This is a genomic window from Neptunomonas sp. CHC150 (assembly GCF_030397555.1).
GTDB classification, from domain to species: domain Bacteria; phylum Pseudomonadota; class Gammaproteobacteria; order Pseudomonadales; family Balneatricaceae; genus Neptunomonas; species Neptunomonas phycophila.
Map to the genome: position 1 here is coordinate 402,956 of NZ_JAPNXU010000006.1, position 57,671 is coordinate 460,626.

The following is a 57,671-nucleotide window of genomic DNA, read 5'->3' on the forward strand; positions in this document are numbered from 1 at the left end:
TTGTTTCCCCAGGTCGTGAGCTCTTAGGCGATGATGATATTGCTGTGGGGTTGATTTATAAGCCAGCTCGAGTGTCATTGTCTGGACCGGCTATTGTCTTGGATGAAGCTAATTCTCCATTAGATGATTCCGGCACGGTATTATTTGATACGACTAAAAACCGTCCTGTGCTTACTCAGCAGTTTGGGGTTCTGCCTGATGAAGGTAGTCTTGTGGTTGCGGTGAACCATTTTAAATCTAAAGGCTCAGACTGCGAGGCTTTAAACGATCCTGATCTTGGGGATGGTCAAGGTAACTGTAATCTCACTCGGACTAGGGCTGCTAAAGCGCTTGGTGAATGGTTAAATAACACCTATGGTGAAGAGCAGGGGTCTTTGATTATTGGTGATTTGAACAGCTACGCAAAAGAAGATCCAATAACGGCGCTCGCAGAATTTGGTTATAACAACCTGGCTGATACGCTAAACATTCAAGATTTTTATACGTATGTTTATGACGGTGAAACCGGTCAATTAGATCATGCTCTAGCTAATGCTGCACTTCAATCATCCGCTGTAAACATGACGGCTTGGCATATAAATACCGATGAACCACGCGCGTTAGACTATAACGAAGAGTATAAAACCAGTGACCAAGTAAGTGATTATTACTCTGCTGATCCTTATCGCTCATCAGATCACGATCCTGTGATTGTCGAGTTGGCGTTGTCCACGCTAAATACAGCCCCTGAAGCGGATTTTACTTTTAAAGCAAACCGCAATGGTCGCGTTAATTTTAAAGCGTGGGCACAAGATGAAGACGGAAAAGTGGTTAGCTATCGTTGGGACTTAGGTAATGGGCAAACGGCGAAGGGACGACGTGCACATGTAAACTATCGTGTTGCGGGTGATTATGATGTGACATTGACGGTAGTTGATGATCAAGGCGCAACGACGCAGGTCACTAAAACGGTTCGTGTTGAGTCACCACGTCAAACGCACTTCTGGTCTTGGTTATCGAACCTATTTTCTAAATGGTTTTAATGAGTGACCGATTAAGGGACCATCGTTACTGTATAAATGCTCGGTACTTAGTACCGAGCATTTTTGGGTTGTTTGATGGTTAATCGCTCGGTTTCTTGCCCAGTAATGAAATTAAGCCTTTTGCTAGGTTATTACGCCACTGATAATAATCATGGCCGCCTGAATATTCCTCGTATGTTGCTGTGTAGCCCTTCGTTTGTAGCAGGTTATGCAAATGCCGATTGCTCTCTAAGATATCAATAGTGCCGCGCCCCGTTTCAAATACACCAGCATTGATATAAAAACGAATAGGTTTGGTCGGTAAATGTTCAATCTGACGCGTTAGCCACTCTGGCGGTTCGTCTACCGGTGCCCACCAAAATGAGCCAGATTGGCTTAGGACAAGACCAAAGTTATCAGGATATGCAAAAGCAGTGCAGGCAGAAGCTAAACCTCCATAACTGGACCCTGATAACAGTGTGGTCTCAGGAGCAAAGCTATACTTGGTTTGCTGTGTTATCCATGGTAACAACTCTTTGGCTAATGCTTTTGCAAAGATAGGGTTGCAAGGAAGCTCGCTTGACCGGGTTTCACGGCTTGGGTTGTCAATAAATACCGCAAGAGTGGGAGGGATTTGTTTGGCATTGATTAGGTTGTCTAGAATTCGCGGTGTTGGAATTTTGTGTTGATAGGCTTGACCATCAAAAAAAATCGCTAAGGGAAAAGTGGTCTGAACGTTGTTTCTTGTTAGCTGGTCAAACCCTGCAGGTTGGTAGATTGTTATCTTGCGTGTGTTATCAAGAAGCTCACTGTAGAAGGTTGTGTGCGTTAATTGTCCTTTAGTTGCACTTTGTTCCGTTAACCAGGGCGACTGTTTTGCTTGCGGTAGTGACAATGCGGACAGTTGAGAAAATTGATCAGATGGTTTGTTTGAGTCATAAATTTCCATAATGTGGGGGTTGAGCGGGTCTTTTTGGGCCGTGCTTAATATTGAAACACGGTGTTCTGGATGTTGCTTGGGTAGCTCAGGTACATCAGGGGCCATTTGATAGGATAGACGGGTATCGTTTGGCAGCACATAACTACGAAACCAGATGTCTGAATTGCCCAAACGGTAGAGTGGATCGTGGTCAGATGAGGGCGCTCCTAAGATGCGCACGTTACGTTGTGCTCCTTTCCAAAAAAAGGTTACTAAAGATTGGTTGTCATCTATAGGCTCGATTAAAGGTGTGCCTTGTCGAGACAGTGTTTGCCAAAATGACTGGGTGGATTGTGTGTTTTGGTATGTTTGCAGCGCCGTTTTTACTAATGGGCTGGAAGGTTCTGCTAGGCTTACTAGTTGGGTTTGCGTGGTTTGGTAAGCGCTTTCTGGCTTTGCTATAGTCAGTGTAAATTTGTCATCATCAGATGCAGTTACTGTAAATGTATACTTCCCTTGCTCATGGCTCACAAAGCTAAAACGTTCAAGGCCGTTCATTGATAGAAGCTTTAATTTTTTTCCATCTTTCCAAAGACTTAGCGATGACTTCTCATGTGTAGTCTTAAATTTTCCTGTTATGTATTCATCTTTGTGCAGCACGATTGAAATCGTTGCCGGAGCTGTGTCGTTGATTGATTTTTCAATATGTAATGGGCCTTGTGAGTCGCTAGACCAAGCGGTTGATGTAAACAGGCAGGTGAGAAGAGCGCCTGTTAAGCTAGCGTGTTTTATTGACATAGGTTTGGCTCGGATTATTAATGATTAGGGCACGGTTGTGCCCTGATTAAGCGTTAAAATTGATAATCAAGCGTGACGCCGAGTGTGCGTGGAGCTCCTATGTTGGCTTGGCCGTTGGTAGTTACACGGTATATAACCTCTTCATTGGTTAAGTTGTTTACATAGCCACTGAGCGTCAGATCAGGGTTGATCTTGTAAGCTGTGTGGAGGTTTACGGTTGTGTAGCCATCAACTTCTGTTTCTTCTGTATTTGATGCATCTGAATAATACCCATCTACAAAGTGCGCGTTGGCACCCCACGACCACTTAGCGTGTATATCATGATCAAAACCCAAATTGGCAGTTAGGTTGGGTGCATACCCAAATTCGTTACCTTGGAGGCTTTCATATCCAGACTTGGTGTCAGTGATCTTGCTATTTAGCCAGCCCAAGGAGCCAAATACACGCAAACTTGGAGTAGGTTGCGCATTAGCTTCCAATTCAAGGCCATAACTTTCTGCTTTGGATAAATTAGTAAAACGTGGAGCAACGTAAGCGAGGTAACCGTCGAATTGATTATAAAATACGCTGGCACTGAGGTTGAGTCGGTTATCCAGTAAAGCTGAGCGTATGCCAGCTTCGTAGGTTGTTACCCGTTCTTCATCAAACGTATAAAACTCACTATCATCCCAGTCTAATGCTCCGCCACCGGCGTTGTATCCGCGACGCGCCGTTAGGCTCAAGGTCGAGTTAGCTGATAGGTGGTAAGCGAGACCAATTTTAGGTAAGAAGATATTTTTTGCATGGTCTAAATCTACCTCGCCTTGCCATGCGGTACCAGGCCAAGCCACTATGTCCCTGGTTTGATGCTCACGTTCTAGACGCCCGCCGGCAATGAGGTCTAATTTATCACTGAGACTCAGCGTGGTTTCACCAAAAAGTGCAACGGTCGTTATCTTATCGGTTCCGTCGAAACCGCCATCGTAGATTAGAATGTCTTCATTTTTTGTATAGTAGTAAAGCCCAACTACACCCGAGAGTAAGCCCTCAGCAGGCTCGTAGGTAAGGCGTGATTCAAAAGTGGTGCTGTTTTCTTCTAAATCCATGTAAAACAAGCTTGGGTATTGAGTAAACTCTGATTGGTAGCGTTGGTGACCGAGTAAAAGATGAGCTGTCAAATCATCATTCAGTAGATATTGAATATCTAAACTTAGCCCTGTTTCTTCGGAGTTTTGAAGGCGTGTGTTGTTATTGTCGCCATCAAAGTTATAGTCACTGAAATCAGGACCGTTGATGTAGTTTAAATATTCACCATCAGCATTTCGTTGGGTTAGTGTCAGTTTTGCGGATAGCTCGGGGATGGCTAAAGGTTCCCATAACAGTTTGGCGCGGATGCTCTGAGAGGTTGATTCATTTGGGTCTTTAGGCCATTCACTTTCTGATAAGTGGTAGTTGATGAAGCTGTCACCTGATAAGCGTTCAGCAGCAATACGAACAGCTAGCTCATCTTCAATTAATGGGCCTGAAATAACGGCTGCAATTTGGTATTTTCCATCTTGGTTTTCATAGCCTGTGCGTACTTTGCCTTGCCACTCATAATCAGGATCATTAGTCGTGACAACTATGGCACCGCCTAGGGTGTTGCGGCCTTGCGTAGTGGATTGTGGCCCACGTAAGACTTCGACTTGTTTCGTATCCCACAAGCCTGTGTTGATATAACGAACGCCAGTCCATGATTCGGATAAGCCATCAACTGATGTGCTTACGCGCGGTCTGCCTCCTGATATAAAGCTAAATACGCCCTGTGCAGCCCCCGCACCATCAACACCTCGGATATTAGGTACACCAAACGGATGTTGAATTACGTTAGGCACACGTTCAATCACTTCATTTACTTCTTTGTAATGGTTTTCTTGAAGCTGGTCGCCCGTTATTACGGAGACAGATGATACGGTTTCACTTAAGGAACGATTAACTTTTTCGCCGGTTACAGTAATGTTATCCATCTGCCAAGTGGTTGCCGAAGATGGAATTAATACTTGCTCTTTCATCAGCGTGTAACTGCCGTCTGCGTTTCGAATAGCCGCTAGTCCAGAATCATGCAATAGTGCATCAAGAGCCGCTTGAGGTGTATATACGCCTTGGATTGGCTTCCCTTGCTTGCCGCGAAGTAATGAGCCATCAGCGGCTAGATAGATGTGTGTTGCAGCCGCTAAATGATTTAATTGTGACGCTAAATCACCTTGCTTTATGTTTAACTCATAAGCGTTGGGTTGCGCAGCGTGTACATTGGTTGATATGGGCAAGCTACTGATGGATATCGCGGTAATAGATATGCCTACCGCTAAGCATTGAGCCGGTAGTTTCTTCTTACGAAAGAGTTGTTTTTTAACATCGAAAGTCATAGTCAATAGCGCTCATTTGGGATTCAAATAATATGTTTAGGGGTGTGTAAACAGCAAAACAGCTCATACCTAACTGCTTGTGTTATTTATAAATCGAACCAAATGAGAAAAAGGGAACCCTGCTATACATGTTTTTAGGCGACAGGCTCTATGAGGGTCCACAAAGGGGTTAGGTGTCTTATTTGAACGGGTAAAACGTTTTGTAGCATGCTCAATGCCAGTGGAGTGTTATCAAGCGGGAAGCTGCCCATCACTAACAGTTGTTTTATAGAGGGGTGACAGTTTACGTAGCTTGAGTGGTGTTGGTTAATCACCGATGCCCAATGCTCTAGTGTCATGTTGGTTGCTTGTAGAATGTTGTTAGTCCACGCTAAATCTATCGGCGATACTTCCTGGATCGAGCTAAATGCGGTTCTCGAACAGAGCACTTTTTGTCCAGTGTCTAGCACTAAACTAGCCTTATCATTGTGCCGGCAGATATCGGCGCTGCCGTTAATAACAGCCACACTGGTAGTGTTGTCTTGAGATTGAATATCTGGTGATTGGCGAATCACTAGGTGTGTATGCTGTAATTTAATAGCGTGGTTCTTCATCATAATTGTTGCAGGGACACTTGAGGCTGCCTGTTGAATGGCTAAGTCTCCAGCAAGCAGCGTGATATGGCTTTCACTAGGGGAGTGTGACCATTTTATTCCGCTTTTAATGGCTAGTGTTATTCGTGTTCCGTCTGCCATTTGATAGTTAATTGCTTTGCGTTGGCTGTTACTGAAATCGCTGCGATAGGGCAAAGTCCATTCGTTGATAAGCCCCATTTCATGTGCTTGCCATGCGCCAGCAATAAAGGGGAGTGACGCTAACCCCTTCACAATACTCCGGCGAGTGGTTTTTGTTTTATTAGCTGCGATATCGAAATGGTTGGCGTTTATCAGTTGTTGAGAGATGCCGAGTTCGTTTGGCGTATCGAAACTGCGCAACGACGATAGGCTGTCAGTGATCGACTCAACTTGTTGCCAAGCTGCTCGGTGGTCTGGGTCTTGATTGAGCCATTGTGCCCACTGTTCCTGATCGTGTGTTGTTGTTTTGTCTGAGTTAAGTATGCTGTACCAGACGGCGGCTTCATTGAGGATCTTATAAGATTCGGGTGGCTTCATGGTTCGGTGGTAGCCGTATCGAGCTGAGCTTTAAATATAAGGCACTTTAGCATGGCCTCTGCCATATACTTTTTTACCATGCGTTCAGAAACATGTATTACGGCTGCAATTTCTGCATAGGTAAGACCGTCGAGCTGGGATAACAAGAATGCTGTACGAGCATTGCTTGAAAGCTCTCGCAGCATACAATCGACGTCTATCATCAGCTCTAACAGTACAGCTTGTTGCTCCGGGGAAGGGACGGTAGCGTGAGGGCGAGCAGCTAACGTCTCTAACCATACTTGTTTGATTTGTTCATGACGCCAGTAATCAATACACATCCCGTTAGCCATTTTGCTTAAATAAGACTGAGCTGCTGTGTAACTGTCAAAGTTGATGGGACGTTTGAGCAACCGCAGAAAAGCATCCTGCGCTAAATCGGCGGCGTCGTCGCAATTACCCAACTTAAACCGAAACAAGTTTAGCAACCACGGCTGATGCTGCTGATACATGGCCGCTAAGTTTTTCAAATGGAGGGTAGACATTTAGCCGCCTGTTTCACTGCTGTTATGATAAGATTAAGCCTAATGATAATAATTATCATTAATAATTCAAGATGAATTAAAGCCTTTAATAAAATAAGTGAGTCATTCGGGCTTAGATAAATCATGTTAGGATTTACGCTTAGGATTAAGCGCTGTATAACTAGCGATGAAAGGGTTTACGATTAAAAGGATTTTGGATGGCTCCCATGAGGGATATACCCGTTAAGTTACGTCCGTTATTTTTGGTTTTTGCGTTGGCATCAACCTTATTTGTTGTTTACGGCAGCTTAGTTCCTTTTGTTCTTCGTCCACACTCATTTGCAGAAGCCTTAGCGCTTTTTTCTGATATTCGATACCTACAGTTAGGCGCCTCCTCGCGTGCGGATTTATTAGCTAACGCCATCATATATATCCCGGTTAGTCTATTTTGGATGGCTGTATTAGCACCGGACGGACGTTTTAGGTTTAAACGGGCTCAAGTTATTATTGCATTAGCAGCCATGGTGGCATTGAGTGTGCTTGTTGAATTTATTCAGGTTTATGTTGCCCCGCGAACCGTATCTAAAAACGACATTATTTCTGAGTCTGTAGGTATCATTACTGGGGCGCTCGTTTGGGCTTTTTGGGGCAGTTGGCTGAGTCAGGGTATCCAACGTTTATTGCTCAAAGGGCGCATATCATGTGATAGCTTGTTACTGTTTTTTGCCTTAGCGGTATTGGGCTACTCTTTGTTACCGTTTGACTTCTTCATCTCTGCTGGCGAAATTAAACAGGCTATTCAACAAAGGGGGATGCCGCTGTTGGGGACATTCAGCAGTGGCGATTCTTTTGGTATGTCGGCTCGTGAGGTGTTGATCGGGTGCCTTGAGTTTTCAATCGCAACTGCGTTGGGTTTTGTTACTTACCATACAAATATTGCTAAGCGTTTTGCTCGCGGCCAAATTGTTTTATTGGCCTTTTTGCTCTTTGCTTTTATTGAAGTGTTACAGTTTTTTGAGTATTCAGGGAACAGTACGTTAACGTCCGCGTTAGTTAAAACGGGTGGTGTTTATGTCGGTTTGCATCTAGCTGGCTTGCTGACGCATCAAACATTTTTAGATTGTCTTCGTATTTATCGTGATCGCTTTCCCTTTGTATGGCCTGCTTATATGGCATTGGCTCTTTTTATAAAGGGCTGGTCATTAATGCCTGCGTTTGATTTGCCTGCTATCGCTCACATTATGTCCGAAATGTCCTTTATTCCTTTCTATTATCACTATTTCACAACTGAGATGGCTGCGTTTAAAAGTGCATTGCTGCAAGTTGCCCTGATTAGTCCATTGACTTTGTTTTGGTGGAGTATTGATAAAACGGCAATAGCGAACCATCTGTTAATCCCTACCCGGCAATGGAAACGTCTTCCAAAACGTATGTGGTTGGGGGCATTGTTAGCGTTAGGGGTTGAAGTCGGTGGTTTACTTTGGGCGAGTTTGCGACCTGACTTAACAAACATTTTAATTATCGCAATGGCAATTCCCTTTATATATGGCTTTTTGGAGCTCATGTATCGCAGTGTTTACCGTGTAGATTCTAAAGTGTTCCAGTTTACAGGGCGTACTTTAACGAGAGAGACGTCATCTACCCATGAAGATCCCTATCACTTTGCCAACAACTCGGTGATTTCTGGGTGGCGTGCTTACATTCCTAATTTTAGTCAGGCGAGTTTAGGGCGAATTAGCTTTGCTATGGTGGCGTGGGGAGCTGCAGGTATTTACTGTATCAATTATCCCATATCACCTGTTTTATTATGCCTCTTTGGGTTGGCATATATCGCGGTTTTACAGCGCTCTCCGATGATGGCTTTGGTGGTTATTCCGGCGGGGATCCCCTTGTTGGATTGGTACCCTATGTCGGGCCGGTTCTTTTTGACTGAGCTAGACTTTATTATTTTGCTAACCCTCGGTAGTCAATACTTAGCAGGTCACTATGATGTAAATATTGTGCGTAAAAATAGACCATTATGGTTGCTGGTTATTATTACGAGTCTCGTTTATGTGGTTAGTGTGGTTCATGCTCTCTGGGGGCACACTCTATGGGATAATAACGCGACTACTTCTTTTTACAGTCCGGTTAATGCAGTTCGTTTGAGTAAAGCATGGATATGGTTTGTGCTGTTGTTACCTGTGATTGCGTTCTTTTTTAAACATAATCAAAAGAGTTTTTTGCGCTTCACACAAGGCGTGCTACTTGGTCTTGCTGGTTTGTTGTTAGCGGTAATAGCTGAGCGTTATTTATTTACGGGATTATTTGATTTTGAAACAGTGATGCATCGTGTGCGTGGGAGCTTTGTTACCATGCATACGGGTGGCGGCCATATCGATATTTTTTTAATCACTACCATTCCGTTCCTTTTATATCCATTTATAACCCGTGCCGGTCATAGAATGCGCTTGCTGGCCTTATGTGTGTTATTGGTGGCCTTGTATGGTGTGTTTGTGACCTATTCCCGTGGGCCTTATTTGGTTGCTAGCCTAGTTGGCTGTGTAATGTTAGCTAGCTACATGTTGGCGGTGAGGAAGCATGTTTCTGTTCGCTGGGTGGCAGGCATATCTGTATTGGTATTTAGCTTGGCCGCTAGTTGGGTGGCCATCCCGTTTGTTTTTGATTCGTTTTTGACTCAAAGACTGTCGATAGCCACTCAAGATAAGGACACACGTGTTAATCAATGGGCTAGAGTTGCGAATCTAGTTAATGGTTCGGCTATGTCGTATGCCTTTGGAAACGGACCTGGGACGTTACCGCGTTCTATTATGCTAGATAATATTAATACAGACATGCCCAATGCGATGCATGACCTGATAACGAATGAAGATAATACATTCTTGGCTTTGAGTGCAGGTCGTTCATTGTTTACCAATCAATATGTATCGGTAGAGCAGGGTAAGCGTTACGAGTATCATTTTCGGTACCGCAGCCCAGAAGCTCGTGCTTTGTTACGTTTCTCACTGTGCGAGAAGTGGATAGATGACTCATTTAGGTGCCAAGAAACAGCTACCGAACTGCCCCCTAGTAATGAGTGGAAGAGCGCGACTTACTCCGTGTTAATTGATGCCTTTCCAGCCGTCCCTTTACGCGACAGCGCTGTAAGTATGCGTCCTAAAACGTTAGGTATATCAGTGGCAGGGCAAACTCGAATGCTGCTCGATGATCTTGAACTTTTAGACATGTCGGGTCGTTCGTTGCTGAAAAATGGTAACTTTTCGGCGGGCAACGATTTTTGGTTCATTACCAGTGATAACCATTTAGATTGGCATGCTAAAAACCTTATCGTCAATATCTATCATGATCAGGGAATTGCTGGGGTATTATCCTTTGCCGCTTTTATTGCGTTTAGCTTATGGGTCTTATTAAAACAGTTACTGAACCATAATCGACATGCAGTGATTATGCTGGGGGCGTTGTCCGGATATCTAGGTGTGGGTATGGTCGCGAGTGCTTTTGAAGTACCACAGTTAGCTTTGTTGCTTTATTTGTTGCTCGCTGTGATTCATACGCTGCCCCTAATGCCATCGGCCTCTAAAGAAGCATCAGGAAGTATTAGTTAGCGATAAATATATTCTAATATCAGATAGATACATTGAGAATCTACAAGCTTGCTCTACAATAGCCAATATTAGACTTTATATGGATGACGCCATGTCGCTGGTGAATGTTTTTTTTCAACAAAATGCTATGAATCTTGTTGCGCTATTGTGGTTTTTTCTATGTTTTCGCGGCTACATGATTTATGCGAAAAAAGCGATGTATACCACGCCGTGCTTGTCCAGTGTGCTTCACATGTATCGTCACGAATGGATGGTGAAGCTACATGAACGCGAAAACCGTATCGCCGATAATGCGGGTATTGCCAACTTAGAGCGCAGTGTTTCGTTTTTTGCGTCGACTACCATGCTGATCTTAGCTGGCTTAATGACGGTTTTAGGCTCGACTGATAAGGCTATTGATGTGATTGCCGATATTCCCTTTGCTGTTCAGGCAACCCGGGAAGAGTGGGAGATCAAAATAGTCATGATGATTGTTTTATTTGTTTATGCCTTTTTTAAGTTTACCTGGAGCCTACGTCAGTACGGCTTCGTCACGGTGATGATCGGTGGTGTTCCGCGTCCTGCGGATGGCGTCTCTGCCCAAGTCTGCCAAGCCAATGCTGCCCGCATAGCAAAAATGACATCTTTAGCCGCTAATAATTTTAACAATGGTTTGCGGACTTATTACTTCAGCCAAGCGATGCTAGGCTGGTTTATTAACCCTATTTTGTTTATGGGGCTGTCCACTTTAATTGTCTATATCTTGTATCGACGTGAGTTCAAATCGTCCACTCTTAAAACATTGATGATGTCAGTGGAGCCTGACACTAAGTAATTTTTTACGGTTTTCTGCAGGTTAATTTCCGATAGCCCTTGAAGTTTGTTCGTATGTCCCCATCTTCGGTGTAAGTCATTAACATTCCGGAAAGAGATAGGGTACGGAAATTATGAGCACTGAAACGCAGAAAGAAACACGTGGCTTTCAAACAGAAGTCAAACAACTATTAAATCTTATGATCCACTCTTTATATTCCAATAAAGAGATCTTTTTGCGCGAGTTAATCTCGAACGCATCGGACGCTTCAGAAAAGCTTCGTTATGAAGCGCTATCCAATGGCGACCTTTACGAAAATGATGGCGATCTAAAAATACATGTCAGCTTTGATGAAGCGGCTAAAACCGTCACTATCGAAGACAACGGTATTGGTATGTCACGTGATAACGTGATTGAGCATTTAGGTACGATTGCCAACTCAGGTACAGCGAATTTCTTAAACCAATTAAGTGGTGATCAGGCTAAAGATAGCCAATTGATTGGTCAGTTTGGTGTTGGCTTTTACTCAGCTTTTATTGTGGCTAAAAAAGTAGATGTTTTCACACGTCGTGCAGGTCAGCCAAGCACGGAAGGTGTGCATTGGAGTTCTGAGGGTGAAGGCGAGTTCACAATCGAAAGTATCGATAAGCCAAGCCGTGGTACAAAAATTGTTTTACACCTAAAAGAAGGTGAAGAAGAGTTTGCCAATGGTGCTCGTTTACGCAACTTAGTGCGCAAATACTCAGACCATATTGCTCTACCTGTTGTAATGCAAAAAGAAGCGCCTTTAGGTGAAGAGCAAGACGGCGAAGAAAAAGCCGTAGCAGAGCCAGAAGACGAAACAGTTAACAGTGCAACAGCGCTGTGGACTCGCAATAAAGCAGATGTAACAGACGAAGAGTATGCTGAATTTTATAAGCACATCTCTCATGATTACAACACGCCTCTAACGTGGGCACACAACCGCGTTGAGGGTAATCTTGAATATACAAGCTTGTTGTATGTGCCTGAACATGCGCCTTACGACCTGTGGAACCGTGAAGCGCCACGCGGTTTGAAATTATATGTTCAGCGTGTATTTATTATGGATCAGGCTGATCAATTCTTACCGTTATATTTGCGTTTTATAAAGGGTGTTGTTGATACTAATAACCTTTCCCTAAACGTATCGCGTGAAATATTACAAAAAGATCCTAATGTCGATAAATTGCGTACGGCATTAACTAAGCGCGTTTTAGATATGCTGGCTAAAATGGGTAAAAATGAGCCAGAAAAATACGCTGAGTTTTGGTCGCAGTTTGGCGGTGTGCTTAAAGAAGGCCCAGCTGAAGATTATACAAACCGTGAGAAAATTCTTAAGCTTCTGCGCTTCGCTTCAACACAAAGTGAAGGCAAAGAGCCTACTGTTTCACTAGAAGACTATGTGGGCCGTATGCAAGAAGGTCAGAAGAAGATCTACTATGTAACGGCTGAGAACTACAACACGGCTAAAAATAGCCCGCATCTTGAGATTTTCCGTAAGAAAGGTATTGAGGTTCTTCTACTAACTGAGCGTATCGACGAATGGATGATGAGCCATATCTTCGATTTTGAAGGTACATCCTTCCAAGACGTTGCTAAAGGCGAGTTAGAGTTAGACGATGCCGCTAGTGAAGAAGACAAAAAAGCTCAAGAAGAGGCGGCTAAGAAGAGTGAAGGCTTAATTGAGCGCTTAAAAGAGCGCTTAACCGAAAAAGTATCTGACGTTCGTGTCACTACGCGCCTGACCGAATCTCCTGCCTGCCTAGTGCTTAACGCCTACGATATGGGTGCGCAAATGCGCCAAATCATGCAGGCGGCAGGGCAAGAGTTGCCTGATACTAAACCTGTATTCGAAATTAATGTTGAGCATCCATTAATTCAGAAATTGGACCAAGAAGTAGACGAAGATCGTTTTGGTGAGTTGGCTCTGGTTATTTTTGATCAGGCTGATTTAGCGGCGGGCGGTCAGTTAGATGATCCAGCTTCTTACGTGGCTCGGTTAAATAAATTGCTGCTTGAGTTAAGCCAGTAATGTAAAAAGTGGTGTACAAAAAAGCGGGCTTTAGGCCCGCTTTTTTATGCTGATTCTTTAAGTTTTTTTAAAGTAATCCGCAATCGAATACAACATGCTTGGTTTAGCTTTCGGTCTAGCCATTGCCATCTCTGCATATCAGAGGTGGTATGGAATTCAGGCAGAGCCCACGACTCGTAAGCTTCAACCTTCTTTAAAATATAGTTTGGGGACATGCCGCACCTCCTGTGCAAACTTAATCCTAACTACGTTGATCGTAATGAATCGATATTATATTAGTACACAATTTTAATTCGGGGTTCATTAAAAATTGTTTTTTTAATCAATTATGAACAATTGTAAATATTTGATTTTAAATGGTGACAGTTTTCGCGTTTTAATAGGACGGCGTCTTCTTATTTGTATCTAAAAAAATACACTTTAATTATCGCCTTCTTTTAGAAAGCGATAATTAATAGAGTTCACTCATACTGTCAGGTGTTGGAATATAACTAAGGCTTAACGACTGAACTAATGGCTTCTGCGACATAATCAATATTGTGCGGGTTTAAACCGGCAATACTGATACGGCTAGAATCTACCATATAGATCGAATAATCGTCCCTTAACTGATGTACTTGCTCTGGTGTAACGCCCAAAAATGAGAACATGCCTTTTTGCTTTGGAATAAAGCTGAAGTCAGTTTGACAGCCAGTTGCTGCTATTTGTTGGCTTAGCCGAGCACGCATATCGTTGATTCGAACACAGACGTCGTTGAGTTCTTGCTTCCACATCTGTGTCAGCGAAGAGTCGTCTAAAATGGTTTCTACAATCGATGCGCCATGGGCTGGTGGCATGGAGTAGTTACTGCGAATAACGTTCATGAGGTTGCTTGCGGTAACTTTTGAGGCGTCAGCTGATGCTGAAATCACCATAACTGCACCCGTGCGCTCGCGATACAAACCAAAGTTTTTAGAACACGACGATGCGATAATCATTTCGGGCAACTGGTTAGCCAATAAGCGCAGACCGTAGGCGTCTTCATCTAAGCCGTCGCCTAACCCTTGATAAGCGATGTCAATGAAAGGAATCAGGTTTTTACGTAGCAGAAGATCGGCTATTGTTTGCCATTGTTGTTGGTTTAGGTCAGCGCCGCATGGGTTGTGACAGCAACCATGTAATAGAACAATGTCTCCTTCTTTAGCTTCTTCTAACGTTGCTAGCATACTATCAAAGCGTATTTCTTTAGCTGCATTGTCATAGTAAGGGTAGGTTGCTGTGGTGAGGCCTGCAGCGCTAAAGGTCGGAACGTGGTTGGCCCAAGTAGGGTCACTTACCCACATGGTAGCTGAAGGAGCGCTGCGGTTAATTAATTCCGCGGCTACACGTAAAGCACCACAGCCACCGGGTGTTTGAGCTGAAACTAAGCGGTTATCTTTAATGGTAGGGTGGTCGTAACCTAACAGTAAGCCAGCAATATGGTGGTTAAATAGTTCGGATCCGGCCGGCCCTATGTAAACCTTACTGGTTTGTGATGAGAGCATTTTTTGTTCGGCTTCTCTTACCGCTGCCATAATAGGTGTGTGCCCCTGCTCATTCTTGTAGACGCCCACACCCAAATCTACTTTAAGTGGGTTTGGATCGTTTCTACACTGAACCATGAGTTTTAAAATGGGGTCAGCCGGCAGTGCACGCAAGGCTTCGAACATGATGATCTCCTTAAGCTCCCTTATACAAGGTAACGCATGAAATAGGGGAGTCGATTTTTTTATTAGCGTAAATGATGCCGCGCATTTTCGCTAGACGTAATGGGGATTACAAGGGGAATGGCTCTAATTTATTAATATATGGCCGATATAATTGGTTATAATGGTTGTCGTGTAAATGATTGAATGTATGGGGGCTTTAGAAGAAGGATGAAGTGGAGCGTTGGGGATAACCTAAGCATTCTGACCGCGCCCTTTGTGTTTGGGGTCATAGGATTGCACTTAATGGCGGCGGGCAATTGGGCTAGCGCAGGTGAGATACGTAAAATTGTGCGTGCTGATGGGGTTGTCGAGTACACTAACGTCCCAAGTAACCAACGAAAAACACCCATTAAAACCAATGCTTCAAAGGCTGAATCTATTTACAAGTATCGGCAAGACAATGGTGTTCTTACTATTACCAACGTAAAGCCGAAAAAAGGTATTCAGTACGAAACTATCCGATATGAATGTTATGCCTGTAACCCTTCGTCTACAGTGGACTGGTATAACACGCCCATTAATACGAAAGCCTATTCATCATCCGTTGCGGCGGCGGCTAAAACCTATAATGTTGATCCTGCTTTGATACGGGCCATTATCCATGCCGAGTCCTCGTTCAAAGTGACAGCTAAATCGCATCAAGGCGCACAAGGGCTTATGCAGCTTATGCCTGCGACGGCCCGTTATTTAGGGGTTGGGAACCCTTTTGATGCATCAGAAAATATTATGGGTGGTGCGAAATACCTAGCCGAATTGCTAGCGCTATATGCGGGTGATATTAAACGAGCCTCCGCTGCCTATAACGCTGGACCGGGAGCTGTTAAAAAATACAATGGCGTACCGCCTTATGCCGAGACTAAAGCGTACGTAAAACGGGTGGGAATACTGCATAAGCGCTATCAGCAGGCACTGCGTTAGTACTGCTTCCTATTCAAAACGAAAGCCGAGTTGCTCTTCAGAGCTGATCGTTTTTTTATAGCCCTGGGCACGCATCTCTTTATTGAGAGATATAACTAGGCTCCGTGCCAGCATGTAGTCATTCATGACGGTGTGAGTGCAGACTTCTTTATGTGTAGACTGCACTATGCCTCTTGTTTGAGAGACTACCCAGTCACCCACCAGATCTTGATAAAGGCGAATAACGAGATATTCCTGATTTTTACGCCAATAAATTAACACAAAGGATTACCGTTCAACGTTGTGCCAATGCACACTATAATGGCGCGCCATTGAGCCTTAAAGCTACGCATTTGTAAAGACCGGAGAGATAGTAATTGAATAACCCATTAAAAATAGTGGCAGATGAAAACATGCCAGCATTGGATACGATGTTCAATGGCTTTTCTGTGTCAAGGGTAGCCGGTCGTACCATGTCTGCCAAAGATGTTGAAACAGCTGATGTGTTGTTGGTTCGATCAGTAACTCAAGTCAATGAGGCACTGCTATCGCGTGCTAAACACTTGAAGATGGTAGGGACTGCAACCATTGGAATGGACCACCTTGATCAAGCGTATTTGTTGGATAGAGGTATCCCTTTCTTCAATGCACCAGGGTGTAACGCTGAAGCGGTTGTTGATTACGTGCTGGCCGCCATTCATAACTTATTACCAGAGGATTTCCCGTTGCGAGGGCTAACGGTAGGCATCATTGGTGCTGGTAATGTTGGTGGTCGTTTACAGAAAAGATTGAGCCTCGCCGGTATAAATACACTTGTCTGTGATCCGCCAAGAGCGCTAGCAGAAGGGGAGGAAGGCTTTACACGTATAGATACGTTATTGTCTAACAGTGATGTTGTTTGCATGCACACCCCATTAACGACGGTCGGAAACTTTGCAACTTATCACTTGTTAGGTGAAGCGGAACTTAGACTGTTAAAGCCGGGAGCTGTGCTCATCAACGCCGGCCGTGGTCCTGTTGTTGATAACCAGGCGCTATCTCGCGTCATGGATCAACGTAACGACTTAATTGTTGCGCTGGATGTGTGGGAGCACGAACCTAGCGTAGATAAAGACTTAGCGGATAAAGTGGCCTTGGGTTCTCCTCATATTGCCGGCTATAGCTTAGATGGAAAGTTGCGAGGTACTTATATGTTACGTGAGCGACTTTCTGAACTCCTGGGTATAGCGGCTCCACCACCATTACGTGAGCTTTTGCCCCTTGCCCCCATTTCTTCGGTTACCGTTACGGAGTCTGCTAGTGTGTTGGATGTCATATCCGTTGTTTACTCAGTAGTCAGTGATGACAGGCGTTTTCGACGTAGTTTGTCAGCGGTTAATCAAGCCGCTAGTTTTGATCTACTGCGAAAAAATTATCCAGTGCGTCGTGAGTTTTCCACGTTAACAGTGAATGGGGTGGTTGACCCTTACAAGCGTCAGTTGCTGTCTGCATTCGGTTTTAATCTTTCGCCCGTTAGCACGTATGTACCGTCAGAGTAAGGCCAAATAAAAACTATGATACGTCAGTTATCCAGTAGTCAAACAGCACTATCATTTACCGAATTAAACCCCGATCCGGGTGTGAAAATGACTCTGAGCTTCCAGAGCCCCCGCAAAAGCTTTACGGTTAATTACATCGGTGTAAAGTCGGACGCGAGCGTGATATGTACTATGCCCAAAGCTGCAGCCTCCCTTAACCTTGAAGGTCAGCGTCTTACGGTGAAAATGATGGCGGGTAACCGGATGTGTGCGTTTAGTTGTCGACTTATAAAGTCATTTGCACATCCTTACCCACATTGGCATTTAGAATATCCTAGTGTGGTTAATCATCATACGGTTCGTTACCATCCGCGCATACCGGTCAATATGGCCGTGTCGGTTGATCATCAAGATGAGCAACAAGGTATCCATTTAGGTTTGCCTCGCATTGTTCATACACGTGACATTTCGCTTGAAGGAATGGGGTTAGAATCGCCAGTGCCTCTGGGCCAAGTCGGTGATGAGCTATTTGTGACGATGCGCTTTGACCTAAACGGGTTGGACCAAGTGCTGTTACTCGCAGTACAGTTGCAAAATGTAGAAGAAGTAGAGCTAGGCGTTTTCTTGCATGGGGTAAAGTTTGACCACATGGAAGAAGACTCTGCTTTGATTATGACAGCGTTTGTTTATCAATGTTATTTGTCTGAATTAGGTTATCTTCATGAGCACCCCTAAAACTCCAAAATTTACGTTAGGCTTGATCATTAACCCTGTTGCTGGTTTAGGCGGGAGTGTCGCATTAAAAGGCAGTGATGGTGCCGCGACCGCTAAAATTGCGGTTCATTTGGGGGCAGAACCTAAAGCACAAGACCGGGTCGCTACCGCATTAGCTGTCCTTAAGGGGCTGCCAATTGATGTGATTACATATCCATGCGAAATGGGGGAGTGGGCGGCTGAGCAAGCAGGCTTTGCCCCACAGGTTTTAGGTAGCATCAATAGTGGAGAGTCTACGCCAGACGATACGGAACAAGCAGTCAAAGACCTGACAGAAGCAGGGGTGGACCTTATTTTGTTTGCTGGTGGTGATGGGACCGCACGCAATGTTTGCCGAGCTGCCTCAGAAGGCACGGCCGTGTTGGGAATCCCTGCTGGCGTAAAAATCCATTCGGGTGTTTATGCTGTCACACCTAAAGCGGCGGGAGAGATTGTCGCTATGCTAGTGCGCGGCGAGCTAGTGACACTCGCCCCTCAAGAAGTGCGAGATATTGATGAGGATGAGTTTCGGGCGGGGCGTGTACGCGCGCGCTATTATGGTGAGCTGTCTGTTCCGCAAGAGCATCGCTATTTGCAACATGTTAAAAATGGAGGCAAGGAGTCTGAAGCATTGGCGCTGGACGATATCGCTGCCTATTTAGTGGAATCAATGGAGCCAGATACTCGTTACATTATGGGCTCTGGCACTACAGTCAAGGCTGTGATGGATGAGCTTGGGTTGGAAAACACTTTATTAGGTGTAGATGTTGTGGAAAATGGTGAGTTAATAGCCAGCGATTGCACGGCGCTTCAACTAAACGAGCTTACCAAGGAACATGCTTGTAAAATTGTTATTACCGTTATTGGTGGCCAAGGACATATATTGGGGCGAGGGAACCAGCAACTTTCACCCGAATTAATTAAGAGTGTGGGCCGCGCCAATCTGGTTGTTATAGCGACAAAAACAAAAATAGAGGAATTAGAAGGGCGTCCACTCATTGTTGATACAGGCGATGCATCTCTGGATAAAGAACTGTCGGGGTTAATACCTGTTATTACTGGTTATCGAGATTCAGTACTGTATCGCGTCGCGGACATTTAAATGTCCGTGGCAGTCATGTGCTGTTAATTTTTGAGTGGTACTAAGCGGTGACCACACAATTTCGACCATTGCCTTTGGCTGCATAAAGTGCCTTGTCTGCTCGCTCGATTAATTGCTGAGCGGTTTCATTTGATTCCTTCATGCAAACACCAAATGACGCAGTGATTGAACTGATTACTTTGCCTGTTTTTTTCTGTTTAATACGAATTGATTGAATTTTTTCACGAAGAGTTTCCGCGATAGAGATAGCTTGGTCTTGATCTTTGCCAATCATTAGAATAGCAAATTCTTCCCCACCAAAGCGCACTGGTAACATAGGTTCTGGGCATTCTTCTTTTAGAAGCTTGCCAAAGTATTGTAAAACTTTGTCGCCCATTAGGTGGCCGTAATCATCGTTGAAGCGTTTAAAATGGTCTACATCAATCATGACCAAGGTTGCACTTTTATCACCCCTGGCGCCAATGATTTGTGACAGCTCTGTATCAAATACTCGGCGATTGAAAAGCCCGGTGAGCGGATCGATACTGGCATCATGACGAGACTTTTGAAGCTCTTTTTTAAGTTTGAGGATTTCGGCTTGGGAGGCTTCAAGCTCTTTTTGAAAACGAATAGTTCCCTTATTTAGGGACTCGGTGTGCTCTGACAAGTTGTTAATAATGTTGTCGAGAGAGTTGGCGTTTTCTGGGTTGTTAAGCGCGATGAGCGACTCTTCTAAAATGGTACGGAATTCGGATGTTTCTTGAGCGGCGGCATTGGCTTTTGAGCCTAGCTTAGTAGCGATACTAATAAACTCAGCTTGAGCTTTTTCAGAATGCTCTATCTCTTCGTTAATGACATGCTGACGAAAGAGCTGTTCACTCATCATAGTAGGGCAAGTACCATAGGTTTCTATGGTTTGGTCAATTTGGAAATTGAGCGTAGGTATACGGTTAGAAACATAGGTATACCACAGAGCATAGTTGAGTGGATTGGGCGGTATGTTGTACTTCACCATCAATGGGATTGCTTGACGGAGGTATTCTGCAGACTGCGTTGGATTCTCAACGAATTTCATATTTACCCTATACTACTTAAAAACATTTGTCGTTTCAGGAATGAAGTAAAATAGGAGTCTATCGTATCATCTATCCTGTTGATTTAAACGACTGTTTTAATACCACTACAAGTCAAAACAGCCTGCTTAGATCATCGGCAAAAAAGTATAAATCTTTATTAGTTTTTAGAAATAAACAGTATAGAGCATGAAAACAATCTGTAGTATTAATGTAGGCTTAATGCGTCAGTTTATTTGACAACTCTTTCTCGTGTCCAACCAGAGGGTGTGCGTTCGAAGTGCTGTTGTTTACGAGAGATAAAATGCTCTCCGTTCCATTCAAACAGCTCAATAATCAGGTGTGATCTATCACCGGTAATGCGGTTAAAGCTGTTAGGCTGTTCAGGGATAAGGCGGTCAGACAGTGTTGTGCCTGCATGTGAAATAATCACCCCTTCAACGACTTCCGCATAAGACATATGTACGTGGCCGCTCATGATGATATCCAATCCATGCTGGCTCAGTTGAGATAGCGCTTTATCTCGCCCTCCAATAAGGTGTCTAAATTCGTAAACAGCGGGTAACCAGAATGGATGATGGGCGACTAAGAAGCGCACTTGTGTAGAGTCTGCGTTTTGTAAGTGAGAGATCGTGTTATTTACTTGGTATTGATTAATACGTCCGCGTGACCAATCTAGATACCAGCCCATACGTCGGGCGGTATTGGCCCCTATAACCATGTATTTATCGTTCGTATACAGAGGTTCTAGCTCAGTACATATGTACTTTTTCCATTTGCGCCAAGGGTATGTAAAACGTTCTATTAAAAGGTGAGCCGAAAGGTCATGATTACCCGGCACAATAAAAAAAGGGATGTTTAGAGACTGTAAAAAGTGTGCGGCATTTGAGAACTCTTCGTGTTTTGCTCTTTGGGTAAGGTCGCCACTGATGATGACTCGTTCCGGCTGTATCTCTCCCAAAATGTCTTTAAGGCCGTTAATGACTTTAGGGACTTCACGGCCAAAGTGTAAATCTGAAATATGGACAAGATTAAACATTATAGATCCCGTTTCTGCGGTACATTCGGTTTCAAGATGTTGAGCGCATTAGGCCGCACATGAAAGTGATACGGTGGTGCTAATTTATGCAGCTCTCCATCAATCATGACCTTCATCGTACGGTGTGTATCAATGTAAATGTCGGCTTTTGGGGTTTCTATATCGAGGATGTCGGTGTCTTGCTTCCAGCTTCCATTGATAAACTTCAAGACCAGTTTTGGCAGTGTCCACAACGATCGGCTTCGGGTTATGTATATACCAAGCAACCCTTTATTGAGGTGGTAGCGCTCAGGTATTAAGCCAATACTTTCTCCAAGCGGGTTGTTGCTGATAGAAAGAGCACGAGTCCTAATGTTAATTTCGCTATCAGGTGTCACCACTCGTATTTTAAGTGGCGGGTACACAAACATGTTCTTTATAGTTTCAAAGGCTACACGCGGCCATCTAATCCACCCGGGTTGTTGGCGAAGGGCTTCGCGCGTTTCGGTAAGTCGCGTTGATAAACCTATGTTTGCTATACAGAAAAAGGGTTCATCATTGAGTTGGGCTACATCGATATAGCCTGGCGTGGAATCTATTAACTGGTATACAGCTTGTGTTAAATCGAGCGAAAAACCTAAATCACGAGCTAGTAGGTTCATGGTGCCGCCGGGAATTATTCCTAAGGGTATATTGGTTTCTTTAAGCATTTTGGCAACGGATATAATAGTACCGTCACCACCGGCCGCCCACACTTCATCGTATTGCTGTTCAATAACTTGTTGCTGAATGTCGGCCAGTTTGCTGGCGGAAAATTGGATTGCATGAATATCTACTAGGTTATTACTTTGAGTGAGTTGATAGATGAACTCCTCAAAGTTCTTATCGGCATGCTGCAGTAAAGTCCCTGCATGAGGGTTATAAATTACGGCAACGAGTCGCTGCTTCATAGATGTCCTTATTACGCTATTGCGTATCCATTATTGTTGCTGTCGTAGTCGTAGATGTAGTTTGGTCGGTTCGTTGAATTTTGCTCATAGGAGTTGCCGGCGTTGATGCTGTGTTGTTATCTCGTTCTAAGTTCGATAAAAAATGAGCTATGTCGTCATAGCTGTCGCCCATAAAGCGTAATGGCGCCGCTATACTCGCTATTATCTTGACATGGTCGACGCCCGAATAGATCCGCAAGGTAACCGCAACAGAGTGTTTCTCGATCTTCGCAGCGAAGTCTTTACTGTGTTTAGGAATAACCCTGTCATCATCAGCCCCGTGGAGCAGCAGTGTTGGCGGCATGCGTTGATTGACGTTAAGTAGAGGGTTTACATTCTCGGCAGGAGCACCGCCGAAAACAGGTTCTACCTCTGGGTCATCCAACGGTAGATCGTAAGGGCCTGATAGGCCAATGAGACCTATTGGTTTATGCATCACGCCATTGTTGTGTAGGAAAGATTCTTGAGTGGCTAGTAACGCTGCGGTATGAGCACCAGAGGAGTGCCCCATAAGAACATAGCCATGTTTGTTTATATCAACAGATAAATGGGCAGCGTGTGTTTCGGCATAAGCTATAGCTAGAGCAACGTCATTAACGAATGTTGGAAATGTGACCGACGGGTACAGTCGGTAATTAGGAATGATGACGGGGTAACCCAGCCCCGTTAAAGCATGGGCAATAAACTTATATTCTGAGCTTTCACCCATTTTCCAAGCACCACCGTAAATGAAAATGACAACGGGTTTGTCGGTCGCAGTGCTCGGCTGGTAGATATCCATTGTTAATCGCGGGTCTTTGGCAAAATGCACCGTCTCCCGCGTGTAATGATTGGAGGGGAGAACAAAATTAAGAACATCAACCGATTTCACCTTACTACACCCAGTAATAGTTACTAAAATCAATAAACTAACGCAGAGGCATCTGAGCATTTGTCATCCTTCATATCCAAACAACGACAATGTCAGTTGATGGCTTATTTTTCTACGTCAGGCAATGTCTTCGCCATCCAAGCACCAATTACACCTAACATGGAAAGTACCAATATGATCTGGCTGATACTTAAAAAGGTCGCTAATGTGCCGGTAAGCCCCATTAATAAAAGTATGACTCCGATGAGCGTGTTACTGACGGACACATAATCTGTACGTTTGTTTCCTTCAGCTAGATCAACGACATAAGTTTTGCGGCCAACCCGAACACCTTGATGCGCTATGCTCAAGAAAAAATAAACCAAGGGTAAGACCCAAATGAGTGATAGCCATTCACTTTGTAGTGAATCAATCATAAAAACGCTTATGCCTAAAATAGCCGTGAGAGCAGCTGCAATTATCATGACATTTCGGCTTGATACATCAGCAAATTTCCCCCAGATAGGACCTGAGATAAGTCCGGCGGCGCCGTCGGCAATTACAAATAAGCCTAACAGATAAGCAGGGGATCCAAGCTTATCTTGTGCTAGAACTACGTAATAAGGAGCTGTTAACGCAGAGCACAGCAGTAAAGAGCGTGTAATAACAAATTTACGAAAGGGTTTGTCTGTCTTGAGAATAGTGACGCGTTTTATCGCTTCAAGAAAACCATTAGCGCCACCGGATGTTTCACCCGGGAATTCTTTGATTTTAGCGTAAACAAAAGCACCAGCTATCCAAAAAAGCGCAGCGCTTACCAACATGAGGCCGTATACCGCCGGAGTAAAGTTATCCGTTGGCGTAAACACTAACACGATACCATAAGCTAAGGTGATTAACCCCGCAGCGCTAGCAGACCAGCCTGTGACTTTGCCACGTTGGCTTTTGGGAATGGTTTTTCCTAGGACGTCTTTCGCGGCGACTGAGCTTAAACCGCGTGAAAGACTAAATATAATCAGCAAAGCGATTATCATCCACCCGCCTGCGGCCCCTTCCATAGTCCATGCCACAAAACCCATGCCTGCCATTGAGGCAGCTTGGAGAACGCTCCCTAAGACCCAAATCCACTTCCTAATCTCCATTTTCCGGATAAAACCAGCGATAACCAACTGTGGAATCATTGATCCGGATTCTCGAATAGGCACCAAAAAGCCCAGTAAAAAAAGAGGGGCACTGATAGTTTCCATAATCCAAGGAAGAACAATTTTAGGGTTAGATACAGCATCCCCTAGCTTTGAGAAAAAATTACTCATAATAGTGAGAACAAAGTTTCCGGGTACTACTTTGCAGGCAGACTCATCAATGGCTTTGCATGCGCGAGCATCCTCTTCGTCTACCATCTTTTGATACAGGTCTTCAGTAAACGTTTTGCTATTCATCAACAGTCCTTTGGATTGATAAGGATAGATAAAAGATATGAGGCGATCTTTATACTACAGACAGATGCGCTAATTGTTAAAATGGATCAAAAAAAAAGCCCGGCGGTTGCCAGGCTAAGTCGAGAACAAATAGATTTTTTAAAACGTGCTGGGATTAAAAAATCATCTCGGGAACATGATCAGGGACGATCATCTTGCCCGCAGTCTTAGATACAATTTCTTCAACCGATACACCGGGCGCGCGTTCTTTTAAGATGAATGCGCCGTCCTCTATTTCTATGTAGGCAAGGTCGGTAACCACTTTTTTAATACAACCAGAACCCGTCAGGGGAAGAGAGCATTCTGGTAGTAGTTTGGATTCACCGTGCTTCGATGCGTGAGTCATAGTAACAATAATGTTATCAGCGCCCGCCACAAGATCCATTGCACCACCCATACCTTTGATGAGTTTGCCTGGAATCATCCATGAAGCAATATTGCCATTTACATCTACTTCAAACGCACCCAGAACGGTTAAGTCCACATGACCTCCACGGATCATAGCGAATGATTCTGCAGATGAGAAAATTGATGCGCCTTTAACCGTTGTCACGGTTTGTTTGCCGGCATTGATCATGTCTGCATCAACTTCTTCTTCGGTTGGGAAGGGGCCCATACCAAGAAGACCATTCTCTGATTGCATCATTACTTCCATACCCTCTGGTACAAAGTTAGCAACAAGAGTCGGGATCCCTATCCCTAAATTCACATAAAAGCCATCTTGCAGTTCGCGGGCAACGCGTTGAGCGATTTGTTCACGTGATAAAGCCATTTGTATTGCCTCCTTAACTGCGTACAGTGCGTTGTTCGATGCGTTTTTCAAAAGTACCGAGGATTAAGCGATCTACGTATATGCCCGGTGTGTGTATTTGTGTAGGATCTAACTCACCTGGCTCTACTATTTCCTCAACTTCAACGACTGTTATCTTTCCTGCTGTTGCTGCCATTGGATTGAAGTTTTGCGCGGTATGGCGATACATAACATTACCATAACGGTCAGCTTTCCAGCCTTTTACAATGGCAAAATCACCTGTAATCGATTCTTCCATGATGTAAGAACGACCATTAAATTCGCGAACTTCTTTACCTTCACCAACAGGCGTACCAAAACCCGTCGCGGTAAAGAAAGCAGGGATACCGGCTCCTCCTGCACGCATTTTTTCGGCTAGGGTGCCTTGCGGTGTTAATTCAACTTCTAGTTCGCCAGCTAATAATTGCTTTTCAAACAGTGCGTTTTCACCCACATAAGAAGAGATCATTTTTTTGATTTGCTTGTCTTCCAGTAAAATACCTAAGCCAAACCCATCTATGCCGCAGTTATTAGATACCACTGTAAGATCGGTAGTACCTTTTCGCTTAATCTCAGAGATCAAGTTTTCAGGGATACCACATAAGCCAAATCCGCCGGCTATGATTGTCATGCCATCTTCTAGACCAGCCATTGCTTCTTCATAGCTGTTAACTACTTTATTAAACCCTGACATCGAATCCTCCATGCCTTTCAATAGTTGTTGCTTTTATGTGGGTGACCCAATTCTGATTAGGATCGCTATTCCATCGCGTTGGAAAATCATTATGCATCTAGTGTCTTACACTCTATATTATTTATCCAATGCAATTAATCGAATAAATAATAAATTTTATTTATAAATGGCTTGTCATTGATCTGATCTAGGGTTCTTAGAAAATGAATATTACAGTCAAGCAGTTACGCGCTTTTGTAGCTGTAGCTAAAACTCGTAGTTTTACAGAGGCGTGTTCGCAAATTCATATTTCGCAACCGGCGTTGAGTGTTGCTATCAAGAATTTAGAAGACGCGCTCGGTGGGCCTTTGCTCTCCCGTACAACCAGAACGTTGGCTTTGACCCCTGAAGGTGAGGCTTTTTTACCCACTGCACAACGGTTGCTAGCAGAACTAGATGAAGCATTGGAGGAGATGCACAACCGATTTGCGTTGTTTCGAGGAAAAGTAGCCATCGCAGCCATGCCTTTTTTTGCCTCAAGTTGCTTGCCTGATGTGTTGTTGAAGTTTAGGGCGCACCACCCGCATATCAACTTGACGGTTCACGATGTGATAGCTGAGGACGTTATCGATATGGTACGAACGGGGCGAGTAGAGGTCGGTATCGCATTTGATCCTGGGGAAGCTGAAGACCTAGTCTTTCAGAAGCTTTACACAGATCGTTTTATGGCGGTTATTCCTAGACAGCATGTTCTTAATACGAAGGCCGAGATAACCGGTGCTGATATTTTACCGAATGATTTTATTGTGCTTCAGCGTCCGTCTAGTGTGCGCCTTTTAGTTGATGCGCGCTTAGAGCAAGAAGGGTTGCACATATCACCGCAGCTCGAAACCCATCAATTAACGACCATTGGGCAAATGGTATCTAAGGGATTGGGTATCAGTATTATGCCTTCGTTATGTGAGGCACAAATGCTAGAGTTGGGGGCCGTGTGCAAACCGTTAAGTAGCCCTGTTATTAGTCATGATGTGGGTATCATTACGCGTCGGCGATATCCATTGTCAACCGCCGCACGTGAGATGATTATTAACCTTCAAGGGTTGAAATTAGATGTGTTGCAGTGCTAGTTCGATGGGGTCGGTGGCGGAGTAACATAGGCTTTTGTGCCCCATAAAGGCACCGTTGACAAGCTGTGCTTAAAGCTACCTGTTGTTTCTTTAGTAGAGTATGACAAGTACATTAGCGTTTGATTTTCTGGATCCAGAATACGACGTACCTTCATATTTTTAAAGAAGATGCTTTTAGATTTCTTTAAAATAACTTCACCTGATTTGCTTTTATCGATTTGTGCGATCATCTCTGGGGTTATTTCACCGGTTTGGCGGCAGGCAATGGAGCTGTCGCTTGGGTCTGATAGGCTTAAATTAGCCTCCACCGATGCAATATGACAAGTAACCCCTGTCACGATAGGATCAACCATCTGATCAAGCTTAATATCTTTTAAAGTAAATAATCCAAGGCTAACGTCACCGACTTCGTTATCGGAGCAGCCTGTGAGTAATAACAGGGTAGAAAGACATAAAACGGCCTTTTTCATGGTCAAGATCCTTATGGCGAATATCTAAATTGTGATTAGTGTAAGCGCATTGGCGCTAAAGTCTACAAAGAGAGAATCTGAAATGAATATTGCCGTCTTTTGCGGTGCTTCCCTAGGTAATAACGCCGGTTATGCCAATATAGCCAAAGAGTTGGGCACTAAGTTAGCCACACAAGGACATACGTTAGTATACGGTGGTGGGCACACTGGGTTGATGGGGGTGATAGCTGACAGTGCATTAAAGGCCGGTGGTCAGGTCTATGGTGTAATACCGGATGCACTGGTAAAAAAAGAAGTAGCGCATCCAGGGTTAACCCAGTTATTTGTGGTTAAGGATATGCATCAACGCAAGGCTAAAATGGCAGAGTTGGCGGAAGGTTTTGTAGCTTTGCCAGGCGGAATAGGGACGCTTGAAGAAATATTTGAAGTTTGGACGTGGTCTTACCTCGATTATCACCAAAAGCCTGCCATTTTTTTAAACGTATTGGGTTATTATGAGCAACTTTTTGGCTTTTTAGCGCATACGGAACAAGAAGGCTTTGTTTCTGCATATAGCCGAGGATTAGTTTCATTAGAAGACACTGTTGATGCGGCTTTATTGTCTTTGTCAAAGTCACATCACTCAGCCATGTAATAACAGTTATAGAGAAGAAAAAAGATGCTTGTTGCAAAAAATACAGTGGTTCGTTTTAGTTACCAATTGAAGGATCAGGCAGGGGAGTTGCTTGAGGCAACGGATGAAGGTAAACCGGTGGCCTACCTACATGGCCATAATGGATTGATGCCAGCGTTAGAGGCCGAGTTTGAAGGTAAAGCAGCTGGAGACTCTTTTTCAGCAACGTTAGCGCCTGCCGATGCATTTGGAGAGCGTGATGATAGTGCAGTACACCGCGTACCGGCAAAACACTTGCAAGGAGCAGAGCCTGGTCAAAAGCAATGGAAACCGGGAATGGTTGCGCTATTAGAAACGGAAGAAGGTAAGCGTCAGGTTACTGTTGTTAAGGTGGGTAAATTTATGGTGACAGTAGATGTTAACCACCCCCTCTCTGGTAAAACGGTAACGTTTGAAATAGGTATAGAAGATGTGCGAGAAGCAACTGCAGAAGAAATACAGCACGGGCATGCGCATGGTGAAGGCGGGCATCACCATTAAATGAAACTTCTGCGTTGAATGCGTAGTCTGAATTACTCGTGGTCACTAGAGGCTGACGATGCTTGTCTTGAGCTTATGCCGATAAGCAAATATGGCTTCTAGTGATACGCACTTTTCATCATATAGTGTCGTTGGTTGAATATGAGGTTGTGATGGAGTACCCAGAATCACACATTGATCCGCAATCGAAAAACCTGTCTAAAGATAAAGATTTAACTACGCTCATCTATGCCCTGCAGGCGATTGGTTATTTTATCGGTATCACGGCGGTGGTCGCTGTGATTATGAATTATGTTAAAAAATCCGATGTTGAAGGGACATGGCTAGAAAGCCATTTTAATTGGCAGATTAAAACCTTTTGGTTCTCGATTTTATGGTTTGTTGTTGGGCTGCTGACCGCTATTTTTATTGTGGGATATTTTATCCTACTGGCCAATTGGGTTTGGGGCATATACCGCATTGTGAAAGGGTGGTTGGCCCTTAACGATAATAAACCAATGTACAGTTAACAGACCTCACTTTTTCAATACCTAAATAGGCCATATGCGCACCTTTTTATGCGCATATACTTTAAAATCAATTTCTTATGATGATTTCTTTAGGAATTTGCTAACGAGTACTATGCGTGTCCCATTTACCCGTCCTTCGATGTGTTCTGGGTTGGATGTCAATGAAATGCCTCTGACGACAGTGCCTCGTTTAGCGGTAAAACCTGCGCCTTTAACGTCCAGGTCTTTAATTAAAGTCACATTGTCGCCTGCTTGTAATGGAGAGCCATTAGAGTCTAGCGTTGGCTCTACATCATCGGTCTCGGCACCTTGATGCGCCCACTTAGTCGTATCGTCATCCAAGTACATCAGCTCTAATGCATCTTGAGCCCAAATTTCTCCCATGCCCGCTAATCGAGTCAGCTGACGCCAAGCCAATACTTGAATGGCTGGTTCTTGGCTCCACATGCTGTCTGTTAAGCAACGCCAGTGATTGATGTTAGTTTCATCAGCATTTTCAATCTGTGTTGTACATGTTTGGCAGAGGTAAGCCGATTGATCCAAACTGCCATCGGAAGGCTCTACGGCGAAGCTAGTTAAGTCGTTTGTTGAGCCGCATAACTCGCATGTTGATTGGCTTCTTTCAGCCAAGCGTTGTTCTAATGACATATCTATTAACCTTATAAAATGTGCGCGCATTATGCCAGATTTGACTATAAAACTGTATAGGGGATGCTATTTAGTGGGATGAAAAAGCTGGTGGGCTGACTGAAGTACTTTTATACTGCTTTTAAATCATTTTGTTGCTTCAAACGTGGTTTTTTAACGACGACCGGTAGAAAAGCAAGGAATCGCATGCCTGTTAAAACATATATTAATGTTAAGAGTGTAGCTTTGGTCTTTGTTGCTTGTGCTATGGCAGGAATCGGTCAAGCGGATATCTACCGCTGGGTAGATGAACAGGGTGTGGTTCATTATAGCGACCAAGCGCCCGCAGGCGTGGATGCTCAAAAAAAAGCATACAATAATGTAGCTACTCCTTTCCGTAGCGTTCCTCCGTCCGCTTTTCCTAAGGAGCAGGATAGTCAACCAGCGCCTACAGTCAATCCTGAGAAAACAGACGAAGAGCAAGACTTGGGCGAAGGTGAGAAGGACCCAAAAAGTAAGCAAAGTCGTGGCACTGCCGATTTGACGGATGCAGTTAAGTATAATGATGCTGATAAACAAACGTTGAGTGAGCGAAAGCAGCAAATTATTGAAGATACTGATGAACCGGCATCTAAGTTGAGTGAAAGAAAGTCTCAAATTAATGCTGAATACAAAAAAATTCTTAATGAGTATCGCGCCCGTCGGCAAACAACTGATTAGTTTTATATCGAACCGAATATGAGAAAAAGACTCTATACGGTCATTATTAATATTAACTGCAAGATGGAGGAAGTACTTTTGCCGGATTTCCGGACATCTTTAAACACCACTTTTGGTATTTAACGCGTTTCTAACGCGACACTTTTGGAGGGCTACACCATGCATCAAGATGAATCATTACATCCTAAATTTGTCGAGGCTATGCGTAAACTTACAGCAATGTCAGAAGAGGACCGCCTGTCAGATGATAACAAGGAGCTTTTTGAACAAGCCATGAATTATGCCCCCCTTGATATTCAGCCTCAGCTGATCGAGATAAAAAAGAAGTATGACAACCTTCACTAATCTGGTGAATATCCTAGATAAGCCACGATTATATATCGTGGCTTTTTTATACCAAACTCATAGTCTGCCTACATCAATCCCTGTTTCGTTATAATGCAGCTTTATCCTCAAGTTTTATGAGTGTTTAGCCGATAAATATCAGCAAATATAATTTTTGCTTCTATATTTATAGTGTTAGCCATTGTTGGTTGCGCTTTAGCGCTTTCAACAGAATGAATAATAAAACATCAGATGCAAGGTAATGGAAGATGGGATGGTTCGGACGCAGCTCGAAAAATAACATTACACGTAGCTCAAAAGCTCCTATTAACATAGTCTCGATTACAAGCCAAAAAATAGCACCTGAGTCGCTTGAGTCGTTAGCGTTTGATCAGGATGAATGTTCTCTTGTAATTGCCTATGTGTCTCCACATTTAGATTTTGAAAATACAATGCGCCGATTAAAATCGGCCATGCCCTTTGCGAAGAAAGTGATGGGTGTTATGACGGCCGGTGAGCTAAGCACATGCCAATCTTCACTTTATCATTCGGCCGAAGGGCATTGGGATAATATTGTTCTGCAAAGCTTTAGTAGTGAGATATTCACTCACGTAGAAATCAGATCAGTGCCTCTACTCTGTGAGGATATCCAGAGCGGACAGGTGTCTATATCCAGAAAAGAGCGTGTCGAAAAGTTGTCGGCGGAAATTTCAAAGGTCACTTTACCCTTTGATGTGAATTATCAAGACACCCTTGCCATTACTTTTTTCGATGGGTTAACCGCCAGTGAAAACTTCTTTATGCAAGGGTTGTATGAGAGTGGTTTGTTCCCATGCTACTTTATTGGTGGCTCAGCTGGCGGGAAACTAGATTTTAAGCAAGCGCTAGTCTTTGATGGCGATAGGGTTGCTAGGAATTCGGCTGTTATTGCCTTTGCTAAATTAGCGCCTCAAATACGTTACGGCATTTTTAAATCTCATAATTTTGAAGAAACAGCAACGGCCTTTACGGTTATTGAATCTGATATATACACTCGGCAGGTAAGCTCAGTTGTCTCTCAAGGCTCATCTGAGTTAAAAACATTTGTTAACGCCTTGTGTGATCATTTCCGATGCCAGCCCGCTCAGTTAAATGATGCATTGGTTGGTTATTCTTTTGCTGTAAAAATCGGCTCAGAGTTATTTATACGATCCACAGCTGGCATTGATACTGACAGTGGTAGTATTTCATTTTTTTGCGACATGGAGTTTGGTGATCAACTCTTCTTAGTGAAAGCCAAAGATTTTGCAAGCACAACTCGCTCAGATTTTGATGCGTTTATGGCCACCAAGTCAGCTAAACCAATCGCAATGCTTGCTAATGACTGTATCTTACGCCGGTTAAATAATGCGAATAACTTAAGCCAGGTTGTTAACTTCTCGGATATTCCTGTGGCGGGTTTCTCGACTTTTGGTGAGTTGTTGGGCGTTCATATGAACCAGACACTAACCGCATTGTTATTTTTTAAAGTGGAGGAAGGGCAACGGTTTAAAGATGAATATGCTGATCGTTTTCCGCAGCATTACAGCGACTTTAGGCAGTTCTTTTTAGAATCTCGTACCAACAGCTTAAAACATATAAACACGGTGCAATCGAAGCTTGTTGAATATATGGGCGAATATCGTCCACTGTTGCGAAAAATGGTAGATAGCTTTAATGATGTTTCTGACTATGCGGTAACAACCGGTAGAGTCGTTGAAGATATACAGGGGCGTTTTACGGAGTTTTCTACCAGTATAGAAAGCCAAAATGAAGACCGAAAAGCATTGCACGACAAAGTAGAGCACCTAAAGCATAACTCAGAAGAAGTGTTATCGATTTTGAGTGTTATATCGGGCATTGCGGACCAAACAAACCTTTTAGCTCTTAATGCTGCTATTGAAGCGGCAAGGGCTGGCGATGCGGGGCGAGGGTTTGCTGTTGTAGCAGATGAAGTACGTCAGCTGTCTCATAATACGCAAAAAAGTTTGAATCAAACGGGTGACACCATTAATGCGGTTACTGGCTCGATTGATGAGATTCGTAAAACCATTACCAACACAGAAGAGTCCATGGCTCGTATTGCTGAAGGGGCTCTGGCCTTGGGCGATGAGATGCAAAATTTGGTTGGCTCCTCTCAAAAAGCGGGCGAGCAAATGCGTGAAAGCGTGGATTACATCAGCCACATAACTCAAGAAATGGATCAAATTGATAAAGAAGTCGAAGCTATCGAGCGTCTTAAAAGTCTCGATCAAAGCCGATGATTTTTAAATATAGATAAAAGGAGCCATTGGCTCCTTTTTTTATGGTTTAGATTGGGCGTAGGCGTGACATCTGGTAAGGTTGCGCTTTGTATTAGCACAGTAATAAGACAGGTAAACACAGTGATTGAAATAGGCAAAAACAACACCCTAAGCATAATACGTGAAGCTGAATTTGGTGTTTATCTGGATGGCGGTGAATTTGGTGGAGTGTTGCTGCCCAAGGCAGATGTGCCCGCGGGAGTGACTGTCGGCGATAAAGTTGATGTATTTTTGTACCTTGATACAGATGATTTTATTGTCGCTACAACACGTGTCCCTTTAGCTAAAGCAGGCGAATTCGGTTACTTAAAGGTTGCTGAGGTTAATAACATAGGTGCCTTTTTGGATTGGGGGCTTCCTAAGCAGTTGCTGTTGCCATACGGTGAACAACGCAAGCCCTTAGAAGTTGGTCAAAAGGTGTTCGTACGTGTTTACATTGACAACAGTGACCGACTGGCTGCGTCGGCTAAAATTGAGAAGTTTTTAGAGCCTGCGCCTGAGCATCTAAAAATGGGCCAGCAAGTGAGCTTATCTGTTTGGCGCCGAAGTGATCTTGGCTTTTTGGTTCTTGTCGATGGTCAGTATCAGGCTTTGCTGCACAATCAAGACCTGTTTAGAACAGTCCGTGTTGGTCAAACTCTCGATGGCTATATCAAACGGGTACTCGAAGATGGCAAAGTCGATGTGATGTTAGATAAACCCGGATATGGCAAAGTAGATGAATTGTCGCGTCGCATACTAGAAGATTTAGAAGATCGTGGTGGCCATAGCCCGTTGGGTGATAAATCCGCGCCAGAAGATATTTATCAAACATTTGGGGTCAGCAAAAAAGCCTATAAGATGTCTATCGGTGCTTTAATGAAACAGGGGCTTATTACTATTAGCCCCAATGGCATTGATTTAAAGTAACTCATATCAATAGGTGTGCTGCCTTCTCGACACCAGGAGGCAGCGTTATATCTTTTAATAATTCTATAACCCTACGCATCAACTCTTCGCCTGCTGGGCTTAACGAGCGACCCCTGCGAGTTATCAAGCAGAGTTCTCTATACATATCGGGTTGATCCAACGGCACAAATGTCAGTTCGGTAAACGCCGAGGTAGAGGCGGCTAGTGCCGGTAAAATGCTTACACCCATTCCCGACTTAATCAATGAAGCTAAGGTTGCAGGTGTTGTGGCCTCGACGGCTGCACGTTTACTTATTGTGGGCCACTGTTGCAAATACTCGTCTAATTGTAATCTTATACCGTTATCTTTGGTTAAAAATATTTGTGGAAAACTAGTGATATCTGAAGGGTTAATCAGCGTTGGGTTTTGGTCAAGAATAGGGTGGTCTTGAGGGAGCACTACCCCGTACTGGTCTTTAATTAGGGGGGTGTAGTGAAGGGTGGGTTGGTTGCTGTGGTTGCTCCCAATTCCAAAATCGGCGCGGTTGTCATCTACACCGGACTCTATACCACTAGCACCTTCCTCGATTATTGTCATCGCTACGTTCGGAAAATCCTGTCGGTATTGCGCAATAACATTGGGTAGTAGAGTGCTTACCACAGAAGCTGAAGCCGCTAACGATACACTGCCTTGTTGTTGTAAGGCGCTTGCTTTTAAATCCGACAAAGCGGCATCGAAGTCGGATACTAGACGTTCGGCGACAGGAAAAAAGCGTTCACCGGCTTGTGTCAGGTGGACACGTCGTGTGGTTCTGTCCAGTAATTGTATACCGGTCTGTGACTCTAATTGTTTGATGGTGGCCGTTAGAGTGGATTGAGTGACATGTAAATGCGCAGCCGCTTGCGTAAAGCTTCCTTGGCGCGAAACAGCGATAAAGGCAATAAGGTGACGATAGTTGATGGGGAGCATGAGTTGATACTCAGGTTTATAAAGGTATTTAATTTATCATTTTTAGCGATTAATTCATTAAATTTTATCGTTTGAATGATTAATAAGACTTCTGCATTATGTGTGCATTCTAATTATATTGATGACAAGACCCATGATCCCACGTATTTCTGTTGTTGAAACCACGGCTCAACGCTATCTGGATTTTATTAACACCCTAAAAGCTAAAGGCTTTCAAGGCGAGTTGAATAATGATTATGCGAACCGCATAGCGCTATCAACGGATAACAGTATTTATCAAGTATTGCCGCAAGGTGTTATTTATCCTAGATCAACTGATGATTTGGTGCTGATTGCACAGCTTGCTGCGCAGCCTTCTTTTAAAAGTGTGGTATTAACACCTAGAGGCGGTGGTACAGGGACGAACGGACAATCGTTAACCGATGGTTTGGTTGTTGATGTATCCAAGCACATGAACAAAATTCTAGAAATTAATGTGCAAGAGCGCTGGGTTAGGGTGCAGTCTGGCGTTGTTAAAGATCAATTAAATGCGGCTCTAAAACCTTATGGGTTATTTTTTGCACCGGAATTGTCCACGAGTAACCGAGCGACTGTCGGTGGAATGATTAATACCGACGCTAGCGGGCAAGGCAGTTGCATGTATGGTAAAACGCGCGATCACGTTTTATCACTGACCAGTGTTTTCCTCGATGGCACGGTGTGGGATTCGTTTGCTTTAGAGGAAGATGAGCTGGAAGAAATCAAGCAGCAAGCTGGGCTCATCGGCCAAGTGCATCGCGATCTTGATCAGCTATACACTGAAAAAAAATCGGTGATTGATGCCAAATTCCCACCTCTGAACCGTTGTTTGACCGGATATGACTTGGCGCATATTCGAGATGAATCAGGCCGCTTCAATTTAAATTCTATTCTGTGTGGGGGTGAAGGTTCATTAGGCTTTATTGCAGAAGCCAAACTAAATGTTCTGACTATTCCCAAATACTCGGCTTTGATCAACATTCAATATGACAGCTTTGAGACCAGCATGCGTGATGCTAAAGCGCTGATGGATTGGGGGCCAACGTCAATTGAAACGGTAGATTCCAAAGTACTTAACTTGGCTATGGGCGATATTGTGTGGGATACGGTACGCAGTTATTTCCCTGTCAACGAAGGAGACCCTGAAATACAGGGGATTAATTTAGTTGAGTATACGTCTGATGATGAAGAGGAGCTGCGTGCTAAAGTTGACCGCCTAACCGCACACTTGGATGATGTTTCGGGCCAGCCTGGTAAGAGCTTTGGTTATACGGTTGCCTTAGGCGCGGGCGAAATCAACAAAATCTGGGGCATGCGTAAAAAGTCTGTGGGTTTACTGGGTAACGCAAAAGGTGAGCGCCGACCTATACCGTTTGTTGAGGATACGGCAGTTCCTCCGGAGAACCTCGCTGATTACATCATGGAATTTAGAGCTGTGCTCGATAATCACGGATTAGCTTACGGGATGTTTGGGCATGTTGATGCGGGCGTTTTACACGTGCGTCCGGCTATTGATATGAAAGATGAGGCGCAAGAGCACTTAATTCGAGAAATTACAGATCAAGTGGCGGCGCTGACCCAAAAATATAATGGCTTGCTATGGGGCGAGCATGGTAAGGGCGTTCGTTCTGAATATGCCCCTGCATTTTTTGGTGAGCTGTATCCTGAATTGCAGCGCATAAAGGGTTGGTTTGACCCAAATAACCAGCTTAATCCGGGTAAAATAGCGACGCCTCTGTTAGCCGGTGTAGAACTGCTAAAAATAGATGAAGTGCAAACACGCGGGCAATTGGACCGTCAGATTCCAGATGACACACGAGCGGCTTATGGGTCCGCTGTGTATTGTAACGGGAACGGCGCTTGTTATAACTACGATCCAAAAGATGCCATGTGCCCTTCGTGGAAAGGTACGCGTCAGCGTATACACTCACCTAAAGGCCGTGCATCTTTAACGCGAGAATGGCTACGCTTAATGTCTAATCAAGGCGTTAGTCTGGTAGATGCCAGTGAACAGGTGAAACAATCATCGTTCATTAAGTCACTTCCGGTGCGTATTAAAAACTCCCTGAATAAGAAGAAGGGTGAGTACGATTACTCGCATGAGGTACATGAGGCCATGAAAGGCTGCTTGTCATGTAAATCATGTGTGGGTCAGTGTCCGATTAAAGTCAATGTGCCTGACTTTAAAGCTCGTTTCCTTGAAGTGTATTACAGCCGCTACCTGCGCCCAGTGAAGGACTATATGGTAGGCGGGTTAGAAATGATGATCCCGACTATCGCTAAATTCCCCGCACCTTATAACTGGGCGATGGAAAATAAAGTCGTTAAACGAGTTCTGCGCCAAACAGTGGGTATGGTTGATAGCCCAAGTATTAGTGCACGTTCTTTGGTTAAAGGGCTACAAGAGAGGGCGGTGGAATTAGCAACACCACAGGTGATCGCTACCTTATCTCCTGCTCAGCGAGATAAAGCTGTGATCATCGTTCAAGATGCATTTACGAGTTATTTCGAAGCATCATTGGTGCTTGATATAGTCGATTTGTTGCGTGAATTAGGCTTTTTTGTACTGGTCGCCCCTTTCATGCCAAATGGGAAGCCATTACATGTGCATGGTTTTATGAAAGCTTTTGAAAAGGCGGCTATAAAAAATGCAGACATGCTTAAAGCGCTAGAATCGCATGGCATCCCATTAGTGGGAGTGGATCCTTCTATGACATTAACTTACCGTCAAGAGTATGTTCAAGTCGTTGAGGTGACCCCGCAAGTTAATCTCATTCAAGAGTGGTTAGCCACTCAGTCTGAACGCATTAAAGAGCGTGCTGTGAATGTACGAAGCGGTGAATATAAACTGTTATCCCACTGCACAGAAAAGACATCGGCAGCACCGTCTTTACGTCAATGGCAATCAATTTTCACCGACTTAGGCCAAACATTGTCTGTGCAGCCTGTAGGGTGTTGCGGTATGTCCGGTACTTATGGTCATGAAGCCGATAACTTAGCGACCTCTCAGACTATCTATAACTTAAGTTGGAGTGATGTGGTTAACGACCCGGACAATAAAGGGAAGTTAGTGGCTACTGGTTACTCTTGCCGAAGCCAGGTTAAGCGGATGGATAAGCAGGTAATACCGCATCCTGCACAAGTATTGTTAGATTTGCTAAGGGCTGCCAGATAGAAGACTAATCACTTTTATAGGCATTAAAAAGGGGCCCATAGGGCCCCGAAAGGTTTAGGAGTATGCTACTCCTGATTGTGTACAAACGACGGTTGCATTCGGTTAGTCAGTTCAGCTATGGCATCTAGCTGGCTGTTATAACGGTTTTGCTGTTCACTATCGGCCTCTCGATATCTTGCATCCTGCGTTACCAGTGACTCTAATAGTGTTTGGCTAAATTCGCGGATCTCCTTCACAAAGTCTAGCGTTGGGGCTGCGCTGGCATTTTCAAAGCTTTGTGCGTAGTTACCTAAGCGCTTAGCGGCATCTTGTGTCACCGCGTTTTGGTTTTCTACTTGGCTATATTTAGCCACAGAGCTGTATTGCTCAGTTTGTGTGAGCTGTAAGTTCATAGAGGATAATTCGGATTTATCCATCTGGTACTCACTCGCAATATCAAAGGCTTTTTGGGTATCACCATCGAAAAATTCGCCAGCGATTTCATTCACGTCTTTAATTAGATTTTGAAGTGCGTCAATCTCATCATTATCTAAGTCGCCATTGACCGAAAATTGGTAGTTGCTTGCTTCGCTTCGGCTTATGTTGAATAGGGCAGATGTGTTTGAACCATCAGACTCAACGCCAAACGACTGCTCATAGCGGCTTTGATTGGAAAAGTTGATCGTTACTTCGTCGCCATCTTGGGTTGTTACTTTTAAAGATAGCGATTCTGACTGCTCATAGCGTTCGGCGGCTGTTAGTCGGCTGATAGTAGCGCTATTGGCCGCATCTTGAGCTGATGGGTTGATAGCATCCAAAGCAGCAAACGTTTGCTTTTCTGTTTCATCAATATTTTCTGCTATGGAGCCCTTAAGAGCACCTAAGTTGTCGAGAATGTCTCTTGCTTCAGCAAAGCCTTTTTCTACGCCAGATACGGCAGCGTTATACATATTCTGGATGTCTTCTTCTGAACGCCCACTACGACGAGCGGCTTCTAGCCCTTGAGCAACAAAATCTCCGATCCGGTTAGCTACCTTCTCAGGCGAGAAATCATCACTGTCCAATGATTTAAGATCCCCAGCACTCATACCTGGAATATTTTCGGCTAATCGGTTGAGTACCGTATCTTCAGAAGCGGCTTGTGGCGTCCGGGCATTTAAAGAATCTTGGTAACTAACCATAGAGTTCTGAAAACCGGATGTGAACTGTGAATACAATGTAATGGACATGCTCCCGCCCCAAACTTGATTTACTTATCGTATATATCGACTAAGCCTAGACTATCTAAAGTGAATCAAACGCCTGATTGAAAAACTTTCATCTTCATACGTGCCTCACAAGGGTAAGGCTCAGTAATCAGCTAATATCGAACTCTTAATGTCCCGGTGAGTAGGTCAATGGTTGTAGTGCATTTTGCAGGTGCGAAATTTACAATAGTAATGTCATGTCTTTTATTGCCTTAAGGAGAAACCCATGGAAGATTTATTGCCGGAACTATGTGATCAGTTTCCTGATTTAGTACAAGTTGTTGAGCCAATGTTTGGTAATTTTGGTGGGCGAGAAACCTTTGGGGGGCAGATTGTGACCATCAAAGCTTTCGAAGATAACTCTCTAGTGCGTGAACAAGTGGCTTTGCCTGGCAAAGGCAAAGTTTTAGTTATTGATGGCGGGGCTTCTATGCGGCGTGCCATGTTAGGGGATATGTTAGCTGAAAAAGCTGAAAAAAATGAATGGGAAGGCATCATCATTAATGGCTGTTTGCGTGATGTGAATGCCATAGGGCAGCTCGATGTGGGTGTCCAAGCGTTAGGTACACACCCAATGAAAACGGATAAGCGTGGTTTAGGAGATTTGAATGTCCCTGTCACGTTTGGTGGGGTAACTTTTGTGCCAGGACAATATGTGTATGCTGATAATAACGGTGTGCTGGTGTCTGCAGAGCCACTCACTTTATCAGCTGAGAGCTAAGCAAGGCTGCCTATATGAGAGTTAAGCCATAGATAATAATTGTTTATCTATGGTTTATAAATCAGTTGGTTACGTTTCTTTTCTATAGTGGTTTCACGAATCGTTTTCAGCGTCTGATGCAAAGTGTGGCCACTTCCTTTTTACAACTGGGCCGCTTCGGCTCCACGAGTGGCAGGTATCCATAATTTTGGGTACAGGACCTGTCTCTGTCCAATCTTGCGTTTGGCGACGTATTTGATGGGTTGTTTGGAATGCGGTTGTTGCCATCGGGCCAAGCAATTCGATTAAATGGGTGCAGCCATTAATGCCCCCAAGCAAGGCTTTAACTTGTTTTGTAAAACCCCCTTTGATTTGTAATCCAATCAACTGTTTGTAAGCTGGGGTTATTTGGGGGCAATACTCAAACGGCGTACTATCCATTGCCGCTTCGGCATCATGTATTACCAAGTCCATATCTACGGTAATACGTAACCACATATCGTGGAGTGCCTGATTAGCTTTAAGCGTTTTATCTGAGGTATCAGGGTGTGGCATATCATAGGCTTTTACATCAGTCATATGGCCTTCAATGTCCCATAACCCGTCTTCACGTTTATACCCTTGGCATTTGACGGAGCGGGTATGAAATAATGATCGATTTGAAGGTGTCGATAAAGGCATAGTTAAAAGCTTCTGTTAAGTTGTATCAAGGTCGGCAAAGCTAGTTATTTGCCTGCATTAATGAGTGCTGTCAGCGTTGCATAGTCAGTTAGTTTTTTACGTGGTCTATCTTCTGTTGTTGCATTTCGTTCATGTTCATCGATACGTTTCCAGTCACTAAAAGACGTAATGAGCGCAGGTTGAGTATCTAATATTGCTTTTATACCACGATAACCAATCTTGTCGCAGGGAACGCTTTGTTGCACTGCATTAATAATGTCTCTTGCTGTATTTACCGCATCAACCCGATTGCTTTGAATGACACCCTTTGCCCCATTTTTACACCAGCCTACCGAATAAGTGGGTTCGGTGAAATTAAGCGAAGTCGGCGATTGCTCAAAGCCAATCGCAGTTATTAACGTATCGATCGGTAGTCGGGTCTTGGTCTCATCAGAGGTACGTAAGTCGATAGCTTCTACTCGTTCTTCCCCATTTAATTTGACTGGTGTAGTGTCAAATATAAAGGTTAATCGTGGCGAGTGAGCTGGCCTTATCTTTACAAGGTCACCGTTGAGAACAGGTATTTTCCTGAATAACGCTAGGTTTTTTAGTCGATCTCTGTGGTGCTCTTTAGGTATCAGCTTGAGAACATCGGGTGGCAATTCCTCGGTTATGTTTGTGTCAGTGCGATAGCAGGCGACATTGGGAAGTTCTAAAATTTCGGCGATCATTCCTGAGGAAAAGTGAGCGTTCGCAGCGCTGCCTCGGCCAATTAAATAAATATCGCGGTTAGGTTGGGATTCGGTTAGGGCATTGATTACATGATCGGGCATGTCACTCTTTAAGAGTTGTTCGCGAGTTTTGAGTAATAGCCGAGCGGCATCTAAAGCAACGTTTCCATGTCCAATAATGCCAATTTTTGTACCAATATAGGGATGCTGGTTCTGAGTTAGATCCCCGTTATACCATGCTGCCAATGCCCCGGAAGGGTAGACCCCATTTATGTCTTGGTTTGGTAAATCTAGCTGCCTATCGTGTGTGGCTCCTGTTGCCAATACGATAATGTTGTAGTGCTTTTCAAGCTCTAAAGGCGTTAATGATGCGCAGTAAGAGTGAGCTTGAGGGGTAGATTCTATACGCACACCTCCAATAAAACGCACATTGGGTCGAGCAAATGCTTTTTCTAATTGACGAGTAATGTTTTTGGTAATGAGATGGTCGGGAGCAACCCCATTTCTAACCAAGCCAAATGGCGTTGGTTGCTGATCAAATACGTCAATTTGGGCGTTATCGAGCTTTTTAGCTAAGTAATCAGCGATGTAGCAACCACTGGGGCCGCTACCTATGATGGCAATGTGTATCATGTTCTACCTTGGCGCTACTTGAATACATTAAACAATAGGTAGAGTGTAGCGTAGCCTGTAACGTGAGTAGAGAGGCCAGCAGCAATAAGCTTGAACTGGCCTTGGTCAGAATGAAGTGGAGGTGGGCGTTAGTCTGTTTCGGCCATCGCTTGCATGGCTTCACGTGTCCAGTCCAGTGATTCTCGGTAGGCTTGATCGTATAAGTCGGCATCAAAGTCTATTGGTAGGGTATCCCAGTTCCCCGCAATAAAATCAATAACGCCGGTCAGTACTTGACCTATTTGCCCTTCGCCTGTGGTAATGGCCTTCTTAATCTCATCCCCAAGAGGCACTTGTTCCAACAGTTGATCCTGTTGTAGGTCGAGCAAGGCATCGAGTCCAGACATCATGCCAGCCATAAAGTAACTGGATGCATGATTGCTTTTTTGCGCTTCAGCAATCAGTTCAGCCATTCGACCGCGGATTAATAATGCTCTGGATAGCTCTTCGGGTTTGTCTGGGTTGGCTGTCATTGCGATGAGCGTCGCCCATTTTTTAACTTGTGGTATTCCCAACAAAACGATGGCATCACTAATCGATTCTACATTACGTACTAATGAATTAGCCGCCGAATTGACAATCCGGAGTAGTTTATAAGTCAATACCGGGTCTTTGATAATTAGAGCTTGGAGTGCTTCAGGTTTAGCGTCGGGCTTTTGCAGCTCTTGAATTAGCTGCAGAAGTGCGACTTGACCGGTGTTAATTTTACGCCCAGTAATTAACTTGGGCTTACTCAAAAAGTGCCCTTGGAATAACTTAAATCCCAGAGAAATACACTCTTCTAGTTTCTCGTGTGTTTCTATTTTTTCGGCCAGCAACGTGACTTTAAAAGGCTTAATTTGTTTTAGTAAGACCACAACTTCATCGTAGTTATGATGCATAACATCAACTTTAACTATGTGAGCTAGTTTCAAAAGGGGGTCGTATTTAGGGCTATAAATAAAATCGTCCAGTGCGATACGGTACCCGTCATCTACCAGGGCTTTGACGCCAGCAATAAATGCCTCATCAACTTCGGCGTCTTCAAGTAATTCGAGTACAACTTGTTTACGAGGAAGATCCGGTATTTTTCCTTCTACAACAATATCATAAGTAAGGTTGATGAAAGCGGGAACACGCTTTAACGAACCGGCATCCGAAATTGAGGTATATGCATTAAGTAGCACTTCAGTAGTAGCCGCGCTTCCACCTAAAAAAGTTGCTTGCTCAGAATCTGCCTCACTGCGGTATAAAAGCTCATAAGCAACAACACGTTGCTTTACATCAAATATGGGTTGTCTAGCCATGAGAATTTGCGGTTGCAAATTAGCGTCGGACATTTGGCAGGTTCCTGTTCGTGTTTCTTAGAATATCAATATAGAAGCTAACGGCTGTTAATGCGAAAAATTGAGTGTAAATCAGCGTCTTCCTTTAGAGACTGGTATAATGTGCGCATCTACAGCAGGAGAATACGATGGCGATTAACTGGTTTCCCGGACACATGCACAAGGCGCGCAAAGAAATCGCTCAAGTGATCGATGAAATTGATGCCGTAATAGAAGTGCTTGATGCCCGCTTACCTAAGTCGAGTGAGAACCCGTTAGTTGAAAGTCTACGCAAAGGTAAACCTGTGCTTAAGATTTTAAACAAGGCTGATTTAGCCGATCCGGTTAAAACACAAGCTTGGTTAGACTTTTATAATGCACAAGAGGGCATTAAGGCGATCGCGCTTAGCCAAGATCAAAAAAAGCTGGTTCAAAAGATCCCAGATATGTGCAAATTAATGGTGCCTACTCGTGCTAACCATGATCGTCCCGTTAGGGCGATGATCATGGGGATTCCTAACGTAGGGAAGTCTACGTTAATCAATGCGTTGTTAGGACGTCGTATCGCTAAAGTAGGTAATGAGCCGGCTGTCACAAAAAATCAAAAACGGTATACCCTAAAAAACGGTATGGCGCTGTCAGATACGCCAGGTTTTTTATGGCCCAAAATTGAAGATGTCGATTCTGGATACCGTTTAGCGGCCAGTGGTGCAATTAGAGACACCGCCATTGAGTATGAATTAGTAGCCCTGTATGCCGCTAAGTTTATGCTAGATACATACCCTCAGTATTTGGAAACACGTTATAAGTTAAAAAGTATTCCCGTTGGAAGTGATGAGTTGCTCGATGAAATAGGTCGTAAGCGCGGAGGCCTACGCCCCGGCGGTGTTATCGATCGCCACAAAGCGTCAGAAGTGCTACTGCATGATATGCGTTCGGGTAAAATGGGTGCTATCAGTTTTGAAACAGTAGCAGAGTGGGAAATTAAGTGGGCAGAGCAGGAGCGTTTACGTTTAGAGGCGCAGGCGTTGGCCGAGGCGGAAGCAGAAGTAGAAGCAAACAAAAATGAGCGTACGGGTAATAAACCCTACTAATAGATTTAAGAGCTAAAGATTATGAGCCGAACAAAGAAAAAGCGCCCAACTGTAGGGCATTTAGACATCCGTATATCACCTGATAAGCGCGATAAATTAACCGAAGAAGACAGCTACGAGACGCGTCGTAAACGCGGACTTGAGAAAAAGAAAAAACATAAATCCGTGTATCAAAAAGTAAAAGAAGCGGAAGAGGCTAAAGCAGATAGTAACGAACAAAAGCAGCCTAAAGGCGGACGTTTAGCCGAGAAAATCAAAAAAATGGCGCAGCAGCAACAAGCCGAACACAACAGCGATAGCGAAAAAGGTTAACTCATAGCGTGAAAACAGATGTGGTTGTTATCGGTGCTGGCGCGTCGGGGCTAATGTGTGCAGCGACGGCGGGTTACCGCGGCCGCTCGGTGCTTGTGTTAGAACACACTAAAAAAATAGGCCGTAAGATTTTAATGTCGGGTGGTGGGCGATGCAATTTTACTAATCTGCACAACACGAATGCTAACTTTGTGTCCGACAACCCCCACTTTTGTAAATCTGCTTTAAGCCGTTATCGAGTCTCGGATTTTATTGAGTTAGTTGAGCGCCATGGCGTGGAATACCACGAAAAAACGCTAGGCCAATTATTTTGTAATGACAGCAGTAAAGAGATCCTGCAAGTTTTATTGACCGAATGCGACTGGGCTGGTGTAGACATCAAAACAGAAGCGCAGGTTGCCACTATTGAAAAAAAAGGTGATCGTTTTCTCATAACGAGCTCTATCGGCAAAATAGAGGCTGAATCTGTGGTAATTGCAACGGGTGGTTTATCTATCCCCAACGGTGGAGCGACCAGTTTTGCTTATGATATAGCTAAGCAATATGGCCTGACTGTACTGCCAACCACCGCTGCGTTAGTGCCTGTGACTCTGCAGAAGGAACTGTTGGAGGTACTTAAACCTCTGGCTGGTGTGTCACACCCTGTTGAAGTGTCGGTAGGTGAAACAACGTTCCGTGAAAGTATGTTGTTTACGCATCGCGGTTTAAGCGGTCCCGCAATTTTGCAAATTTCATCTTACTGGACCCCAAACGCCTATCTGGAGATCAATTTTTTTCCTGATGAGGATCTATACGCTTGGCTAAAAGCTCAACGTGAGGAGCGGCCTAAGTCAGATATCAGTACTGTTTTTGCACAACGCATGAGCCGCCGTATGGCGCAAATACTCTGTGAGCTTTTTGACTTTTCAGGCCCGCTAGCCGAGCAAAGTAATGAACAACTAGCGACCATCGCTAATGCGTTTACCTGCTGGCAAGTAAAACCATCAGGCACCGAAGGCTATCGAACCGCAGAGGTCACGCTAGGCGGCATCTCAACGGATGAAATCTCCCAAAAAACCATGGAAGCGAAAGCAGTCGAAGGCTTGTACTTTATTGGTGAGTGTTTAGATGTCACAGGGCATTTAGGCGGCCATAATTTCCAATGGGCATGGGCCTCAGGGTTTGTGGCAGGGCAGGCGGTTTAGTGTGTTTATGGAATACAATGGACTGCTCAATCCAATAGGAAAAGTTTTTTCACAACGTAAACGCTCACCACACACGCGCATGGACTGGCGAATAGTGTTAAGAAAAGGGCTTGTTTTCATTCGGCTCTTCTTGTGGATAAAAAATTAATAAAGCTATTTATTTCATACAGTATATTTTGGATAAGTTCAAAATATGGCACGGTTTGTAAAACGAGCATGCTCGTTTTTATACTGGACAACTTTTAGAAAGTCTATAAAATCAATGAGATATGAAAATGCTAAGGGAAAATGGCGAGCAACACAGGGAATGTTAACGCGCATGCGCGTCTTTGTTCTACCCCAATTCTTCTGCTTCTCTGAAATTAGCTAAATTTCAATGGGTTATGCGTATTTCTGACCAAACGATCAGGAATATTAACGCGCATGCTCATGAATAAAACTGTTAAGAGGCTCCCGGAATTATGAGTAAATTTAAACATCACAGTAATTTTCCCAAGGAAAAAGATGTTCAAAACTACCTGTTTCCGAATTTATGCTTTGAATGCAGAAAAAGTTTCAAGAAGCCACAATCGAATAAATCTCGTATCTGTCCCGAGTGCGGTGGCTCATTGGTAGAGGTCAGTAGAAAATTCTCAGCGCCAAAAAGTACAGATAATCCACAATGGGAAAAGGTGCGTTTTCTCGTTCAGTATGGGTTTATATTTCAGTCGGTGTATGAGCAGAGAGATGATTTGGGGTATTACAAAGTGAATTACCCGAAGACTCTAAAAGAGGCACAAGAATTTGTTGTTAAGTATAAAGAGCAAGCAATTTCAAAATCCTCTTAACAAGTTGCTGCAAACGGACACATACTGCTACGTTCATTTTGTGTCTGTCGCTGCGCTCCATTTTTACAAAAAATGCTCTCCGCAGTATGTGCCGGTGAGCAAGGCGTTATATGTCAGTGTGACGATGGATATAGTTACTAAATCAACTCGCAAGCATTTTGCCGTCGCTTCATGTATATCGTGTGTCGTCGCGCTAGCGTCATATGAATGGCTTGTTGTATTAGTCGCCCTATGGGGAGTTCTGGCAATGGGGGGCATAGGTCTTTTTGGTTTGAAAAGGCAAGTGTTGGTTTCAATTCAGTGGGGAAGCTTCTTCGGCCTTACCGCTGCTCTTGCATTTCTAATCTGGGGGGCCTTTAGGGCTTTATGGTTAATGCCATATAACAAATCAATCAACTTCGCGGCTACGGCGCCGGACAGTTAAAACTTCGCTTCGCTCCATTTTGGCTGCCGGTTATTGAGGCGTTATGTTCTAGGAGAGCCATGAAGTACGTTGTATTTATCCTGGTTTTTATAGGAAGCATTTTTGCAACCTACAAAATTACATTTTCAATGACACAAGAGATCATGGGTGCTCTCAATATCCGCACTCACATTGCTAATCATAAAGTGATGCTGAAGTTATCCGAAGTAACGAAGGAAGGAGATATTGAGAAAATTGAAGAGTTCGTGGAAAATCTAGAGCAATTTGAAATTGGTACTATTGAACAGTTAACTGAGCTTCTGGAATCAGGAAGCTATACGTTTGCCACCCAAGACGAAATAAACGTTGGTAAAGAATATCTTGAGCAACTGGAAAAATAAACATAACAAGGCTGTCAACCATCGCCCACTGCGTGGGCTGGACCTCCAAACCGCTGCGCGGTTTTCCGGCCGGTTACAGCGGCGTTAGGTATACGGAGCATGCATGGACGATTTTGATTGGATTGATAGAAGCTCAGGTGAGCGATTCCACTCTGCAATATACAATTGTCCTGAATGTAATAAAAAGGTTTCGTTTGGTGATAATTTCTGTCGGCATTGTGGTGTGAAATTTACCCCTGCAATGTGTAATCACATGAAGCAAAATTTAAAATTACTTAGTGATAGCAATTTTAAACACTTAGTCGTAATAATGCTTATAGTGTTAGTTTTTATATTAGGTACAGTACTTTCTTAGTTTGGTTATGTTGTATACCTAAAAAAAAATTCAAGTGGACTAATTACAGCTGGCTAGCTCACTTCGTTCGTTATTTTAGCCAGCTATAATTAGCCTCTTAATGTAGGCGCTAGTTTGCTAAAGGCAGCGGTTAAATAACCAAAGCCTGCTCTTACATCAGCAATGGTGATGAATAGTTTATTTTCAGCGTCTTCAAAGGCTTGAAAACCATAGAGTTCATAGAAATGCTTCGCACAGCCTTTGGCCGCAACTCTAGCGGTGATGCGAGGCTGGGTACTAGCCATTATGTTATCTCCTGTTGTGTCAAAATGACACATAGGTATTTTGGCCTTAGAGTGTTTACGCAATCCAGTGTCACTTTGGCATGCAAGCTTTTTGGCATAACGTTTGGCTTAAGTGTCTATGGTGTGATTGTTAAATTTGGTGGTCGATTCAGCTCCTCATTTAATAATAAGCAGCTATGCCTGTTTTATCTTTGTATAGTAGTCGCGAAAGAGTGCTGCTGACTCGTCACTGAGGTAGGGGTGTTGTGTGTAAACGGTGAAGATTTCAGTTGGGACTTCTGCAATATTCTGATTGTCAATTTGCTGATGCTCAAGTGCGATCATGGCGACATGCGGACTATGCTGCTTGCTTGTTCTTATCAATACGTGGCGTTTTAACGTTAAGTCAAAGTTAGCTGCTCGGCTGATGCAGCTGTTAGCTTCTTCCAAAGGCAATAGTATCCAAGCCGTTCCTTGTGTAGCCAAGAGCTGCTGAATTACACCTAACAAGTCGTGTAATGGGAAGTGCGCATTATGGCGCGCTAATGACTTTTGGTTGTCAGGGTTTTGGGTTGATTCCGTAAAGAAGGGTGGGTTAGTAATAATGACATCGTAGCGGGTGGGGCATTGGTTTGCATAATCGCGTACATCGGTTGCTATAACGTTAATGCGCTCCGGCCATGGTGAATTTTTAGCATTGAGGGTCGCTTGTTGAGCAGCATTGGGTTCTATTTCGATTGCGTCTATCGTAGCCAACGAACGTTGAGCGGCAAATAAGCTTAAAATCCCTGTGCCTGTGCCAATATCCAGAATGGTTTTGGCGTTTTCCACCGGTACAAAAGCACCAAAGACCGAAGCATCGGTTGTGACTTTCATAGCGCAATCGCTTTGCTCGATTGTAAATTGTTGGCATTGAAAATGGCTATTACGGCGGCGACCACTCATAGGTAACTAATCTCTGAATTCGTAAGGGTGTTATGCGGTAACGGCTAATGTTCGGCCTTGTTGGCTACTTTGCATGGCCAACTCTATTAGCGTAATGGTCCATAAGCCATCAGATGCGCTAATTGGGGCGGTGTCTTCTTGCCTGATTGCTTTAGCCAAGCCAGTAAAATAATGCTGGTATCCACCTGTTTCTGTTTTGATATGTGTTTGTGATGTCCCGGAGAAGAAAGTACCGTATTCATCAGAGGGAACACTGGCCCATGAAGGCGTTTTAGGTTTTACTCCGGCCTTTAAGCGATCCTCTTGTGGGTCTAAACCATAGACTTCATAACTGCCCAGTTCACCTTTTACTGTAAATCGTCTATTGGCGCCGGCGCTATAAAGGTCGCTGTGTAGTACGGCTTGTTTGTCAGGGTAATGCAGAACAATATTAAAAAAATCTACATTGGTTGATCCCTTGCGCTGTATAAGGCATTGGGCTGTGATGGCCTCCGGTAAGCCAAACAACTGCAATGCTTGATCTATAAGGTGAGGGCCAAGGTCGAACAGTATACCGCCGCCGTTAGGTGATTGCTCACGCCAGCGTTGTCGCACTGCAGGGCGAAAGCGATCAAAGTGAGACTCAAAATACTTAACCTGGCCAAGCTTACCCTCATTAATAAGTTTTTGTACGGTTAGAAAATCACCATCCCAGCGGCGATTATGGTAAACGCTCAGTACGCGCGCTTTCTCTGCTGCTAATGCGATAAGGTGCTCACCGTCGCTGACATTAGTTGTGAACGGCTTTTCAATTACAACATGCTTATTATGTTCTAAAGCAAGTTTTGCTAGGGGGTAGTGCGTATCGTTTGGTGCGGTAATGATAACAAGATCGATATCGCTGTTACCTATAAGTGCGTCAGGGGTTTCGTAATAGCTGCACTTAGGATGATTTTTTAACACTAAATCGCGTTGTGAGCTGCTGATAGCAGTGAGCTCAAAGTCAGGTGAGCAGGTTATAAATGGGAGATGAAAAGTAGTTGCAGAAAAACCATAGCCGATGATGCCTGTTTTGATGGTTTTTGTTGTCATAAAAATATGCTCCCTTATCTGTCCGCATGCGAAAAAGAGAGCTTATTGAAAAATGAAGGCGTTGTCGCCTAAGGAGGGTGAAACGGACCAAGTTTCAGCTGATTGAGCCCTAAGCTGAGTGTCGATTCATGCTTAAGTCAAAGGTTGTAATAAACTCCAGCAGTTGGTCTATTTCATGTTCATTGTAAACAGGAAAACCATGGCGTTGCAGTTCTGATGCGGCTACACCACTGCCGGGTATTAATGTATTTGTGAATTTACCATCGTAGATCTCACGGTTTCCACAAGAGGGGCTGTTGCTTTTAAGCACGGCACAACATGCACCCACCTCTTGAGCTTTTTCAACAGCGAGCTCAGCGCCAAGTAAAAATTGCGGAGTGACATCTTCTTGGTCAGCAGTGGTCACTAAGATAGGGTAGCGGGATTTAATTTCAGCGGGTGCTCGTGGTGTCGGTAGGCCGCCAGCAACTTCAGGGCAAAATACTACTAATCGACCTTGCTGTTGTAAAGATTGGATCACGGGGTGGGTGATTAAGCTGTTTTTCCCGTCATATCGAACATTTTGACCCATTAGGCAGGCGCTGATGAGTATTTTATTCATTAGAGTATCACTCAAAGATCATTTAAACCGCCGCAAATATTACAGTTTGATTGTTATAGCTATGTTAAATAAACAAATTAATGTTTAGTAAGCTGTATCATCATTCTGAATTGCAACGACTTAACTTTGTTATTTTTATTTGTGAAGTCGAACATCACGTCGTTAAGTGCTAGTCAGACGGCCCATATTAACACATAACTGATTAGTAAATGAGCAATAATAGGTGGTCTAAAAGTATGATTGACACTAATTGTTTAAGTTGATCAGGCTAATTCGGCTTTGTTTTGCTTACCTAATTCCATTGCAAAATTAACTAAGGCGGGGAGGCTGTCAGCCTGCATTTTGCCCATGACTCTTGAGCGATGAACCTCAACGGTTTTAGGGCTGATCCCTAAAGATTCTGCGATCTCACGATTAGCATAACCGTTAACTACTAACTCCATAACTTGTTTTTCTCTTCGGCTAAGTAGTTGATAATTGTTGCGCGTAGCGGCTGTTCGCTGCTGCTCTTGATGTTGTTCCGACGCAAGCTGTAATCCCGATTCCACAACTGATAGTACTTTATTCTGATCACATGGTTTGGGAATGTAGTCGAGTGCACCAGCTTTGATAGCGGCTACAACTTGAGGGATGTCACTTTGGCCGCTGATCATTATGACGGGCAAGTGAATATTACGAGTACGCATTGTTTCCATCAACGTAAGGCCATCCGTATTTGGCATAGATGGATTTAATAGCATGCAGCCCATTTCGCCTTTATAGCTATCTAGGAAAGTGCGCGTATCGGAAAAATAGTACGCCGGATAATTGCACGACTCTAAAAACCACTGCATTGATAGGCCAAAATCAGCATCATCATCCACGATAAAGACACTTCCGGTAACACGTTTACTCATTAGGATTCCTCTGCCGCTACTTCTAAATAAAAACGGGTCTCATTGATACGATGCTTAAGGGCGAGTTAGTGCCGTAAAATCGACAATGATCATCCTTGATATAGTTAATCCCAAACCGTGTACGGAGGGTCGACGTATATAACCCGGTTATTATTCATAGACACGGGATTACAAAGCGCAGTAATAGTCAATTGTAACAACTTGAACATTAGCTGAACGAGAGGGTACTACAAAAAAAAACCTTTTATCGAGTGTTTTAAGGTGATTTTTTCCCCTGACTATCCTTCGTACATCATTTGTATGCTTTTTAGGCTTAGCAATGATCAAAAAACACACAAGAAATTCATGGTTTTTTGCTCGCTAACATACTTCCTTTTAGGATTTAATTCTTTATATACAATCAGATATATTAAGGCTTTAAACTTATCAGTGTAATAGGGGATAGTGTGTATCCTGCTCTCTTTTTCATAGGCTAAGTTGTATTATTTAAGCAAAATTATCTGAACCGATTGTAATTATAGTGTAACCTTATGGAGACGGTTGTGTAACTGTTGTCAAAAAACACTACGAAAGCTGGATATAGTTCTTGTGCGTAGTCGATAGCCTTTTTATCAGGAACACAAGGGCCGTAAAATGTTGAATGAATGCAATATTGATGATCTATCAATGCTTGCAAATCCAGCTTGGGTTTATGATGTAGAGCGTTACTGTATCCATTGGGCTAACACGTCTGCAATCGAATTTTGGCAGGCCGAAACATTAGATGATTTAATGCAGCGGGATTTTCGCTCCTCTATGTCTGAGGCTATCTTCGAGTTGCTTAAATCCAACCTTGATCAGTACCGGCAGGGTAAAGAACATACACAATGGTGGACTCTCTACCCAAAAGGTCATGAGAAAGAGGTTTATTGCCACTTTTCTGGGATACGGCTGCGTGATAACCGCATGGCCATGGTCGTTCAAATCATTTCTGGGCAACAGGCTCTTGGCACTGAGCTTTCCAATCCTCCATCTACCATTATCGCTTCCTTATGGGATAAAAATGGCCTCTTAACAAGCGCCAACCCGCTATTCAATGACCTCTATGGTTCAAGTATTCGTGAATTTAGTGAGCTGTTTTATTCAAAAGAAGAAGCCAATCGTTTGTGGGCCAGAGCACTAAAAGAAAGGGAATACGAAACAGAGTTGTATGTGCCGACACCTTCAGGCGAACAGTCCCATTACTTACAAATTCGAGTGAATCAAAGTAAAGCAGGGAATCTCTTTGTAGTAAGGCAATTTATTAAGCAGGAAGACTTGCTCAATAAAAAGGGAGCTAGCGAAGAGTCTGCTGTTTCGGTGACCTATCGACAACAGCAAATGCGTCATCGTATCTGCAAAGCTATGTCAGCAGGTGAGTTTTGTGTTGATTACTTATCGGTTAAGTATGCTCAAGAGGATCGGCTATACGCGGTTGAAGGGGTGGTAACCTGGAAAAGCCCTGAATTGGGTTCAATACCAGCCGCTGAGTTTATGCCTATGGCGGATGACCATGGCATATCTGCTTTACTGGGGCACTATGTGTTGGAAAAGGCTTGTGATCAGTTAATGCAATGGGGGAGTGATGGAAAGCCACTGGCTAAGCTGATAATGACACTTTCGCCTTCCCAAATTCTAACTCCTAACTACCTAAAGGCTATGTCGCAGTTGCTGAAAAGAACGGGTTTTCCTGCCGATCAGCTAATTATTTTCATTGATGGTGAGGCGTTGATTAAACGCTCTCCCATCTTGCTTGATACTGTTCGGTCGCTGCGTCTGATGGGGGTAATGCTCGCCAGTGATGGCGCAAGATTTAGCCGATATAAAGCTGATGGGTCAACAGTCGTAGATACACTAGAAGACATTCCGTTAACACACGTAAAGCTTTCCCCTGCAAAAGATTCCCCGGCTATTGATGAAGCAGACATTGAGCGTGTCATGAGTGAAGCGCACAAATCGGGGTTGCAAATTATCGCCTCCAATATATCAGCAACATGGGAGTTGCAACTGATGACGGTATTAGGCTGCGGGTTATATCAAGGCGCTTTGGCAGGCCTAGTTAATGTGAACTAGGCGCATCGCTTAAGAAGAGCAATGCGCCGCGTTTAATTAAGCGTCGGTTGGCTCGGTTGGTCGGCGATCTACCATCAACGTGGCTGTCCCTGTTGCGACGACTTTACCTTTAACAGTGACATCCGATTTTAGTACGACGCGGCGATGGCGCGTGTTGATGTCTGTGATGGTGAGTGTTGCAGTCGCAGTATCACCAAAATAAATAGGGGATTTGAATTTAATTTGTTGATCTACATAAATAGCACCAGGGCCAGGCAGTTTAGTACCGGCTACTGTGGAGATAAGTGCCGCACTAAACATTCCATGAACGATTCGCTGTTCGAAAACCGTCGTCTCGGCATACTCAGCGTTTACATGTAACGGGTTGTTATCACCTGAAATGCCAGCAAACATATAAACATCGGCTTCAGATATTGTTTTAGCGTAAGACGCGCTCATGCCTACTTCTAGATCTTCTAAATAGTAACCGTGTAAATGATGCATCCTATCCACCTTAGTGTCATTCTTAAAAGTCGCCTAATGTACCCAAAACCGCTAATAAAATCTTTATAAATCCTGAAATTTATAGCGTTTGCGGTGCTAATCAAATGCACAGTCCTGTGAGCATTTGCGTATATGAAACCATTCTAGCGCTTAATTATTACGAAGTTTTGAGTGCCTTGTATTGATCTAGTACCAGGTATGCGCTTTTATGTGGGATTTACTTATACACTTGTTGATGCCTATTGAGCCGTTAACTGTTAAAGAAAGCGAAAATCGGGTATGGTGGCAGCCTAAAATTTGCTAGAAAGAGATACGTTTAGCCATGATCATTACTCCGAAAATTCGTGGTTTTATCTGCACCACAACTCACCCAACAGGCTGCGACCTGAATGTAAAAGAGCAAATCGACTTTGTTAAACAGCAAGGTCCTTTGGCTGATGGCCCAAAACGGGTTTTGGTTGTGGGTGCATCCAGTGGGTACGGTTTGTCTTCGCGCATTGAAGCTGCCTTTGGTTCAGGTGCCTCAACAATTGGCGTCTTTTTTGAGAAGCCTGCCACTGAGAAGAAGCCAGGAACAGCTGGCTGGTACAACGCGGCGGCGTTCGAAAAATACGCTCACGAACAAGGCTTGTATGCTAAAAGCATCAACGGCGATGCTTTTTCGCATGAAGCAAAGCAAAAAGTCATAGATTTAGTTAAAGAAGACCTAGGTCAGATCGATTTAATTGTTTACTCATTGGCGTCCCCAGTTCGCAAAATGCCGGATACTGGCGAAGTAGTTCGCTCCGTTTTAAAACCGATCGGCGAGCCGTATCGTTCCACTGCAATTGATACCAATAAAGACGTGATCATCGATGCAGAGATAGAACCTGCAACGCAAGAAGAAATTGCTAACACAGTTACCGTGATGGGCGGTGAAGATTGGGAGCTGTGGGTTAACGCTCTCAATGATGCTGGTGTCTTAGCTGATGGCTGTAAAACAGTCGCTTATAGTTACATTGGTACTGAGATTACGTGGCCAATCTATTGGGATGGTGCATTAGGTAAAGCGAAGCAAGATTTAGACCGTGCTGCAGCTGAGCTTAATACATTGCTTTCCGCTAAGGGTGGGCAAGCTAACGTTGGTGTGCTGAAATCAGTAGTTACACAGGCCAGCTCTGCTATTCCGGTTATGCCATTGTATTTATCTATGGTATTTAAAATCATGAAGGAGCAGGGCGTTCACGAAGGTTGCATGGATCAGGTGCATCGTTTGTTCCGCACGGGCTTATATGGCGATACGGGTCTAATTGATGAAGGCAACCGTTTCCGCATGGATGATTGGGAATTACGCGATGATATCCAAGATGCATGTAAAGCGCTGTGGGCTGAAATATCAACTGAAAACTTGTTCGAAAAGACGGATTACGCTTATTACAAATCAGAATTTCTGAAACTCTTTGGTTTTGGCGTTGATGGCGTTGACTACGAGGCCGATGTAGATCCCATCGTAAAATTTGATGTTATCGATATCTAAACGGTATCCATAAGAGAAAGCCCTGTTGGTACTCGCGATGAGTGTTGATGGGGCTTTTTTGTAGGTGTTTTTCACTGCGAGACAGCCTTGACGGGTATTTTTTCATGTGCTGATTTCATCTAAACGTTAATTCATTCATCTCGACGCGAATTTCATTCATTTTATGGGTAATTCACTAGGCGTTATCACTCCTTTCTGGGACAATACGCGATCATTCATATAGTTATACCGGATCCCATGATCAAGACTGCTCCCAACCTTTTTTCGTACACTCCTTACTGGGCTGAATGCTTCGGTACGGCATCTTTTTTGCCCACAACTCGCCAAGAAATGGATCAACTTGGTTGGGATAGCTGCGATATTATCATCGTCTCCGGTGATGCGTATGTCGATCATCCTAGTTTTGGTATGGCTGTTATTGGTCGAGTGTTGGAAGCACAAGGGTTTCGTGTGGGTATTATTGCGCAACCCGATTGGCGTTCGACGGATGACTTTAATGAGTTAGGCAAGCCGAATTTATTTTTTGGCGTAACGGCCGGTAATATGGACTCAATGATCAACCGTTATACGGCTGATTTGCGCGTTCGTCATGACGACGCCTATACACCTGATGGTGCTGAAGGCAAGCGCCCAGACAGAGCCGTATTAGTGTACTCGCAGCGTATCCGCGAGCTGTATAAAGATGTTCCGCTGATCATTGGTGGTATTGAAGCCAGTTTGCGACGTATAGCTCAGTATGATTACTGGAGTAACAAGGTGCGCCGATCAGTGCTCGTTGATTCCGGTGCTGATATTTTATTATTTGGTAATGCTGAGCGGGCAATTGTTGATATTGCACATCGATTGGCGCAAGGCGAGCGTATTGATCAAGTACAAGATATTCGAGGCACGGCTGTTATCCGTGAACATCTGCCCGATGGTTTTACTGAAATTGACTCTACTCGCGTAGATTGGCCGGGTAATATCGATAAGTTTCAGAACCCGTATGAATATATCAAAGAGCCTACGCAGTGTGCGAGTGATAAAGCCAAAACGGATCCCGATGAGGTTCAGCCGCTGCGTATCATTCCTGAGCCTCTTAAAGGCAAGCAGCGTTTAAACAAAGAGCAAACCTACATCCGTCTGCCATCATTTGAGCGTGTGAGTAAAGACCCCGTTCTGTACGCACACGCTTCACGTGTATTGCATTTAGAGTCCAACCCGCACAATGCTCAAGCGTTGGTGCAAACGGATGGTAAGCGCGAAATTTGGATTAATCCGCCGCCAATTCCGCTAGAAACATCTGAAATGGATGCTGTTTTTGGTTTGTCTTATCAGCGAATTCCACACCCTAAATACGGTGATAAAAAGATCCCCGCTTACGACATGATCCGCTTTTCTGTGAATATCATGCGTGGTTGTTTTGGTGGTTGTACTTTCTGTTCTATTACTGAGCATGAAGGCCGTATTATCCAAAGTCGTTCTCAAGAATCAGTCTTGAATGAGATTGAAGAGATTCGCGACAAAGTACCAGGCTTTACCGGCACAATTTCTGATTTAGGTGGCCCGACATCTAACATGTACCACTTAAACTGTAACGAT

Annotated in this window: 55 protein-coding genes (2 of these 55 running past the window's edge); 28 read left to right on the forward strand and 27 right to left on the reverse strand. The window is 43.9% G+C overall.

The annotated features are described in order from the left end of the window. Window positions 1–1,022, forward strand: the final stretch of a protein-coding gene (locus OW491_RS07950; protein ID WP_290035477.1) for an ExeM/NucH family extracellular endonuclease. It extends 1,648 nt beyond the left edge of the window; the window shows 1,022 of its 2,670 coding nt (coding positions 1,649–2,670); its start codon lies off the left edge, out of view; its stop codon occupies window positions 1,020–1,022. 79 nt (window positions 1,023–1,101) lie between these two features. Here OW491_RS07950 and fes read toward each other — a convergent pair whose 3' ends face one another. From fes to OW491_RS07970, 4 genes are all read right to left on the reverse strand, one after another. Next, window positions 1,102–2,718, reverse strand: coding sequence for an enterochelin esterase (gene fes / locus OW491_RS07955; RefSeq protein ID WP_290035478.1), 1,617 nt, complete (start codon window positions 2,716–2,718; stop codon window positions 1,102–1,104). A gap of 53 nt (window positions 2,719–2,771) precedes the next feature. Beyond that, window positions 2,772–5,102 (reverse strand): TonB-dependent receptor, encoded by a 2,331-nt coding sequence (locus OW491_RS07960; protein WP_290035480.1) that lies wholly within the window; start codon window positions 5,100–5,102, stop codon window positions 2,772–2,774. 134 nt (window positions 5,103–5,236) lie between these two features. Then, on the reverse strand, window positions 5,237–6,253 hold the full coding sequence (locus OW491_RS07965; RefSeq protein WP_290035482.1) for a DUF4880 domain-containing protein: 1,017 nt from the start codon (window positions 6,251–6,253) through the stop codon (window positions 5,237–5,239). Continuing rightward, window positions 6,250–6,777: a sigma-70 family RNA polymerase sigma factor gene (locus tag OW491_RS07970; protein WP_290035483.1), complete on the reverse strand. Its 528-nt coding sequence runs from the start codon at window positions 6,775–6,777 to the stop codon at window positions 6,250–6,252. Before OW491_RS07970 ends, OW491_RS07965 begins: the two co-directional genes overlap by 4 nt. Window positions 6,778–6,974: 197 nt before the next feature. On the opposite strand from OW491_RS07970, the gene OW491_RS07975 reads away from it, so the two are divergent. From OW491_RS07975 to htpG, 3 genes are all read left to right on the forward strand, one after another. Next, entirely contained in the window at window positions 6,975–10,361 is a 3,387-nt protein-coding gene (locus OW491_RS07975) for a VanZ family protein (protein ID WP_075172296.1), read from the forward strand. A 91-nt stretch (window positions 10,362–10,452) separates the two neighbouring features. Then, window positions 10,453–11,175 carry a DUF599 family protein gene (locus tag OW491_RS07980; protein WP_075172295.1) on the forward strand — a complete coding sequence of 241 codons (723 nt, stop codon included), beginning with the start codon at window positions 10,453–10,455 and terminating at the stop codon, window positions 11,173–11,175. 112 nt (window positions 11,176–11,287) lie between these two features. Continuing rightward, window positions 11,288–13,207 (forward strand): molecular chaperone HtpG, encoded by a 1,920-nt coding sequence (gene htpG, locus OW491_RS07985; RefSeq protein ID WP_075172294.1) that lies wholly within the window; start codon window positions 11,288–11,290, stop codon window positions 13,205–13,207. A gap of 44 nt (window positions 13,208–13,251) precedes the next feature. Here htpG and OW491_RS07990 read toward each other — a convergent pair whose 3' ends face one another. Together OW491_RS07990 and OW491_RS07995 are read right to left on the reverse strand one after the other, a co-directional pair. Further along, on the reverse strand, window positions 13,252–13,422 hold the full coding sequence (locus OW491_RS07990; protein ID WP_170870333.1) for a hypothetical protein: 171 nt from the start codon (window positions 13,420–13,422) through the stop codon (window positions 13,252–13,254). A gap of 276 nt (window positions 13,423–13,698) precedes the next feature. Continuing rightward, a complete protein-coding gene (locus tag OW491_RS07995) occupies window positions 13,699–14,895 on the reverse strand; it encodes an amino acid aminotransferase (protein ID WP_075172293.1) in 1,197 nt (398 codons plus the stop codon). A 207-nt stretch (window positions 14,896–15,102) separates the two neighbouring features. Between OW491_RS07995 and OW491_RS08000 the strand changes: the two genes are divergently transcribed. After that, complete coding sequence (locus OW491_RS08000; protein WP_075178950.1) at window positions 15,103–15,852, forward strand: lytic transglycosylase domain-containing protein; 750 nt, start codon at window positions 15,103–15,105, stop codon at window positions 15,850–15,852. Window positions 15,853–15,861: 9 nt separating this feature from the next. Here the strand turns inward: OW491_RS08000 and OW491_RS08005 are convergent, their stop codons facing one another. Continuing rightward, complete coding sequence (locus OW491_RS08005; protein ID WP_075178949.1) at window positions 15,862–16,113, reverse strand: hypothetical protein; 252 nt, start codon at window positions 16,111–16,113, stop codon at window positions 15,862–15,864. A gap of 95 nt (window positions 16,114–16,208) precedes the next feature. Here OW491_RS08005 and OW491_RS08010 point away from each other — a divergent pair, with 95 nt between their 5' ends. Genes OW491_RS08010 through OW491_RS08020 form a run of 3 tightly spaced genes read left to right on the forward strand, consistent with a single transcriptional unit; the run spans window position 16,209 to window position 19,203 of the window. Then, window positions 16,209–17,369, forward strand: coding sequence for a DUF3410 domain-containing protein (locus OW491_RS08010; RefSeq protein WP_254842917.1), 1,161 nt, complete (start codon window positions 16,209–16,211; stop codon window positions 17,367–17,369). A 15-nt stretch (window positions 17,370–17,384) separates the two neighbouring features. Continuing rightward, the gene (locus OW491_RS08015; protein ID WP_075172290.1) at window positions 17,385–18,083 is read left to right on the forward strand and encodes a flagellar brake protein; all 699 of its coding nucleotides are present in this window, start codon (window positions 17,385–17,387) and stop codon (window positions 18,081–18,083) included. Beyond that, window positions 18,070–19,203 carry an ATP-NAD kinase family protein gene (locus tag OW491_RS08020; protein WP_290035488.1) on the forward strand — a complete coding sequence of 378 codons (1,134 nt, stop codon included), beginning with the start codon at window positions 18,070–18,072 and terminating at the stop codon, window positions 19,201–19,203. The genes OW491_RS08015 and OW491_RS08020 overlap by 14 nt, the downstream gene beginning before the upstream one ends. Before the next feature lie 40 nt (window positions 19,204–19,243). Here OW491_RS08020 and OW491_RS08025 read toward each other — a convergent pair whose 3' ends face one another. From OW491_RS08025 to OW491_RS08055, 7 genes are all read right to left on the reverse strand, one after another. Continuing rightward, window positions 19,244–20,257: a GGDEF domain-containing protein gene (locus OW491_RS08025; RefSeq protein ID WP_075172288.1), complete on the reverse strand. Its 1,014-nt coding sequence runs from the start codon at window positions 20,255–20,257 to the stop codon at window positions 19,244–19,246. 230 nt (window positions 20,258–20,487) lie between these two features. Beyond that, window positions 20,488–21,294 carry a metallophosphoesterase gene (locus OW491_RS08030; protein ID WP_290035490.1) on the reverse strand — a complete coding sequence of 269 codons (807 nt, stop codon included), beginning with the start codon at window positions 21,292–21,294 and terminating at the stop codon, window positions 20,488–20,490. Then, a complete protein-coding gene (locus OW491_RS08035) occupies window positions 21,294–22,223 on the reverse strand; it encodes a diacylglycerol kinase family protein (protein WP_290035492.1) in 930 nt (309 codons plus the stop codon). The genes OW491_RS08030 and OW491_RS08035 overlap by 1 nt, the downstream gene beginning before the upstream one ends. Before the next feature lie 16 nt (window positions 22,224–22,239). After that, window positions 22,240–23,133 carry an alpha/beta hydrolase gene (locus tag OW491_RS08040; protein ID WP_290035493.1) on the reverse strand — a complete coding sequence of 298 codons (894 nt, stop codon included), beginning with the start codon at window positions 23,131–23,133 and terminating at the stop codon, window positions 22,240–22,242. A 104-nt stretch (window positions 23,134–23,237) separates the two neighbouring features. Beyond that, a complete protein-coding gene (locus tag OW491_RS08045) occupies window positions 23,238–24,551 on the reverse strand; it encodes an MFS transporter (RefSeq protein WP_290035494.1) in 1,314 nt (437 codons plus the stop codon). Window positions 24,552–24,705: 154 nt separating this feature from the next. Next, window positions 24,706–25,362 carry a CoA transferase subunit B gene (locus OW491_RS08050; RefSeq protein WP_075172283.1) on the reverse strand — a complete coding sequence of 219 codons (657 nt, stop codon included), beginning with the start codon at window positions 25,360–25,362 and terminating at the stop codon, window positions 24,706–24,708. Between the two features lie 13 nt (window positions 25,363–25,375). Continuing rightward, window positions 25,376–26,074, reverse strand: coding sequence for a CoA transferase subunit A (locus OW491_RS08055; RefSeq protein ID WP_075172282.1), 699 nt, complete (start codon window positions 26,072–26,074; stop codon window positions 25,376–25,378). 203 nt (window positions 26,075–26,277) lie between these two features. Here OW491_RS08055 and OW491_RS08060 point away from each other — a divergent pair, with 203 nt between their 5' ends. Then, window positions 26,278–27,180, forward strand: a complete 903-nt coding sequence (locus OW491_RS08060) for a LysR family transcriptional regulator (RefSeq protein WP_075178944.1) — start codon at window positions 26,278–26,280, stop codon at window positions 27,178–27,180. On the opposite strand, the gene OW491_RS08065 is transcribed toward OW491_RS08060, so the two are convergent. Continuing rightward, window positions 27,177–27,650, reverse strand: coding sequence for a CreA family protein (locus tag OW491_RS08065; protein WP_075178943.1), 474 nt, complete (start codon window positions 27,648–27,650; stop codon window positions 27,177–27,179). The two genes, OW491_RS08060 and OW491_RS08065, sit on opposite strands and share 4 nt — an antisense overlap. A gap of 82 nt (window positions 27,651–27,732) precedes the next feature. Between OW491_RS08065 and OW491_RS08070 the strand changes: the two genes are divergently transcribed. The 3 genes from OW491_RS08070 to OW491_RS08080 all read left to right on the forward strand — a co-directional run bounded on the left by OW491_RS08070 (window position 27,733) and on the right by OW491_RS08080 (window position 29,312). Beyond that, window positions 27,733–28,284 carry a TIGR00730 family Rossman fold protein gene (locus OW491_RS08070; RefSeq protein ID WP_075172279.1) on the forward strand — a complete coding sequence of 184 codons (552 nt, stop codon included), beginning with the start codon at window positions 27,733–27,735 and terminating at the stop codon, window positions 28,282–28,284. Window positions 28,285–28,308: 24 nt separating this feature from the next. After that, entirely contained in the window at window positions 28,309–28,803 is a 495-nt protein-coding gene (locus tag OW491_RS08075; protein WP_277253136.1) for a peptidylprolyl isomerase, read from the forward strand. A 101-nt stretch (window positions 28,804–28,904) separates the two neighbouring features. Then, the gene (locus tag OW491_RS08080) at window positions 28,905–29,312 is read left to right on the forward strand and encodes a hypothetical protein (RefSeq protein WP_218648394.1); all 408 of its coding nucleotides are present in this window, start codon (window positions 28,905–28,907) and stop codon (window positions 29,310–29,312) included. A 75-nt stretch (window positions 29,313–29,387) separates the two neighbouring features. Here the strand turns inward: OW491_RS08080 and OW491_RS08085 are convergent, their stop codons facing one another. Then, on the reverse strand, window positions 29,388–29,960 hold the full coding sequence (locus OW491_RS08085) for an alkylphosphonate utilization protein (RefSeq protein ID WP_075178940.1): 573 nt from the start codon (window positions 29,958–29,960) through the stop codon (window positions 29,388–29,390). A 186-nt stretch (window positions 29,961–30,146) separates the two neighbouring features. Between OW491_RS08085 and OW491_RS08090 the strand changes: the two genes are divergently transcribed. From OW491_RS08090 to OW491_RS08105, 4 genes are all read left to right on the forward strand, one after another. Beyond that, window positions 30,147–30,659 carry a DUF4124 domain-containing protein gene (locus OW491_RS08090; RefSeq protein WP_075178939.1) on the forward strand — a complete coding sequence of 171 codons (513 nt, stop codon included), beginning with the start codon at window positions 30,147–30,149 and terminating at the stop codon, window positions 30,657–30,659. A 159-nt stretch (window positions 30,660–30,818) separates the two neighbouring features. Continuing rightward, window positions 30,819–31,004 (forward strand): hypothetical protein, encoded by a 186-nt coding sequence (locus tag OW491_RS08095; RefSeq protein ID WP_075172274.1) that lies wholly within the window; start codon window positions 30,819–30,821, stop codon window positions 31,002–31,004. Between the two features lie 248 nt (window positions 31,005–31,252). Next, window positions 31,253–33,265: a methyl-accepting chemotaxis protein gene (locus OW491_RS08100; protein WP_075178938.1), complete on the forward strand. Its 2,013-nt coding sequence runs from the start codon at window positions 31,253–31,255 to the stop codon at window positions 33,263–33,265. Window positions 33,266–33,385: 120 nt separating this feature from the next. After that, window positions 33,386–34,213: a S1-like domain-containing RNA-binding protein gene (locus OW491_RS08105; RefSeq protein ID WP_290035497.1), complete on the forward strand. Its 828-nt coding sequence runs from the start codon at window positions 33,386–33,388 to the stop codon at window positions 34,211–34,213. 1 nt (window position 34,214) lies between these two features. Here OW491_RS08105 and OW491_RS08110 read toward each other — a convergent pair whose 3' ends face one another. Beyond that, the gene (locus OW491_RS08110) at window positions 34,215–35,162 is read right to left on the reverse strand and encodes a LysR family transcriptional regulator (protein WP_215151797.1); all 948 of its coding nucleotides are present in this window, start codon (window positions 35,160–35,162) and stop codon (window positions 34,215–34,217) included. 133 nt (window positions 35,163–35,295) lie between these two features. Between OW491_RS08110 and OW491_RS08115 the strand changes: the two genes are divergently transcribed. Then, entirely contained in the window at window positions 35,296–38,355 is a 3,060-nt protein-coding gene (locus OW491_RS08115; RefSeq protein ID WP_290035498.1) for an FAD-binding and (Fe-S)-binding domain-containing protein, read from the forward strand. 65 nt (window positions 38,356–38,420) lie between these two features. Here the strand turns inward: OW491_RS08115 and OW491_RS08120 are convergent, their stop codons facing one another. Next, window positions 38,421–39,563 (reverse strand): DUF5610 domain-containing protein, encoded by a 1,143-nt coding sequence (locus OW491_RS08120; protein WP_290035500.1) that lies wholly within the window; start codon window positions 39,561–39,563, stop codon window positions 38,421–38,423. 244 nt (window positions 39,564–39,807) lie between these two features. Here OW491_RS08120 and rraA point away from each other — a divergent pair, with 244 nt between their 5' ends. Next, complete coding sequence (rraA, locus tag OW491_RS08125; protein ID WP_075178935.1) at window positions 39,808–40,302, forward strand: ribonuclease E activity regulator RraA; 495 nt, start codon at window positions 39,808–39,810, stop codon at window positions 40,300–40,302. A 93-nt stretch (window positions 40,303–40,395) separates the two neighbouring features. Here rraA and OW491_RS08130 read toward each other — a convergent pair whose 3' ends face one another. The 3 genes from OW491_RS08130 to OW491_RS08140 all read right to left on the reverse strand — a co-directional run bounded on the left by OW491_RS08130 (window position 40,396) and on the right by OW491_RS08140 (window position 43,663). Next, window positions 40,396–40,962, reverse strand: a complete 567-nt coding sequence (locus tag OW491_RS08130) for a DUF2889 domain-containing protein (RefSeq protein WP_075172268.1) — start codon at window positions 40,960–40,962, stop codon at window positions 40,396–40,398. A gap of 44 nt (window positions 40,963–41,006) precedes the next feature. Continuing rightward, entirely contained in the window at window positions 41,007–42,305 is a 1,299-nt protein-coding gene (locus OW491_RS08135; RefSeq protein ID WP_290035501.1) for an FAD-dependent oxidoreductase, read from the reverse strand. Window positions 42,306–42,433: 128 nt separating this feature from the next. Next, window positions 42,434–43,663, reverse strand: coding sequence for an HDOD domain-containing protein (locus OW491_RS08140; RefSeq protein WP_290035502.1), 1,230 nt, complete (start codon window positions 43,661–43,663; stop codon window positions 42,434–42,436). Window positions 43,664–43,797: 134 nt separating this feature from the next. Between OW491_RS08140 and ylqF the strand changes: the two genes are divergently transcribed. The 7 genes from ylqF (at window position 43,798) to OW491_RS18250 (ending at window position 48,224) form a co-directional block, all read left to right on the forward strand. Continuing rightward, window positions 43,798–44,742 carry a ribosome biogenesis GTPase YlqF gene (gene ylqF, locus OW491_RS08145; RefSeq protein ID WP_290035503.1) on the forward strand — a complete coding sequence of 315 codons (945 nt, stop codon included), beginning with the start codon at window positions 43,798–43,800 and terminating at the stop codon, window positions 44,740–44,742. A gap of 21 nt (window positions 44,743–44,763) precedes the next feature. After that, the gene (locus OW491_RS08150; RefSeq protein WP_075172264.1) at window positions 44,764–45,054 is read left to right on the forward strand and encodes a hypothetical protein; all 291 of its coding nucleotides are present in this window, start codon (window positions 44,764–44,766) and stop codon (window positions 45,052–45,054) included. 8 nt (window positions 45,055–45,062) lie between these two features. Continuing rightward, the gene (locus tag OW491_RS08155; RefSeq protein ID WP_290035505.1) at window positions 45,063–46,238 is read left to right on the forward strand and encodes an NAD(P)/FAD-dependent oxidoreductase; all 1,176 of its coding nucleotides are present in this window, start codon (window positions 45,063–45,065) and stop codon (window positions 46,236–46,238) included. A 461-nt stretch (window positions 46,239–46,699) separates the two neighbouring features. After that, on the forward strand, window positions 46,700–47,065 hold the full coding sequence (locus OW491_RS08160; RefSeq protein WP_290035506.1) for a hypothetical protein: 366 nt from the start codon (window positions 46,700–46,702) through the stop codon (window positions 47,063–47,065). Window positions 47,066–47,189: 124 nt separating this feature from the next. Beyond that, entirely contained in the window at window positions 47,190–47,489 is a 300-nt protein-coding gene (locus OW491_RS08165; RefSeq protein WP_290035507.1) for a hypothetical protein, read from the forward strand. 59 nt (window positions 47,490–47,548) lie between these two features. Beyond that, window positions 47,549–47,869 (forward strand): hypothetical protein, encoded by a 321-nt coding sequence (locus tag OW491_RS08170; RefSeq protein ID WP_290035508.1) that lies wholly within the window; start codon window positions 47,549–47,551, stop codon window positions 47,867–47,869. A gap of 103 nt (window positions 47,870–47,972) precedes the next feature. Further along, the gene (locus tag OW491_RS18250; RefSeq protein ID WP_354669558.1) at window positions 47,973–48,224 is read left to right on the forward strand and encodes a zinc ribbon domain-containing protein; all 252 of its coding nucleotides are present in this window, start codon (window positions 47,973–47,975) and stop codon (window positions 48,222–48,224) included. Between the two features lie 89 nt (window positions 48,225–48,313). Here the strand turns inward: OW491_RS18250 and OW491_RS08175 are convergent, their stop codons facing one another. The 5 genes from OW491_RS08175 to OW491_RS08195 all read right to left on the reverse strand — a co-directional run bounded on the left by OW491_RS08175 (window position 48,314) and on the right by OW491_RS08195 (window position 52,000). Further along, window positions 48,314–48,508 carry a hypothetical protein gene (locus tag OW491_RS08175; RefSeq protein WP_290035665.1) on the reverse strand — a complete coding sequence of 65 codons (195 nt, stop codon included), beginning with the start codon at window positions 48,506–48,508 and terminating at the stop codon, window positions 48,314–48,316. A gap of 174 nt (window positions 48,509–48,682) precedes the next feature. Beyond that, complete coding sequence (locus OW491_RS08180) at window positions 48,683–49,432, reverse strand: methyltransferase (protein WP_290035509.1); 750 nt, start codon at window positions 49,430–49,432, stop codon at window positions 48,683–48,685. A 30-nt stretch (window positions 49,433–49,462) separates the two neighbouring features. Then, window positions 49,463–50,503 carry an oxidoreductase gene (locus OW491_RS08185; RefSeq protein WP_290035510.1) on the reverse strand — a complete coding sequence of 347 codons (1,041 nt, stop codon included), beginning with the start codon at window positions 50,501–50,503 and terminating at the stop codon, window positions 49,463–49,465. Between the two features lie 109 nt (window positions 50,504–50,612). Then, the gene (locus OW491_RS08190) at window positions 50,613–51,104 is read right to left on the reverse strand and encodes a DUF523 domain-containing protein (protein ID WP_215151785.1); all 492 of its coding nucleotides are present in this window, start codon (window positions 51,102–51,104) and stop codon (window positions 50,613–50,615) included. Between the two features lie 263 nt (window positions 51,105–51,367). Next, the gene (locus tag OW491_RS08195; protein WP_215151784.1) at window positions 51,368–52,000 is read right to left on the reverse strand and encodes a response regulator; all 633 of its coding nucleotides are present in this window, start codon (window positions 51,998–52,000) and stop codon (window positions 51,368–51,370) included. A 633-nt stretch (window positions 52,001–52,633) separates the two neighbouring features. On the opposite strand from OW491_RS08195, the gene OW491_RS08200 reads away from it, so the two are divergent. Further along, window positions 52,634–54,091, forward strand: coding sequence for an EAL domain-containing protein (locus OW491_RS08200; protein WP_290035511.1), 1,458 nt, complete (start codon window positions 52,634–52,636; stop codon window positions 54,089–54,091). Window positions 54,092–54,127: 36 nt separating this feature from the next. Here the strand turns inward: OW491_RS08200 and OW491_RS08205 are convergent, their stop codons facing one another. Continuing rightward, window positions 54,128–54,574 carry a MaoC family dehydratase gene (locus OW491_RS08205; protein WP_075172254.1) on the reverse strand — a complete coding sequence of 149 codons (447 nt, stop codon included), beginning with the start codon at window positions 54,572–54,574 and terminating at the stop codon, window positions 54,128–54,130. Between the two features lie 322 nt (window positions 54,575–54,896). Between OW491_RS08205 and fabV the strand changes: the two genes are divergently transcribed. After that, a complete protein-coding gene (gene fabV / locus OW491_RS08210; RefSeq protein ID WP_075172253.1) occupies window positions 54,897–56,090 on the forward strand; it encodes an enoyl-ACP reductase FabV in 1,194 nt (397 codons plus the stop codon). Between the two features lie 237 nt (window positions 56,091–56,327). Continuing rightward, window positions 56,328–57,671 carry the 5' portion of a YgiQ family radical SAM protein gene (locus OW491_RS08215; RefSeq protein ID WP_075172252.1) on the forward strand. Its footprint extends 909 nt past the window's final position, so 1,344 of the gene's 2,253 nt are visible here — the first part of the coding sequence; it begins with the start codon at window positions 56,328–56,330; its stop codon lies beyond the right edge, outside the window.

Bases quoted from the DNA above. Each gene is read 5' to 3' on its own strand.
- fes (WP_290035478.1), bottom strand. From the start codon at position 2,718: ATGTCAATAAAACACGCTAGCTTAACAGGCGCTCTTCTCACCTGCCTG.
- OW491_RS07960 (WP_290035480.1), bottom strand. From the start codon at position 5,102: ATGACTTTCGATGTTAAAAAACAACTCTTTCGTAAGAAGAAACTACCG.
- OW491_RS07965 (WP_290035482.1), bottom strand. From the start codon at position 6,253: ATGAAGCCACCCGAATCTTATAAGATCCTCAATGAAGCCGCCGTCTGG.
- OW491_RS07970 (WP_290035483.1), bottom strand. From the start codon at position 6,777: ATGTCTACCCTCCATTTGAAAAACTTAGCGGCCATGTATCAGCAGCAT.
- OW491_RS07975 (WP_075172296.1), top strand. From the start codon at position 6,975: ATGGCTCCCATGAGGGATATACCCGTTAAGTTACGTCCGTTATTTTTG.
- OW491_RS07980 (WP_075172295.1), top strand. From the start codon at position 10,453: ATGTCGCTGGTGAATGTTTTTTTTCAACAAAATGCTATGAATCTTGTT.
- htpG (WP_075172294.1), top strand. From the start codon at position 11,288: ATGAGCACTGAAACGCAGAAAGAAACACGTGGCTTTCAAACAGAAGTC.
- OW491_RS07990 (WP_170870333.1), bottom strand. From the start codon at position 13,422: ATGTCCCCAAACTATATTTTAAAGAAGGTTGAAGCTTACGAGTCGTGG.
- OW491_RS07995 (WP_075172293.1), bottom strand. From the start codon at position 14,895: ATGTTCGAAGCCTTGCGTGCACTGCCGGCTGACCCCATTTTAAAACTC.
- OW491_RS08000 (WP_075178950.1), top strand. From the start codon at position 15,103: ATGAAGTGGAGCGTTGGGGATAACCTAAGCATTCTGACCGCGCCCTTT.
- OW491_RS08015 (WP_075172290.1), top strand. From the start codon at position 17,385: ATGATACGTCAGTTATCCAGTAGTCAAACAGCACTATCATTTACCGAA.
- OW491_RS08020 (WP_290035488.1), top strand. From the start codon at position 18,070: ATGAGCACCCCTAAAACTCCAAAATTTACGTTAGGCTTGATCATTAAC.
- OW491_RS08025 (WP_075172288.1), bottom strand. From the start codon at position 20,257: ATGAAATTCGTTGAGAATCCAACGCAGTCTGCAGAATACCTCCGTCAA.
- OW491_RS08030 (WP_290035490.1), bottom strand. From the start codon at position 21,294: ATGTTTAATCTTGTCCATATTTCAGATTTACACTTTGGCCGTGAAGTC.
- OW491_RS08035 (WP_290035492.1), bottom strand. From the start codon at position 22,223: ATGAAGCAGCGACTCGTTGCCGTAATTTATAACCCTCATGCAGGGACT.
- OW491_RS08045 (WP_290035494.1), bottom strand. From the start codon at position 24,551: ATGAATAGCAAAACGTTTACTGAAGACCTGTATCAAAAGATGGTAGAC.
- OW491_RS08050 (WP_075172283.1), bottom strand. From the start codon at position 25,362: ATGGCTTTATCACGTGAACAAATCGCTCAACGCGTTGCCCGCGAACTG.
- OW491_RS08055 (WP_075172282.1), bottom strand. From the start codon at position 26,074: ATGTCAGGGTTTAATAAAGTAGTTAACAGCTATGAAGAAGCAATGGCT.
- OW491_RS08060 (WP_075178944.1), top strand. From the start codon at position 26,278: ATGAATATTACAGTCAAGCAGTTACGCGCTTTTGTAGCTGTAGCTAAA.
- OW491_RS08065 (WP_075178943.1), bottom strand. From the start codon at position 27,650: ATGAAAAAGGCCGTTTTATGTCTTTCTACCCTGTTATTACTCACAGGC.
- OW491_RS08070 (WP_075172279.1), top strand. From the start codon at position 27,733: ATGAATATTGCCGTCTTTTGCGGTGCTTCCCTAGGTAATAACGCCGGT.
- OW491_RS08075 (WP_277253136.1), top strand. From the start codon at position 28,309: ATGCTTGTTGCAAAAAATACAGTGGTTCGTTTTAGTTACCAATTGAAG.
- OW491_RS08085 (WP_075178940.1), bottom strand. From the start codon at position 29,960: ATGTCATTAGAACAACGCTTGGCTGAAAGAAGCCAATCAACATGCGAG.
- OW491_RS08090 (WP_075178939.1), top strand. From the start codon at position 30,147: ATGCCTGTTAAAACATATATTAATGTTAAGAGTGTAGCTTTGGTCTTT.
- OW491_RS08095 (WP_075172274.1), top strand. From the start codon at position 30,819: ATGCATCAAGATGAATCATTACATCCTAAATTTGTCGAGGCTATGCGT.
- OW491_RS08100 (WP_075178938.1), top strand. From the start codon at position 31,253: ATGGGATGGTTCGGACGCAGCTCGAAAAATAACATTACACGTAGCTCA.
- OW491_RS08110 (WP_215151797.1), bottom strand. From the start codon at position 35,162: ATGCTCCCCATCAACTATCGTCACCTTATTGCCTTTATCGCTGTTTCG.
- OW491_RS08115 (WP_290035498.1), top strand. From the start codon at position 35,296: ATGATCCCACGTATTTCTGTTGTTGAAACCACGGCTCAACGCTATCTG.
- OW491_RS08120 (WP_290035500.1), bottom strand. From the start codon at position 39,563: ATGTCCATTACATTGTATTCACAGTTCACATCCGGTTTTCAGAACTCT.
- rraA (WP_075178935.1), top strand. From the start codon at position 39,808: ATGGAAGATTTATTGCCGGAACTATGTGATCAGTTTCCTGATTTAGTA.
- OW491_RS08130 (WP_075172268.1), bottom strand. From the start codon at position 40,962: ATGCCTTTATCGACACCTTCAAATCGATCATTATTTCATACCCGCTCC.
- OW491_RS08135 (WP_290035501.1), bottom strand. From the start codon at position 42,305: ATGATACACATTGCCATCATAGGTAGCGGCCCCAGTGGTTGCTACATC.
- OW491_RS08140 (WP_290035502.1), bottom strand. From the start codon at position 43,663: ATGTCCGACGCTAATTTGCAACCGCAAATTCTCATGGCTAGACAACCC.
- ylqF (WP_290035503.1), top strand. From the start codon at position 43,798: ATGGCGATTAACTGGTTTCCCGGACACATGCACAAGGCGCGCAAAGAA.
- OW491_RS08150 (WP_075172264.1), top strand. From the start codon at position 44,764: ATGAGCCGAACAAAGAAAAAGCGCCCAACTGTAGGGCATTTAGACATC.
- OW491_RS08160 (WP_290035506.1), top strand. From the start codon at position 46,700: ATGAGTAAATTTAAACATCACAGTAATTTTCCCAAGGAAAAAGATGTT.
- OW491_RS08165 (WP_290035507.1), top strand. From the start codon at position 47,190: ATGGATATAGTTACTAAATCAACTCGCAAGCATTTTGCCGTCGCTTCA.
- OW491_RS08170 (WP_290035508.1), top strand. From the start codon at position 47,549: ATGAAGTACGTTGTATTTATCCTGGTTTTTATAGGAAGCATTTTTGCA.
- OW491_RS18250 (WP_354669558.1), top strand. From the start codon at position 47,973: ATGGACGATTTTGATTGGATTGATAGAAGCTCAGGTGAGCGATTCCAC.
- OW491_RS08175 (WP_290035665.1), bottom strand. From the start codon at position 48,508: ATGGCTAGTACCCAGCCTCGCATCACCGCTAGAGTTGCGGCCAAAGGC.
- OW491_RS08180 (WP_290035509.1), bottom strand. From the start codon at position 49,432: ATGAGTGGTCGCCGCCGTAATAGCCATTTTCAATGCCAACAATTTACA.
- OW491_RS08185 (WP_290035510.1), bottom strand. From the start codon at position 50,503: ATGACAACAAAAACCATCAAAACAGGCATCATCGGCTATGGTTTTTCT.
- OW491_RS08190 (WP_215151785.1), bottom strand. From the start codon at position 51,104: ATGAATAAAATACTCATCAGCGCCTGCCTAATGGGTCAAAATGTTCGA.
- OW491_RS08195 (WP_215151784.1), bottom strand. From the start codon at position 52,000: ATGAGTAAACGTGTTACCGGAAGTGTCTTTATCGTGGATGATGATGCT.
- OW491_RS08200 (WP_290035511.1), top strand. From the start codon at position 52,634: ATGTTGAATGAATGCAATATTGATGATCTATCAATGCTTGCAAATCCA.
- OW491_RS08205 (WP_075172254.1), bottom strand. From the start codon at position 54,574: ATGCATCATTTACACGGTTACTATTTAGAAGATCTAGAAGTAGGCATG.
- fabV (WP_075172253.1), top strand. From the start codon at position 54,897: ATGATCATTACTCCGAAAATTCGTGGTTTTATCTGCACCACAACTCAC.